The sequence below is a fragment of the uncultured Oscillibacter sp. genome (genome assembly GCF_947654275.1).
In the GTDB taxonomy this organism is placed as follows: domain Bacteria; phylum Bacillota; class Clostridia; order Oscillospirales; family Oscillospiraceae; genus Oscillibacter.
In genome coordinates, this window is the sequence record NZ_CANTJS010000001.1 from 114,890 (window position 1) to 159,708 (window position 44,819).

The window sequence follows — 44,819 nt, forward strand, 5'->3', positions numbered from 1 at the left end:
CCGTCCTATCCCCCACCTGCGGGAACGCACGGGGCGGCTGCTGGGGGCCGCCGCCAGCCTGGCGGTGCTGGCGGGACTGATTCTGACCGTTTACGCGTCCGACGGCCTGTATAATTCCTTTCAGGTGTCCAATCCCTACTATATTCCCTCGGTGTTCAACGAGCTGGGGTTTCCCTACAGCTTCTGCCATCAGTTCACCACCTATCCCATCGACCGGCCCGCCGGGTTCAGCAAGACGGAGGCCGCCCGCTGGGACGCCGCCGCCGCTCAGCCCGGCCAGGGTGCGCCGGTCAGCGTGGTGATGGTCATGAACGAGGCCTTCTCCGACATCACCGATCAGCCGGTGTTCACCTACGGTCCGGAGGACGACCCCCTGCCCAATCTTCACGCCCTGCGGCGGGACCCCCACGCCATCAGCGGCCATATTGTGGTGCCCGGCTTCGCCGGGGGCACCGCCAACACGGAGTTCGACGTGCTGACGGGTATGCAGACCAACGCCCTGTCCGCCTCCGCCACCTCCGCCTTCCGGGTGGTAAACCGGGATTTGGACAGTCTTTTCCGGGTGTTTGCCGGAGAGGGGTATGAGACGTCCTTCTTTCACCCCGGCGACAACTGGTTTTACAACCGGGAAAATGTCTACCGCTGGCTGGGGGCGGAGGAAACCCTGTTTGCCAATCAAATGGAGAACCTGGAGTACAAGGGCCGCTGGGTCACCGACAGCTATCTGGCGGACCTGATTGAAGAGGACTTCCAGTTGGCGGAGGGGACGCCCCTCTTCCATTTCACCACCACCATTCAAAACCACATGTCCTACACCGCCGACAAATACGGTCCGGACTACGTTTTTCCGCCTCTGGAGACTGCGGCGGAGCTGTCCGAGGAGGCGGAAACCCTTCTGCGGGTCTATGTGGAGGGGGCCCGGGACGCCGACGCCATGCTAGGCCGCCTCCGGAGCTATTTTGAGGCGCAGGAGGAACCGGTGGTGCTGGTTTTCTTCGGAGACCACCTGCCCTATCTGGGGGACCGCCAGCTGGCCTACCGGGAGCTGGGACTGGACGTGGGCCCGGCGGAGGAGGGGGGCGAGATGTCCCTGTCCTCCTACGAAACCCCCTATGTCATCTGGGCCAACGACGCGGCGGCGGAGGCCCTGGACTGGGCCCGGACCGTCCGGAGACTGGACCTGCCGGAGAACGGGACACTCTCCGCCAGCTTCCTGGGGGCCCTGGTGCTGGAGCTGACGGGCCGGGGCGAGGAAACGGCCTGGTTCGCCTTTCTCAACCAGCTCCGCCGGGAACTGCCGGTGGTGCAGAAAACGGCCTGCCTCCTCCCTGACGGCAGTGACGCCGGAGCGCTGAACGAGACGCAGACAGAGCTGCTTCAAAAATGGCGGCAGTGGAGCTATTACAAGCTCTGCTATAAGGAGATCGAATGAGGACCCAGAGCCGCCGGATGGCCTTTTGCGGCGTGCTGGTCAGTCTGGCTGCGGTTCTGCTGATTCTGTCCACCCCCTCCGCCGTTCTCTGCTCCCCCATTCTGGCCATGGTGGTGCTGCTGCCGGTGCGGCTGGAATACGGGACCCGGACCGCCGCCACCGCCTACGCCGCCGCGGCCCTTCTGGCCCTGCCTCTGGCGGTAAATCTGGAAGCGGCCCTGGTGTACCTGTTCTTCGGCTGGTATCCCATGCTCCGGCCCAGGATTGCCGCCCTGCCCTCCCAGCTTCTCCGGCTGGCGGTCCGGCTGGCCGTCTGCAATACCGCCATGCTCCTGCTCTACGGTCTGGTCTGGCGGCTGCTGGGCCTTCCGGCGGAGTCCGGCGGGCCTCTGTGGACCGCCCTGCTGCTGGTCCTGGGCAGTCTGGTATTCCTGCTGACGGACCGGGTGCTTGAGCGGATGGAACGGCTGTGGCGTCTCCGTCTGCGGAAGCGGTTCTTCCAGGCGTGACCGCCGCGGCGGAACGTGCTCCATCGGGGAACTCTTTGCGGGGCCGCTTGGGCGGCCCATCTCCCCGGAAATACCGGAGCCTCCATTGCAAAATAGTAAACAGCAAAAAAATGAGGTGACCTTTCTATGAAAACCGGATTGGTATTGGAGGGCGGAGCCCTGCGGACCATCTTTTCCGCCGGGGTGTGCGACGCCTTTTTGGACGGCGGCCTGCCCCTGCCGGATTACACCGTAGGCGTCTCCGCCGGCATTGCCTACGGCGAGAGCTGTGGCGGCTCCGCCTGCGGAAGCGGTTCTTCCGGGCGTAACCGGTACGCAGGCAGGAGCCGCCGCCTTCGGCGGCCTGTCCCCCGGAAATACCGGGGTCTGAAAGACGGGACGGCCGGGCCGCCGTGCTGAACCGTCCCTGTTCCGAACTGTGAGAAAAGCAAACAGCAAAAAAATGAGGTGACCTTTTTATGAAAACCGGATTGGTGTTGGAGGGCGGAGCCCTGCGGACCATCTTTTCCGCCGGGGTGTGCGACGCCTTTTTGGACGGCGGCCTGCCCCTGCCGGATTACACCGTAGGCGTCTCCGCCGGCATTGCCTATGGCGTCAGCTATCTGTCCCGGCAGAGCCGGCGGAATCTCCAGCTGATTACTCACTACGCCGGGGACCGCCGCTACATGGGCTGGCGGAACCTGGCAAATCCCAAAAACCGCAGCTATTTCGGGCTGAAATTCGCCTATGAGACCATTCCCAACGAGCTCATTCCCTTTGACTATGACACCTTCGAGGCCTATCCCGGCACCGTGGAGGCGGTGGTGACCAACCTGAACACCGGCCGTGCGGAATACCTGCCGGTTCCCCGGCGGGACTCCCCCAACCTGCTGCTGGAGGCCACCTGCGCCATCCCCCTGATGTTCCCCATCATCCGGGTGGACGGCCAGCCCTATCTGGACGGCGGCTGCGCCGACGCCATCCCCTGGAAACGGGCCTTTGAGGCGGGCTGCGACCGGGTGGCGGTGGTGCTGACCCGGGAACGGGACTATCACAAACGGGGAGACGGCTCCCTCCGGGCCCTGGGCCGGGCCTTCCGGAAATACCCCGCCTTTATGGACACGCTTCGGGGCCGGTCGGAGCGGTACAACGCCTGCCGGGAAGAGCTGTTCGCCCTGGAACGGGAGGGCAAAGTCCTGGTCATCGCCCCGGAGGACACCCTGGGCTGTTCCCGTACGGAGAAAAACCTGGACATTCTCCGCGCGCTGTGGCAGGAGGGCTATTTTGCCGGACGGCGGTCCCTGGGGGACCTCCGGCGCTTCTGGACAGAGGCGTAAGTCAAAAAAACAAAAAACCGTGAGGACGTTTCCTTCGTCCTCACGGTTTTGTCTGATTGGCACTCAGGCCTCCGGCGGGGCGGGCAGCACAAGCCGCGGACCCTTCAAATCCGGGTCGTCCGCCGCCAGCTCCGGCACAAACAGGGTATCCTCGCCGGCGGTCTTCACGGCTTCAGCCAGGACCTCCGCCCGGTCCGGCTCTGTCACGGCATAAACGCGGTCCACCAGCGGGGCCAGGTCCGCCAGCTTCTGGCCGGAAACCGGGTCATAGCCCGCGGTGATGACGGTCTCCGGCAGCTCCAGGGAGAGGGTCACGCCCTCATAAGGCTCCAGAGCCGCCTTGAGCTCTGTCAGCAGCAGCCTGAGATTGTCCTCCAGGGGGCCGTCTCCGTTGTAGTCAATCTTGTTGATCTTCCCCTCTGTGGGATAGCTCAGGTCCGTCAACAGAATCTCGTCAAAGCCCAGCGCCGCGATTTCGCCCACCAGGCCGCAGAGATACTCCCGGGCGGCGGGCTTGGTGGGGTCCAGCCACTGGCTGTTGTTCCCGTCGTAGAAGATATAGCCGCCGGTATTCCGCAGGGCCAGGTTCCGAACGTTGGAATTGGCCGTCCGGGGGTCGTGGAGGCAGGAGAACCGGGCTACAGCGGCCACGTCCTCCCGTCCGGTGAGGGCGGCCAGAGCGGCGGCGGTGTCCGCCTGGGTCCGCACCCCGCCGGAAACCCCGTGCGCCGCGTCAAAGTACAGGCTCCCGGCGGTATCCTTCAGCGTCACACAGACGGCGTCGCAGGCCTGTCCCTGTGCCGCCTCCCAGAGCTCCATGGTCAGCGGCGCCGCGGAGAGGGACAGCGTCAGAGAGGAGGGCGGAGCCTCCGGCTCCTGAATCACCAGCTCCACCTGCGGCGGCTCCTCCGGCGGCGTGCCGGCGTCCGGGGCGGCGATGTCCTCCTGCCAGGGCAGGTCCAGCCGGTAGCGGCCGTCGTCGCCATAGACAAGGTTCTGCTGAATATAGATTACGGCGGCGGCAGCCAGAATCACCAGAACCAGAAATACCGCCAGAATGATTTTCAGCTTGGGCTCCCGGCCCCGGTAGCTGCTGTAGCCTTTGGCTCCCGCCATCTCCGCACCTCTTTTCTATAAAACCGCGCCTCTCCGGGTTCAGCCCTCCAGGGCCATCATCTTATCCACCCGCCGGGCGTGGCGTCCGCCCTCAAACTCGGTGGAGAGGAAAACCTCCACCATCCGCTCCGCCATGTTGGGCCCGGTGAAGCCCGCGCCAATGGCCATCATGTTGGCGTCGTTGTGCCGGCGGGTCATCTCCGCCTGAAGGCAGTCGGCGCAGTGGGCGCAGCGGACGCCCCTGACCTTGTTGGCCGCGATGGAGATGCCGATGCCGGTGGTGCAGATGACGATGCCCCTCTCACAGCTGCCCTCCGCCACGGCCCGGGCGGCGGCAGCGCCGAAATCGGGATAGTCGCAGCTCTCCGTAGAGAAGCAGCCAAAGTCCTCATAGGTATGGCCCAGACGCTCCAGAACCTGAATGACGTGCTGTTTCAGGGCATAGCCGCCGTGGTCGCAGCCTAACGCAATTTTCATGGTGGATTTCCTCCCAGTCTTCTCAGATTTGATATGTTTTATGTCAGGCCGCCCGACACCCCCGACATGCCGGAGGGCCCGCGTCCAAAACCCGCGGGGCTTTCTTTCTCTCCGGCTTTCCGCCTCTATTGTACTCCAGACGAAGAAAAAAATCAATATGAACCCTCAGCGGGGAGCGCCCATCTGCGTATTTTATAGCCAGTTTTACCCGTCAGCGGCTCTGTTGCTGCTTGAAGATCGGTATCTGCCGATTTTCAACTGTGCTGATTATACCGGCAGAACACCATGTGGGGCCTGGTCCCCTGACCAGGCCATTTCCCCGGGAGGGCCGGCAAGGGAGGCGCTCCGGGGGGCCCGGCTCAGAGCTCATGCCACACCGGCATCCGCTTCTCAAAGGTGCAGAAGCGCCGGAAACCGCACTGGCGCAGCAGCTCCTGCCGCTCCCGAATGGCGCAGCCCACGAACTCCGTCGTGTGGGCGTCGCTGCCCAGTGTGACGATTTCGCCGCCCAATTCCCGGTACATCCGCAGCCACTTGCCGTCGGGCAGGGGGGTGTTGCCCCGGTTGGTGTTCACCTCAATGCCGCAGCCGTTTTGGATGAGGATGCGGAAAATCTCTCCGATCTCCGCCTCATAGCCGTCAAAGCTCATGTGAAAGCCCTGATTCTCGTTGAGATAGCGCAGCGGCAGGGTCAGGTGTCCCAGCACGTCGAAGCCGCCCCACTCCGCGTTCCGCCGGACCAGCTCCAGATAGTCCCGGATGCCCCGGTGGGCCTCCGCCTCATCCTTCGGATGAAAGAAATAGAGGTCGATCATCTGAAAGGCCGGAGACAGGATGTGCGTGGACCCGATGATGAAATCCAGCTCCGGGGCCTCCGACAGAAGTGCCTCCGTCCGGGACAGGTCCAGGCAGGCCTCACCCAGCTCAATGCCTAGCCGGACCCGGATGCGGTCCCCCAGGGCGGCCCGGGCCGCCTGATACTCCCGGAACAGGGCGTCCCAGTCATAGCTGAGAATGGGGTCCCGGCCATTCCAGGCCACAGGCTCCACATGGTCGGTAAAGCAGATTTCCCGGAGTCCCGCCGCCAGGGCGGCCTCCGCCATGTCCGTCATGGACACAGAGGCGTCGGGAGAGATGCGGGAATGGGTATGGCAGTCAGCCAGATACACGGGCCTCACCTCTTTTTCTTGTTCTTGCCGAAGAAGCCCTTCCGTTCCTGATAGTTGTCGTCCCCCATGGTTTCAGCGAACTTTTTCAGGGCCTCCTTCTGCTCGTGGTTCAGGTTCCGGGGCGTCTCGATGTAGACGGTGACATACTGGTCTCCCCGGCCCCGGCCATTGAGGGAGGGAATGCCCTTCCCCTTGAGCCGGAAGGTGGAGCCGCTCTGAGTGCCCTCCGGCAGGTCGTATTTCACCTTGCCGTCGATGGTGGGAATCTCCAGCTCCGCCCCCAGCACCGCCTGGGCAAAGGTGATGGGCGCCTCGCAGAGGACAGAGGTGCCCTCCCGCCGGAACAGCTCGTGGGGCCGGACGGTAATGGTAATCAGCAGGTCGCCGGCGGGACCGCCGTTTTTGCCGGCGCTGCCCTGACCCCGGATGGAAATGGTCTGGCCGTTGTCGATGCCCGCAGGCACGCTGGCCTGGATGGTCTTCCGCTTCCGGACGAAGCCCGAGCCCCGGCAGTCCTTGCAGGGCTGGCGGATAATCCGGCCCTTGCCGCCGCAGTCGGGGCAGGCGGAGGAGGTGGCAAACACGCCCATGGGGGTCTGCCGGCGCACCTGAACCGTGCCGGTGCCCCGGCACTTGGAGCAGGTCTCCGGCGCGGTGCCGGAGGCGCAGCCGCTGCCCTGGCAGGTGGGGCAGGCCTCCGAACGCTCGATGGTGACGGCCTTCTCACAGCCGAAGGCGGCTTCCTCAAAGTCAATGGTCAGGGAAATGCGGATGCTCTCCCCCCGCTGGGGGGCGTTGGGGTTGCTCCGCCGGCCGCCGCCGAAGCCGCCGCCGAAAAAGCTGCCGAAGATATCTCCCAGGTCTCCGAAGTCAAAGCCGCCGTCAAACCCGCCGCCGCCTCCGAAGCTCGGGTCCACCCCGGCGTGGCCGAACTGGTCATACCGGGCCTTTTTATCCGAGTCGGACAGAACCTCATAGGCCTCGTTGACCTCCTTGAACCGGGCCTCCGCCTCCTTGTCGCCGGGATGGAGGTCCGGGTGGGTCTCCTTGGCCTTTCTGCGGTAGGCCTTTTTAATTTCGTCCTCAGAAGCGCCCTTGGAAAGGCCAAGGACCTCGTAATAGTCTCGTTTATCAGCCATATTGCCTCCTGAACAGTTAGGAATTAGGACTTAGGACTTAGGAATTGCCGGTCCCGGGAGAATTCCTAATTCCTCATTCCTAATTTCTAATTCATTCCACAGCGCCATTCAATGGGGCGGGGAATGTTTCCGTTCCCCGTCCCATTGAATGTATCTCTTCACTTATTTGTTCTGATCGTCGTCGTCCACAACCTTGTAGTCCGCGTCGTAATACTGTCCCTGCTGGGCGGCTCCGGCGTCGGGGCCGGGCTGTGCGCCCTGGGGATTGGCCTGCTGATAGAGCTTTTCGCTGACAGCGAAGAACGCCTGCTGAAGGGCCTCGGTGTCCGCCTTGATGGCGGCGGCATCCTGCCCCTTCAGGGTCTCCTTCAGCTTGTCTACGCAGGACTGAACCTTGGCCCGGTCGTCGGCGGGAATCTTGTCGCCCATCTCCGCCAGGGTCTTCTCACTCTGATAGACCATCTGGTCCGCCTGGTTCCGGGTCTCCACTTCCTCTTTCAGCTTCTTGTCCTGGGCGGCATACTGCTCGGCTTCCTTCACGGCTCTGTCGATGTCCTCCTTGCTCATGTTGGAGGAGGAGGTGATGGTAATGTGCTGCTCCTGGCCGGTGCCCAGGTCCTTGGCGGAAACCTCTACGATGCCGTTGGCGTCAATGTTGAAGGTAACCTCAATCTGCGGCACGCCCCGGCGGGCCGGCGCAATGCCGTCCAGGTGGAAGCGGCCCAGGGACTTGTTGGCGGCTGCCATCTCCCGTTCGCCCTGGAGGACGTTGACCTCCACGCTGGTCTGGTTGTCGGCGGCGGTGGAGAAGACCTGGCTCTTTTTCACGGGGATGGTGGTATTGCGGTCAATGAGCTTGGTGCACACGCCGCCGTAGGTCTCGATGCCCAGGGACAGGGGGGTCACGTCCAGCAGCAGCAGGTCCTTCACGTCGCCGGTGAGAACGCCGGCCTGAAGGGCCGCGCCCATGGCCACGCACTCGTCGGGGTTGATGCCCTTGAAGGGGTCGGAGCCGGTGAAGCTCTTCACGGCGTCCTGGACGGCGGGGATGCGGCTGGAGCCGCCCACCAGCAGAACCTTGGAGAGATCGGAGGGCTTGAGGCCCGCGTCGCTCATGGCCTGGCGCACGGGACCCATGGTGGCGTCCACCAGATGGGCGGTAAGCTCGTTGAACTTGGCCCGGGAGAGGGTCATGTCCAGGTGCTTGGGGCCGTTGGCGTCCGCGGTGATATAGGGCAGGTTGATATTGGAGGTGGTGACGCCGGAGAGCTCAATCTTGGCCTTTTCGGCGGCCTCCTTCAGCCGCTGCATGGCTACCTTGTCGCCGGAGAGGTCCACGCCGTCGGTGCGCTTGAACTCGGCCACCAACCATTTCATGACGCACTCGTCGAAGTCGTCGCCGCCCAGACGGTTGTTGCCGGCGGTGGCCAGAACCTGGATGAAGCCGTCGTCAATGTCCAGAATGGACACATCGAAGGTGCCGCCGCCCAGGTCATAGACCATGATCTTCTGAGCCTGCTCCTTATCCACGCCATAGGCCAGAGCCGCGGCGGTGGGCTCGTTGACGATGCGCTTCACGTCCAGCCCGGCGATTTTTCCCGCGTCCTTCGTGGCCTGGCGCTGGGAGTCGGTGAAGTAGGCGGGGACGGTGATGACCGCCTCGGTGACGGGACCGCCCAGATAGCTCTCGGCGTCCGCCTTGAGCTTCTGGAGAATCATGGCGCTGATCTCCTGGGGGGTGTAGTTTTTGCCGTCGATGGCGGTTTTGTGGTCGGAGCCCATTTCCCGTTTGATGGAGGAAATGGTCCGGTCCGGATTGGTAATGGCCTGGCGCTTGGCCACCTGGCCTACCATCCGCTCGCCGGTCTTGGAGAAGGCCACCACAGAGGGCGTGGTACGGTTGCCCTCGGCGTTGGCGATGACCACTGCCTCGCCGCCTTCCATCACGGCCACGCAGGAGTTGGTGGTTCCCAAATCAATACCGATTACTTTAGACATAATGATTGCCTCCTATATTCGTATAAATAATGATTGATTTTGCAGGATATTCTGTCAATTAGGAATTAGAAGTTAGGAATCAGGAATTGTATCGCCCTGAATAATTCCTCATTCCTAATTCCTCATTCCCAATTTAGTTTGCGACCTGTACGATGGCGTGGCGGATCACCTTATCCCCCAGCAGAAAGCCCGCCTGGAAAACCTGGGCCACCTCGTTTTCACCGAACTGCTCATCATCAATATGCATGACGGCGTTGTGCCGCTCCGGGTCAAAGGGCTGGCCCTGGGCCTCAATCTCCGTGACGCCCAGCTTTTTCAGAATCTCCTTGTACTGGGCGAAAATCATCTCCAGACCCTTTTTATGGGCGTCGTCCTCGCCGCCGGGGGCGGAGGCGGCCCGCTCCAGGTTGTCGTAAACCGCCAGGAACTCCCGGATGGTGTCCGCTTTGGCGTCCTGATAGAGGGAGTCCTTTTCCTTGGCTGTGCGCTTGCGGTAGTTGTCGTACTCCGCGGCCAGGCGTGTAAACTGGTCCTTCACCGTCTCCAGCTGCTGCACGGCCTGTTCCATCTGCTCCACCTGCTCCCGGGTAAAGGTGACGCCCTTTTCCTTCTTCTTTTTGGCCTTGTTCTTTTCAGGGGCGGGCTCCGCCTCCTCCCGGCAAACCTCCGGCTCCTGCGGAGCTGCTGTCTGCTCCGCCTCCAGCTCCTTGTTTTTTTCCTGCTCGCTCATTCCCGTTCCTCCTTTGGGAGTAATTCCTTTTTTTCAAACAGCCGCGTCAGCCCTTCGGCAAAGCTGGAGAGCCGGGCGGCCACTGCCGCGTAATCCATTCTCGTGGGGCCTACCACGCCGATGAGGCCCCGCATATTCTCACCGATATCATAGCTTGCCACCACGACGCTGGCATCTTTCAAGGCGTCGCTGACATTCTCCGGACCAATGAGAATCTCCATCTGCCGGTTCTCCGGCATGGGCAGGTTTTCCTTGCTGTCGGCCAGGAAGCTCATCAGCTCGTGGGCCTTGTCGGCGTCCCGGAACTCCGGGAGCTTCAAAAGCCGGCTGGCTCCGGCGGTGAAGATTTCCCGCTGTCCTGCCTCCTCCAGCACGTCCGCCCCATAGGCCACCACCTGGGACAACAGCAGAAACAGCTGGGGGCCGATCTGGTCCGACACCGACATCAGGCGCTGACTCATCTCCTGCAGGCTGACGCCGGTAAAATGGCTGTTCAGCAGACTCACCAGACCCGGCAGCTGATCCGGCGGCACCTTCAGCTGCATCCGCAGCAGCTGGCTCTTCACCCGGCTGTCGCTGGTCATCAGCACTGCGATGCAGCTGTTCTCGTCCACCGGCAGCAGCTCAAAGCGGCGGGCGGTGACGCCGCCTTTTCTTGCGGCGCTGACATAGGCGGGATAACGCATCAGGGCGGAGACCGCCCGGCCCGCCTGGCCCAGAAACCGGTCCAGCTCCTCCATTTTCAGCTGGAGGGACTGGCGGATATGCTCCGTCTCCGCCAGGGAAAGCCGCTGCTCCTCCATCAGCTCGTTGACGTACAGCCGGTATCCCTTGGGGGAGGGCATCCGTCCGGCGGAGGTGTGGGGCTGCTCCAGATAGCCCTGTTCCGTCAAATCCGAAAGCTCATTGCGGATGGTGGCGGAGCTGACGCTGCCGCCCATCTCGGCGGCGATGGCCTTGGAGCCCACCGGCTCAGCGGTGCGGATGTAGTCCTCAATGACCACCTTCAGTATCTGCCGTTTTCGCTCCGTCAGTTCCACCAGCCGCGCCCCATTCATCATCAGATAATTTAGCACTCCTTTTCCCAGAGTGCTAAACCGAGTTTACCACCGCCTCAAAATATTGTCAATGGATGGATATAAACATTTTGTAAACAAACGGCTGGCGCTTTTTAAGCGCCAGCCGTTTGTAAGCATTTTGCCCCCGGTAAAATGCTGTTGATGGAACATGTGGGAAAAAACCGATGGTCCTTTCCTCCAAAGCCTTTCAGGCAATGCCCGAAAAAAGAACCCGGGAGTATTCCCGGGCTCTTCCGTCATTGCAGCTGTCCGGCCCTCAGTCCGCGCAGAGACCAGCGGTGATGATGGCCATGGAGTAGACCTCCTGGGCGTTGCAGCCCCGGGAGAGGTCATTGATGGGGGCGTTGAGGCCCTGGAGAATGGGGCCGTAGGCGTCGAAGGCGCCCATGCGCTGGCAGATCTTATAGCCGATGTTGCCCGCGTTGATATCCGGGAAGATGAAGGTGTTGGCGTGGCCGGCCACCTTGGAATCGGGACACTTGGTATGGGCCACCCGGGGAGAGACCGCCGCGTCGAACTGGAGCTCGCCGTCCACGTCCACGCCGGGAAGGGCCAGCTTGGCTCTCTCGCAGGCGTTGCGCATCTTGTCCACGTCCTCGCCCTTGCCGGAGCCCAGGGTGGAGTAGCTCAGGAAGGCCACAGCCGGGTTGATGCCGAAGGTGCGGGCCGTCTGGACGGTCTCCACGGCAATCTCCACCAGCTCGTCTTCGGAGGGCTGGATATTGATGGCGCAGTCCGCCATGGCGAACACGTCGGGGTCGCCGGTGGCGGAGGGACGGACCAGAATGAAGCAGCTGGACACAATCTTGCAGCCGGGCTTGGTCTTGATGAGCTGGAGAGCAGGCCGGACGGTGTCGGCGGTGGAGTAGGTAGCGCCGCCCAGCAGAGCGTCGGCATAGCCCATTTTCACCAGCATGGTGCCGAAATAGTTGCCCTGCTTCAGGGTCGTGCGGCACTGCTCCTCGGTCATCTTGCCCTTGCGGAGCGCCACCATCTCGGCCACCATCTTGTCCATATCCTCAAAGGTCTCGGGGTCCAGAATCTCCGCGCCCTTGACGTTAAAGCCAATTTCCTCGGCGGCGGACAGGATTTCCTCCCGGTTTCCCACCAGCACGGGCATCAGGAAGGTGGCGGAGAGCAGGCGGGCGGCGGCCTCCAGAATGCGGGGATCGGTGCCCTCGGTAAACACGATCTTTCTGGGATGGGCCTTCAGCTTCTTAATCAGGAATTCAAACATGTGCAGTTCCTCCAAACGCGTCTTTTGAGAGAAGTTTCTCTGGCTTTCATTATACACGTTTGCGCCTTGCGGTCAATGTAAAATTTGGATTTTTGCCCTAAAATTTTGCGGCTTCGACGGCAATTTTCCAAACCGGCGGCTAAAAATCCCGGCGGACCGGCGGCGGCATTTGTAAAATTTGCGAAAACAGAGGTTTTTTGCCCCTTCCAGGGCTTGACGGGGGTGGGAAAAAGCGGTATGATAGTGCCGGTAACAAATTGTAACTTTTTATGTCCCTTATGTCTGTCCGGGGAGCCCCGGATGAAACGGCTCCGTCAGGCATATCTCCAAAGGGCATATCATGAGACAGGAATCACCCATGTCCCTCCCGGCCCCCTGTGCCGGCCCCGGGGACATGGCGGGAGCTAAGCGTGCGGTTTTTGCTCAGGACCGAATGAAAGGATATCTATGAGTCAGGATACCAGAAAGCCAACCAGAACCACAACATCCCGGCGCTCCATGCAGACGGAGCGCCAGCGGGAACGCCGCGCCTCCTCCGCCCGTCAGCGGACGGCGGTTCGGGAAGAGCGGGAGCAGCAGAAGCAGGTCCCCAGAGAGGACGAATGGACGGCCTCCATTCGGAACTGGGACCCGGAGCGCTCCTCTGAGGCCTCCAGACAGACGGAGCGGGAACGCCGGCGCGGAACCCCTCAGGGCGGAAGCCGCCGGACGGAGTCCCCCCGTTCTCAGAGCGGACGCCCCCGGCGGGAGGAAGCCCCTGCCGACAGTCCGGCAGGCGTACTCCAGGCCATCTCACAAAAGACCCGGCACGTCCGCCGCCGGTGGCGGCGCATCGTCCGGGAGAAACGGAATCACCGTTTTCCCGAGTCCGAGCGGGTTTCCATTCAGCTGCTGCTGTTCATCTGGTCCATGCTCCCCATGCTGGGCAGCCGGATTCAGGAGCGGGTTCTGACGAAAAACCAGGAGAGCCGCCAGAAGAGCGCCGTGCGCTCCGCCAGGGCCGAGGGCCGGAGGGGCATTCACCCGGTTCTGTTCCTGGGAGGCGGCTGCGCCGCCGCGGCGGTCATCCTCTTCTTCTCCATGTATACCATGGGCACCACGGTCACCTATAACGGGCGGGTCATCGCCGCGGTTTCCTCCGAGGAGGCGGCCGAGGAAGCCCGGACGGACCTGGAGCGGGTCACCGCCCAGACCCTGGGCCGCACCTTCACCATTGACGACTCCCTGATTCAGTACGACTCCGGCCTTCTCCGGCGGCAGGACCTGGTGGATATCGAGGTCTATCAGGAGGACCTGTCCCAGGAGATCGGCATGGTCACCGCCGCCTACTGTCTGTATGTCAACGGTGAGCGCATCGGGGCCACGCCCTACCAGGGGGCCCTGGAACAGCTGCTGGAGCAGATGAAGCTCTCCGCCACCAACGAGGGCACCATCTCCATCAGCTTTGCCGAGGACGTGAAGGTGCAGGAGGAATATGTGCCCACCGAGGACCTGATGAATCTGGGCTATATTGCCGAGACCCTCTACAGCACCAAGACCGCCGAAACCAACTACACCGTGTCCAAGGGAGATACCTGGTCCCAGATTGCGGAGAAGAACGGCCTGACCTCCAAGGAGCTTCTGGCCCTGAACCCCGGCTATGACATCAACAAGCTCCAGATTGGCGAGGTGCTGACCCTGTCCGCCTCCGTGCCCTACCTGACCATGACGGTGGTCCAGCAGGAGCGCTATGTGGACGACGTGGCCTATGAAATCGAATACACCGACACCGCCGATCTCTACCAGTATGACTACAAGGTCACCTCCCCCGGCCAGTACGGGGCGGCGGACGTAGTCGCCAACGTCACCTATGTCAACGGCACGGAAACCGAGCGGACGGTTCTCTCCTCCGTCACCCTCCGGGAGCCCGTCACGGAACATCAGCTTCGGGGCACCAAGGTGCGGCCCACCTGGTATCCCACGGGTACCTTCCGCTGGCCCACCAACGGACGCATCACCTCCCGCTTCGGCGGCCGGAAGTCCCCCGGCGGCGTCGGCTCCACCAACCACAAGGGCATCGACATTGCCGTCCCCTACGGAACGCCCATTTACGCTGCGGACGGCGGCACGGTCACCTACGCCGGCTGGATGGGCGGCTACGGATACCTGGTCCGCATTGACCACGGCAACGGCTATGAAACCTATTACGGACACAACAGCAGTCTGACGGTCTCCGTAGGCCAGCACGTCTACAAGGGCCAGCAGATCGCCCGGGCGGGCTCCACCGGCAACTCCACCGGCAATCACTGCCACTTCGAGGTCCGCTATAACGGCGTGGCCCGGAACCCGCTGAATTACCTGTAATACCGCCCCCTGTAATATCAGGAAAACCGCCTGAACATCTTGGATGTTCAGGCGGTTTTTTCGCAGCATTTGATCGTTTCCAAACCCAGGGTTCGGAATAATGCTCAGTTGACTTCACCGCAGGAGGGGCACTCCCCGGAATCCGGCCAATCGCTCCCGCTGTAACCACAGAAACGGCACACACGGAAATAGTGCAAAATTTTCTTTATCAGACGCATACATCATCCTCCTTCTCACTCGTATCTGAATCCCACTTCTCCGTTATCAAAAACTTTAAACTGAATCTTACGCTTCTTTTCGTACTTTTTCAACCGTTTCGCAATTCCCTCCGCGCATCTTCGCACGATTCGCCGCCGGTCGTCCTCACTGTAGAAATAAGGGCCGTCCCGTCCCATCCAGAGAGTGGGGTTTCCATCAATCGTCATATCCACCACGCGTCGCATGTTGGCAGGCTGTCCACTCTCCGTGGCGAAGCGAATGGGAAACCAGGTATTATTGCGCATGTCCGATGGATATCCCTCTTTTAGCTTCTCGGCCAGCATTTCAATCATCCATTCCTTGGTGACAGTTTGGTCATCATCAATCGTCGTCTTCATATACGTAAACTGGTCATTTTCAAAGCCAACGATCTCATCAACGATTAAACCCAGCTTTGTTTCCTCGTCAACCCATAACATCCGTTCCCTCTCCTTTCAGCCAGCAGCCCGCGTGCCGCATCGTTCAAACAGATTTCAACGTTTTCCGACTTCTTATACTATAACAGAATTGGGTTTTTTTGTCAAGCACTGCGGGCGCCTGTCATTCAGGTCTGAATTCAGGGCAGCTTGTACTCCTCCAGGTCCCTGTCCAGGCTCTCGGTAAATTCCCCAGCAGCGGGAACGAGGTCCTTTCAAGCCGTCAGCCGCCGAACATGCGGCTGCCGGGCCCGATGGGCCGGAACTGCTGTGCCACAGCCCGGGCCCCGAATTCCGCTTCCAGCCGTCCCCAGTCTGCCGCGGGGAGGAGGCAGAAGCCCAGGGTATCGTTTTCCATGGAGGGGACGAAGCAGCGGAGCTGGTAATCCGGCGCGATGAAGGCCTGCACCGCCCGCAGCGTGGTGTCCCGGTCCATCCGCTCCGGGGCGTAAGGAATGGCGGCGGCGGTCCCGTCCCGGACCAGCAGGATATCCTGTCCCCTGGGCAGAACGCTGTCCCGCACCTCATACGTGAAGCAGGCAGGCAGCTGTTCGCAAACGCCCTGCACAATCCACTCGTCGTAATCTCTCCAGTCCACCCAAAGCAGGGGGCCGTTCTGCCAAAAACCGTCCGCCTCCCCCTCCGGGTCCCTCAGATACCGTTCAACAGCAGTTTTCACAGTCATCTCCCCATTCCAATTCCTAACTCCTAATTCCTAACTCCTAATTCCTAACTCCTAATTGAATCAGGGCAGCCGGTACTTCTCCAGGTCCCTGTCCAGACTCTCGGTGAACTCCCCGGCGGCCTTCACATCGTGGAGATAGGCATGGCGCTCCAGGTGGTCCTCCCGCTCCTCAATGACGCAGACGGCGATGTTGGAGCAGTGGTCGGACACCCGCTCCATATTGGTCAGCAGGTCATTCAGTACAAAGCCCAGCTGAATGGTGCACTCGCCGCTCTGGAGGCGGCGGATATGCCGGGCCCGGATTTCGTCGGTGAGCTGGTCGATGGTCTCCTCCAGGGGCTCCACCGCCTTGGCCGCGCCGGGGTCATCCTCCTCAAAGCAGGTGACGGCAGCGGTCAGAATGTCCTCCAGGGCGCTTTGCAGAACCTTCAGCTCCGCTTCGGCAGGCCCGGAGAAGCTCAGGCCCTTCTCCTTCAGCTCACGGGCGGACTCCTGGATATTCAGGGCATGGTCTCCGATGCGCTCGAAATCCCCGATGGCGTGGAGCAGCCGGGAGACGGTATGAATATCCTCCATGGAAACGCCGTGCTGGGAAATCTGGACCAGATAGCCGCTAAGGCGGTCCTCATAGATGTCCAGCTTGTCTTCGTTTTCCACAATGCAGGTCTCCGCCTCCGCGCTGTAGTCCCAAAGCTGGCTCAGAGAGGCCCGCAGGCTCTCCCAGGCCAGAGCGCCCATCTCGCAGGTCATGGCGGTGCACTCGCTGACCGCCGCGCCGGGCGTCCGCATGAGCAGGGGGTCCAGGAAGGCCACCTGAGAGGTCTTGTCCTCTTCCTTGACAGCGCTCCGCGCCAGCTTTTCCAGCTGGCGGGAGAAGGGCAGCAGCAGTGCGGTGGTGAAGACGTTGAAAACCGTGTGGCACAGGGCAATGCCCACGGCCCCTACGGCGGCGTCCATAAACGTGAAACGGAACAGCAGGTCGCCGCCGCAGAACAGCAGCAGGCCCACCGCGGAGCCGATGACATTGAAGGACACATGAATCACGGAAACTCGCTTGGCCCCCCTGGACACGCCGATGGAGGAAATCAGGGCCGTGACGCAGGTGCCGATGTTCTGGCCCATGATGATGGGAATGGCCATGCCGTATGTGATGGAGCCGGTGAGGGCCAGAGCCTGCAAAATACCCACGGAGGCAGCTGAGGACTGGATGACGCCGGTGAACACCGCGCCCACAATCACCCCCAGGAAGGGGTTGTTGAAGGCCGTCAGCAGGTCCGCGAAGCCGGGCATCTCCGCCAGAGGGCTGACGGACTGCTTCATCAGCTCCATGCCGTACATCAAAATGGCGAAGCCGATGAGGATGCGGCCCACGTCCCGCCGCCTCTGCCGCTTGGAGGCCATAATCAGCAGGATGCCCGCCAGGGCGAAGAGGGGCGAGAAGTTCTCCGGCTTCAGCATGTTCAGCAGGATGCTCTCGCTCTCGATGCCGGTGAGGGACAGAATCCAGGCCGTCAGGGTGGTGCCCACGTTGGAGCCCATAATCACGCCGATGGTCTGGCCCAGCTCCATGACGCCGGAGTTCACCAGACCCACCAGCATCACCGTCACCGCCGAGGAGGACTGAATGGCAATGGTGATGCCCGCGCCCAGCAGCAGGCCCTTCATGGGGTTGGAGGTCATGCGCTTCAAAAGCCGCTCCAGACGGCCGCCGGCCATCTTCTCCAGACTCTTGGACATGGTGGTCATGCCGTAGAGGAAAAAGGCCAGACCGCCGCAGAGGGTGAACAGGGAAAAAATATCCATGGTGCGCTCCTTACCTTTCAGGGCCCTTCCCGGACCGGTTTTTCCGCTTGTGGTTCCCGCGTTTTCCTTCGTCCGCCCCCTGGGTTTCGGCGGACGCGCTCCAGTTTATTATATATGCCGGCGGGTTCCTGTCCAATCGGCGGAATGACCAAATGCAAATTTTGCGTAAATCTTTGTCTTATCTCACAAATTTTTTATCCTTATTTGGTTCTTTTGACGGTTCTGCCGTCAGTCCTCCCGGTCTCTCTCATCCTCTTCCGGCTTCCCCGGTTCCTCCGCCGGGTTGCAGCGTCCGTAGAGGGCGGTGAGGCTCCGGATGTCCCGGGCCAGCTCCGCCGGGGCCTGGCCGGACCTCATCCGCCAGCGCCAATTGCCGCTGCCCACGCCGGGGACGTTGAGGCGGCCTTCGCTGCCAAGACCCAGATAATCCTGCATCTGGGCCACAAACAGCTCCGCCACGCTGCCCTGACCGGCCCGTAGCAGGGCCTTTTCCATCTTCCCGGCGTCCGGGTCCTCCACGCCCAGATACTGCGCCGCAAAGGCCCGTTCCTGCTCTCCGGCCTGGCTGTACCACCCGGCGGCGGTGTCGTTGTCATGGGTGCCCGTGTAGCAGACGCAGCGGGGGGAGGCGTAATTGTGAGGCAGATAGGCGTTGTCCGGCCGGTCGAAAGCGAACTCCAGCACCTTCATCCCCGGCAGGCCGGAGGCCTCCCGCAGGGCGTGCACCCCGTCGGTGAGGATGCCCAGGTCCTCGGCAATCAGGGTCACCTGGGGGAACCAGCCGGTCAGGACGCCTAGCAGATCCATGCCGGGCCCCTTCTCCCAGGCGCCCACCTTGGCGGTGTCCGACTCCGCCGGAACCGCCCAATAGCTCTCCAGTCCCCGGAAATGGTCGATGCGGATGGCGTCAAACAGTCTGGAGGCGCCCTCCACCCGGCGTATCCACCAGCCGAAGCCGTTGGCGCGCATGGCATCCCAGTCATAGAGGGGATTGCCCCAGAGCTGGCCGTCCTCAGAGAAATAGTCCGGCGGCACCCCCGCCACCTTGGAGGGCCGCCCCTCCTCGTCCAGCAGGAATTCCCGCCGCTCGCTCCACACGTCGGCGGAATCCAGAGAGACGTAAATGGGCAGGTCGCCAATCAGGCCCAGGCCCAGGCCGTTGATATAGCTCTTCAAATCCTCCCACTGGGTGAAAAACCAGTGCTGCACGCAGGTCTGAAAAGCCACCTCCTCCGCCAACTCCGCCCGCCAGTGCTCCACGGCGGCGGGCTCGTGGCGGCGCAAAGCCGCGTCCGGCCAGTCAAACCAGGCGGCATTGTTGAAATGCTTCTTCACAGCCCGATACAGCGCGTATTCCCTGACCCAGGGATTCCGCTCTGTAAAGGCCCGGGCGGCCTCCGCCGTCTCGCCGCTGACCCGCTGAAAGGCCTTCCGCAACAGCTCGCCCCGGCTCTCGTGAATGGCGGCGTAGTCAACCCGGTCCCCCTCCGGGACCCGGGCGGAGGCCAGCTCCTCATCCGTCAGCAGCCCGTCCTTGGCCAGAAGCTCCAAATCAATGAAATACGGGTTTCCGGCAAACGTGGACTCGCTGGCATAGGGGGAGTCCCCGGCCCCGGCGGGGCCCACGGGGAGAATCTGCCACCAGGCCTGACCGGCGTCGTGCAGAAAGTTGGCGAAGGCCCGGGCCTCCGCCCCCAGAGAGCCGATGCCATAGGCCGAGGGCAGGGAAAAAATGGGCAGCAAAATACCTGCGGAACGCTTCATACTCATTCAACCTCCATGGATGTAAGCCCGCCCGGCGGCACGCCGGAAGCGCGGCGGCTTTCCGGCGGCCATGGGAAGGCTGCTGGTTTTTATTGTACGGGGCCCGCCGCCGGATGTCAAGAAGAGACGGGAAGAAAAGGGCGGCAAACAGGAAAGGGACCCCTGACGGGGTCCCTCCCGGGCTTTTTCAGCTGTTGGACGCGTTTCGGTAGAGATAGGTCACGATATCGGACCGGGGGCACTGGGCCCGGGGGTTCAGCCCGGAGCCGCCGTTATTCAGCAGCCCCTTGGACTGGGCCCAGCCCACCGCGCCGGTGAAGTACTGGTTGGGGTACTGGCTTGCCAGAGAGCTGGAGCCGCCGGCCGCCGGCTGGCCGTTGGCCCGCCACAGGAAGGTGAGGACGTGGCCGTTGGTGCAGGTGCCGCCGGGGTTGAAGGTGGTGGCTGTGGTGCCGGTGGTAATACCGTTCTCCTGGGCCCAGAGAATGGCCTTGTAGAAGGGACTGGAGCTCTTCACGTCGGTGAAGGGGTTGCTCTGGGTCCGGGGCTCGGGGCAGCCCTTGGCCCGCCAGAGGAACGTCACCACCTGGCCCCGGGTGCATGTGGAATTGGGCTGGAACTGGGTTTCCGTCACGCCGGTGGTGACGTTGTTCCCCAGGGCCCAGAGCACCGCGTCCTTATAGTAGGCGCTTTCCGGCACGTCGGTGAAGGGGTTGCCGCTGGCCACGGAGTCGGGCAGCTGGGGAATCTGATTTGGCTGCTGGCCCTGGGGGATGCCGGTGTCCTCCAGGCCGGTATTGAAAAAGTCCACCTGGAAGTTGAGAGAGGTAGGAGTACCGTCCCGAAGCTTCAGCCCGTCGATGCGGACGGAGTAGGTCCCGTCGTAGACGCTGATGCCGTCAGGCCGGAAGATGAGGCCATAGCCCACTCCGCCGTAACCGCTGATGTAGTTGAAATATTTTCCGGAATGGGCGGCGGTGTAGCGTTCGCTGCCCCGGAAGGTCCAGGTTTTGCCGTCTCCTGTGAGGGTAATGGTGAGACTGCTGACGGCAGGGGCGGCGTAAACAGAGGGATTCAGATGCACGCTCCAGGCGTAGTCTTTACCGAAGATGTCGCTGGGGAAGCTGCCGGAGGCGGGCCAGGCGATATAGTCAAAGCTGCATCCCTGTCCGCTCTGGTCGTGAGCCATCTCCATGGAATAAGCGCCGGCCATGCCAAAGCCCACCTTGCCCATCTTGGGATTGAGCTGCCAGGTTCGGTGGCCCACCCGGCTGATATTGCTGGCGTCGCTGTCATCCATGTAGCCGTCCACAGAGCCCACCAGGGAATAGCCGCAGGCGATATTGCTGGAGCTGGCGGCAGCCCGGCCCTTCTGGTAAAATCCCTTGTCCATCCCCGCCGGCTGGCTGGGATAGTGGGTCAGCTCATTCAGGGCGGCGTTGACCACCGCGCCGTATTGGGCGCTTTCACACATGCTGGCGTCCAGGGTGACAGAGGGCAGACCCGCGATGCGCCGCATGGCGTTCAGCCGGGCGGCGGCCTCTTGAAGCAGACTGTCCGTAACCTTGCCGATGGCGTAGGGAGCCTTATAGGAAGGCTCCACGTCATATTCCTTGTCGTAAATGCTGCTGCCCCGCAAAGGCGCGTTTTTCAGCAGCTGAGTAATTTCCGCCTGGCTGAGCTTGGGCATCTCCGTGCTTCCGCTGCCATCATGGAGCTTCCGGGGAATGTCGGAAAGGGTCTCTTCCTGGCCGCAGACAGAACAGACCTGATAGATCCTTCCGGCAGAAGAGGTGGTGGCAGGAATGGTCTTTTTCTCCCAGCTGTGCGCAAGCATGGGAATCGTCCGCAAGGTTTCTTCCGCACCGCAGTCAGGACAGCTTCGGGTAGCCTTGCCCTCGGCGGTGCAGGTGGCAGGAACGGTCTCATATTTCCATCCGTGATCGCTCTTGGGGAGCGTCCGGATGCTCTCCTCTGCGCCGCAGGCGGAGCAGCTCCGGTAATAGCGGCCTTCTTTGGTACAAGTCGCCTGTTCCGTCAGATATTTCCAGGTATGCCGGCCATTGGCGCAGGGGGTGCCGGGTGTAACCGGCGGCTGCGTAACAGGAGGCTCCGGTGTGACGGGGTTGGTGGTTCCTCCAGGGTTCGTGGTCTCACCGGGGTTGGTGGTGGACCCGCCAGGGTTGGTGGTCTCACCGGGATTCGTGGTGGAGCCGCCGGGGTTTGTAGTGGAGCCACCGGGGTTCGTGGTGGAACCGCCGGGGTTGGTGGTGGAACCGCCGGGCCTGGTCGAAGTAGACCCGCTTCCGGAGGAGCCGGGTATCCGGAAGGTGCTGCCCGGCTGCGCCATGCCGTTTTCATCCAGCGGAGGCACATCCTCCATCATCTTAAACTTACAGGTCTGGCAGACCCACTCCTTGTGCCCCTCGTTGTCCTTTCGGGCAAACATATTGCCCATGAGCTTAAAGTTGTGGGTGTGGCCGTCCTCGCCAACGAGATAGCTGGAGTCGATGTCCAGACCGGGCCGGGTCTGAGGGGGCCGGGCGTCGTCGTTGCAGCGGGAGCAGACGCCGTCCTTGTTGGGGCCGTAGTCGTGGCCCAGGGAGCGGCCGCCGTTTTCCAGTTCATCATAGGCGCCCACCCCGGTGCCCCAGCTGCCGCACTGGGGACAGACTATATACATATAGCCGTTGTCAATGCAGGTGGGCTGGACCGGCGTGTACTCCATGATCGTACCGCATTTGGGGCACGCGCTTTTATGCTCGTAAGCCCCTGCCCCAGGTATGGCGGACACCATCAGCACCAGCGCGCACAGCGCCGCCGTCCATCGTTTCAGTCGTCTCATTCTTCAAGATCCTCCTTTTTATATTCGGGCCTGAATTTGCCCTCTATAAATAAGTGCGTTTGAAAAACGCCGAGGTTTTATTTTTTCGGAAAAAATTTTTGGATTTTTGAAAAAACCAGCAAAGCGCACAAAATAGATCGCCGTTTTTTGTGCAGAATTCCACAGTCCGGCGGCTCCGGAACCGCCCGGCGGTCCCTGCCTCCTAGCGCATGAGGTAGCCGTGGGCGGTGAGCTCCCGGCAGAGATTTTCCACGTGCCTCTGGTCCCGGGTCTCCAGCACCAGGGTCACGATACAGGCCGCCACGTCGGTTTCCTTGTCCTCCCGGTTGTGGCTGACGCTGATGATATTGGCCCCGCTGTCCGACACCACCTGAAGCATTTGCAGGAGGCTCCCCGGTTTGTCCGCCACCTTGGTGGTGAGCTCCACCAGACGGCCCGCCTTGGAAAGGCCCTTTGTGATGACCCGGGACAGCGTCGTCACGTCCACATTGCCGCCGGAGACCACGCAGACGGTTTTCCGCCCCTCGGTGGGCACCTCACCGAACATGCAGGCGGCCACAGGCGTAGCCCCGGCCCCCTCGGCCACGGTCTTCTGCTCCTCCATCAGGGCCAGAATGGCAGAGGCAATCTCATCCTCGGACACGGTGACCACCTCGTCCACGTACTTCCGGCACAGCTCAAAGGTCAGGTCCCCCGGCCGCTTCACGGCGATGCCGTCGGCAATGGTGGACACGCCGGACAGCTCCGCGGGCCGCCCCTCCTGGAGAGAGAGGTACATAGAGGGGGCCCCGGCGGCCTGGACGCCCACCACCCGGCAGTCCGGCTTCAGGTGCTTGATGGCAAAGGCCACGCCGGCGATGAGGCCGCCGCCGCCGATGGGCACCACCACCTGATCCACCTCCGGCAGCTGCTCCAGAATCTCCAGGCCGATGGTGCCCTGCCCGGCGATGACCAGGGGATCGTTGAAGGGATGGGCAAAGGTATAGCCCTCCTCTGCCACCAGACGTTCCGCCTCCCGGGCGGCGTCGTCATAGACGCCGGGGACCAGAACCACCTCCGCGCCGTAGCCCTTGGTGGCCTCCACCTTGCTGATGGGCGCGCCGGCGGGCATACAGATGACGGAACGGATGCCCAGCTTCGACGCGGACAGGGCAATCCCCTGGGCGTGGTTCCCGGCGGAGCAGGCAACGACGCCCCGCCCGGCCTCCTCCGGCGTCAGGGAACGAATCTTGTTATAGGCCCCCCGGAGCTTGAAGGCCCCGGTGAGCTGGAGATTTTCCGCCTTGATGTAAACGCCCTTCCCCAGCCTGGGGGCCGGGTCCAGGGGGGTCCGCCGGGCAATGCCGGACAGGGCCTGCTGCGCGTCCCAGATCATATTCAGTGTCAGCGTCATGATAAACCGCTCCTTTCGCGGGGCCCGGCCCCGGGTGAAATGACTCGCTCCGCCCTCAGCCCTCCTGCTTCTTCACGGTCAGGAAGACGGAGGGATGTGTTTTGCAGGTTGCCAGACTCACCGACACCAGGGCGATGCCGCAGGCGACGGTCCCGGGGACGGCGGAGCCCAGCCCCAGAGGCTCGCCCATCAGCTTCCAGCCGACGCAGACCGCGAAGCCCGCCGCCATGCCGGCGATGACGCCGGGGGCGGTGGCCTTTTTCCAGTACAGCGCCGCGAAGGCCGGCAGTCCGGCGGCGGCGGCGTAGAAGCTCCAGGCAAACATAAGGATATTATAGGCGTTCTTGATGTAAAGCGCAATGACCAATGCGCCCAGGGGCAGAATGATGGAGAAGATTCTGGAGAGGAAAATCTCCGTTTTGTCCTTCATCTCCGGGAAGAAGGTCTTGCCGATGTCGTGGACGCAGGTCTGGACGGACACCAGCAGATAGCTGTCCGCCGTGGACATGATGACGGACAGAATGCCCGCCAACGCCAGACCCGTCAGGCCCACAGGCAGCACATGGATAGCCAGGGCGGGCACCACCGCGTCGGTATTGCCGTACCGGGCCAGAACATCGTCACCGATAATCTGGTGGGCCGCCACGCCCATGAAGTACACCAGGGCAATGGTGACGCCGTAGACCGCCGTGCCCAGGAACATGCCCTTCTTGGCGGCCCCCCGGTTTTTGGCGGCAAAAGCCCGCTGCCACATCTCCGCGCCGGCCATGGTGAAGACCAGATAGGTCACCACATCCCCCAGAATCTTGCCGTCCAGATAGGGCCGGGCAAGGGCCGGGTCCAGATTGGCGGCGAAGACGGAGAAACCGCCGATGCTTCTCAGGGACGCCGCGGGAATCAGGATATACACGAACAGAATCAGCATGTAAAACTGAAGCACGTCGGTGTAGACCACGCCGAAGAGACCGCTGGAAGCGGTGTAGACCATAAAGATGACGCAGGCAATCAGGGCCCCCGCCTCATAGGACAGTCCCACCTGGCCCCCCAGCATGTTGATGATGGTGGCGGTGGCCGTCACCTGGGAGGCGACGGTGCCCATCATGGTAAAGGCCACCATGGCCGCCAGGAACACCTTGGCGGTCCTCCCGAACCGGCGGGAGAACAGGTCCGGGATGGAGGTCACGTCGTGCTGCATGCCGATGTCGGAAATGCGGCCCGAGACGCCCGAAAAAATAAACATCCCCAGCAGATAGGGGATCGCGGTCATCACCGCCTTGAAGCCGCTGGAATAGGCGACGCCCGCCCGGCCCATCAGGCCGCTGCCGCCGATGATGGTGGCGCAGACGGTGGCCATCATCACCAGGGGCCCCAGAGACCGGCCCGCCACGTAGTAATCGCCCACATTTTTGATGCGCCTGACAAAGTAGACGCCCACCGCCACCATGGAAACCAGATAGGCCCCGATAATCATCAGGTCCAGTACGCTCAGCTCACTGTGATTGATCAATTGAATCATCCTTTCCTGTTTTGGATTCAGCCGCCGGTCACGGCGGCCGCCTGTGTTCCATCCGCTCCCCCGCATCCGGGGGCTCGCGGAACGGCTGGTTGGACCCAAGACCGCAGAGCGGGGAAGCATCGTCCTGCCTGATATAGTCAGCACAGTTGAAAATCGGCAGATACCGATTTTCAAACAGCGGCGGAGCCGCTGACGGGTAAGGTAAAAACCCGATGTGCTTACTATGAAGTCCTCCGCAAGGCCGTTTTGCGGCCTGGGCGGCGAATCATCGCCGTACTTGTTGAAAAGAAGCAAATGCTTCTTTTCGGCTGCGGTGACGATAACGCCTGCGAAAAACTGCAAAAAGCGGACCGGCGCCCTCCCCCGGGCCGGTCCGCATCATCAGGCACTTCCACACAAGTTCCGCTGTTTTTTTGCCGGAGGCGCCAGGCGGGACAGCACGCCGCGGTCCTCCGAAATTGTGTTCTCGCAAAGATTATACCATAAAAAGGGAGCCCTGTCGAGAGGAATTCCCCAAAAAATATTGAAAGCCGCATTATTTTCCGTCAAAACCGACGAATCCCCTGGGAAACCGGCTCTAAACGGCGAAAAAGCAGGAGACAGGACCGTCGGCCTGTCTCCCGCTCTCGTTACGGTTTTTCAGTTTCAGCAGTCAGCTTTCAATTCTCAAAATAACGCCCCAGATCGAAGGGGGAGAAAATGCCCTTCTCCGTAACCACGCCGTCGCAGAGCTTGGGCGGCGTCACGTCAAAGGCGGGATAGTAGCCCTTGACGCCCTCCATGGTGGTGCGGGTGCCCATGGCGTCCATCACCAGCAGGGGGTCCCGCTCCTCAATCACCACAGAGCTCATGTCCGGGTGGCTGGGGTTGGGGGAGCCGGTGACGAAATAGGGAATTCCCCAGTACCGGGCCGCCAGGGCAATCTGGAAGGTGCCCACCTTGTTGACCACATGGCCGTCCATGGTGATGACGTCGGCGGCGGAGGTGAACAGGTCCACGTGCTTTTCCTTCATGGTGTAGCCCGGCATGTTGTCGGAAATCACCGTCACGTCAAAGCCCATGTCGCAGGCCACGCTGGCGGTGAGCCGGGCCCCCTGGAAGTAGGGCCGGGTCTCCGGGCAGATAACCTTGACGGCGTTGCCCCGCTCCCGGCACTCCCGGAGCATGGTGCCGATGACGGTCTCCGCAAAGCACTGGGTCATGATGGTGCCGTTCTGGGGAATCTTGTCCGCCAGCAGCTTTCCCACGGCGGTGTAGCGGATATAGTTCTCGTTGATTTGATTCACCGCGTTCTCCCGCAGGGCCTCCACCAGCTCCAGGCCGGTTTTCCCCGCCTCCAGGGCGGCCCTGGCGGCGTTCATGGCCCGCTCCGTCACCCGGATCATCTTTGCCATGGTGGTGGGCCGGGCGTGGGAAAGGTGATAGGCGGCCTGCTCCAGATGGGCCAGCAGGTCCGCCTCCGGCAGGTCCCTGGCCTCATAGCCCGCCAGGGCCATGCCCATGGCCGCCGCCAGATAGGGCCCGCCGCTCTGGGTCACCATGTCGGCAATGGCCTGGGCCACCTCCTCGTGGCGGCGGCAGGTGACATACTCCACCCGGACGGGGTAAATGCGCCGGTCCAGGATGCGGACCGCGCCGTCCTCGTACCAGGCCACATTTTCATAGCGGAGCAGGAAGCCCACGCCCTCGTCTGCGCGTTTCATCATAATCCGTGTCCCCCTTACCCGTGTTTCATGGCGGCAATGTCCGCCTCGCTCATGGTGACAATGGGCCCGTTGGCCATGGCGATGGAGCAGATTTTGGCGGCGTCCTCGATGTAGACGGCCCGGATGTGGGCCTGCTCCAGGCTGGCCCCAATGGCCAGGACCCCGTGGTTTGCCAGCAGGCAGCCGGTCCGCTCCGCCAGGACCTTCACCGCCTCGTCTCCCACGGCCCGGGTGCCGGGAACGGCGAATTTGGCCAGAGGCACATCGCCCCCCAGGAAGGGGACCATTTCAATCAGAATGGTGGGGATGCCCCTGTTGTTCACAGCGAAGGCCGTGGCGTAGGGGGAATGGGTGTGGATAATCGCGCTCACCTCCGGCTTGGCCTGGTAAACGGCGGCGTGCATCCGCCACTCGGAGGAAGGACGGTAATTTCCCTCAAGAATCTCGCCGTCCAGCCGCAGGACCACCATATCCTCCGGGGTAATGGTCTCGTAGGGGACGGAGGTGGGGGTAATGACCATCACGTCCTGCTCTTTGTCGTACACGCTGAGGTTCCCGCTGGTGCCGGCAAACAGTTTCTCGGCGTAGGACTGTTTGGACCAGTCGCATACCGCCTGCCGCATTTCCTGAATCGTCATAGGCTGTGTGTCCTTTCTGTATTGATTGTACCCATTGGAATTTTGAGATTAAAGATATAAAGGGGGAAGAACCGCCGGGGGCCCTCAGCCCAGCCAGTACAGCGTCCGGCTGTCAAAGGTCAGGCCCAGCTTCTTCTGCAGGGCGGTGGAGGCGTCATTGCCGGGCTGGATGTGGCAGTAGGGCAGCAGGCCCCGCTCCAGCTGCCGCCGGATCAGCTCGCACTCCAGCACCTCCGCGATTCCCCGGCGGCGGAACTGGGGCAGGACCTCCAGAAGGCCCATGCTGCCCTCCTCATGGAAGCCGGCAAAGCCCGCCAGAGCCCCGTCCGCCACGGCCCCGGTCATGCCCTCGGCAATGCGGCGGCAGATGTGCTCCTCATAAGCGCCGGGATGGTGGTAGTTTTCCAGTACAAAGTCCATGTCCTCCATGGTCAGGGGCCGGAGGCTGACGCCGGGCCGGGAGACCCGGGGGGCCTCCTCCTTCAGATAGACAGCCTGGGCGCAGGGCATGATCTCCCGGTAGACTCCGGCCTCCGTCAGGGCCTTCACCGTGTCCTCATCATCGGTCAGAACCAGGAAACAGCCCCGCAGAGCCGGATGATCCGCGGCGGGACCGGCGGCGTAGCAGATATTGATTTCATCATGCTTCAGAACCAGGGCCGTTTCGTCGGCCCGCAAAATCCGAGCGCCCCGCCGGTAAAAGTCCAGCAGATAACTGTAGCGGACCGGGTCCCGGCGGGCCCACTCCAAAACTGTTTGCTCCATAGTGCCCCCCTCCGTCCCTTTTGTACAATTGTTGATTTTCGTTGTTTTCCTCCCCGGGAGGAAAACCCGCTGTTGACAGTACCAAAATAACATATCTTCCCGCACTTGTCCAGCTTTTTCGGAGAAAAACGGAAAAATCCGCTTTGCTTCGCCAGCGGCCTCCTGCCGTATCCCCCAAGAGGCTCTTTATTTTTTGACCATTTTGCGTTTATTATTGTGGGTTTCTGTCTAATTGACACAAAACTGGCCCTGTGTTACAATGATAAAAATTCCTGCGGCGGTGAAACTCCCCGCGGAGACAAAAGAGGAGGGCGTCCCCATGACCTATACCTATGAATACTTCCAGAAAAGCGCGGATTTCCTGAAAACCAAGGTGGATTACACCCCGGAAGTCGCCATTGTCCTGGGCTCCTGCCTGGGACCCTTCGCCCAGGCCATTGAGAACCCGGTGGAAATCGACTATGCCGACATCCCCAACTTCCTGGTCTCCACCGTGGAGTCCCACGCCGGAAAGCTCATCTTCGGTGAAATCGCGGGGAAAAAAGTGGTGTGCATGTCCGGCCGCTTCCACTCCTATGAGGGATACGCCTTTGAGCAGCTGGTGATCCCCGTCCGGGTCTTCAAGCTGCTGGGCGTGAAAACGGTGATTCTCACCAACGCCGCCGGCGCGGTGAACACCGGCTACCGCCCGGGAGACGTCATGATTATCTCCGATCATCTCAAGCTCACCGGGGACAGCCCCCTCCGGGGCCCCAATGTGGATGAGTTCGGCCCCCGCTTCTTCGACATCTCCCGGATGTATACCCCGGAGCTGCGGCAGCTGGCCCTGCGCTGCGCCGAGGACTCGCCCCTCCGGGTCCACGAGGGCGTCTATATGTTCTTCACCGGCCCCCAGTTTGAGACGCCGGCGGAAATCCGGGCCGCCCGGCTGCTGGGCGCCGACGCCGTGGGCATGTCCACCGTCACCGAGGCCCTCACCGCCGCCCACTGCGGGATGCCCCTGCTGGCCCTGTCCGTCATGACCAATATGGCCGCCGGCGTGCTGAACCGTCCCCTGACCGACGGCGAGGTAGGCGAGACCGCCCAGATGGTGGCCGGAGCCTTCAGCGACTACATGAAGAAAATCGTGGCCGCAATTTAAATAAAGGAGGAACCCGCGTGAAACTGCTTTTAAAGCACTGCGACATTCTGGCGGGAGAGGACTTCCGCTGTCTGAAAGACGCGTATCTGGGCATTGACGGGGATACCATCGACTATATCGGCACGGAACGGCCCCAGGCCGCCTACGAGCAGGAGAAGGACATGAGCGGGAAGCTGCTGCTGCCCGGCCTGATTAACTGCCACGGCCACACCGCCATGGTGCTCCTGCGGGGCATCGGCAGCGATCTGCCCCTTCAGGAATGGCTGTTTGAGAAGATGATGCCCGTGGAGGACCGCCTCACCGCTCAGGACATCAAGGCCGGCAACGCCCTGGCCCTGCTGGAGATGATTGCCACCGGCACCACCAGCTATTCCGACATGTATTTTGAAACCATGACCGCCGTGGAGAACGCGGCGGAGTCGGGAATCAAGGCCAACCTCTGCCGCCCCTGTCAGGCCTTTTCCAAAGAGGATTCCTACGCGCAGAACCGCCGGGCCGCGGAGTCCATCCAGCTCTTCAGGGACTGCCACGGCATGGAGAACGGACGCATCCGCATCGACTTCGCCATTCACGCCGAATATACCAATTTCCCCCATATCGTGGAAGCCTACAGCGCCGACTGCAAGGCCCTGGGCGGCCGGATGCAGGTCCACCTCTCCGAGACCGTCCGGGAGCACGAGGAATGTGTCGCCAAATACGGCAAGACCCCCGCCCGGTGGTTCTATGACCTGGGTACCTTCGACTCCCCCACCGCCGCCGCCCACTGCGTGGCCGTGACGGAGGAGGATTTGCAGCTGCTGCTGGAGAAGGGGGTCAGCCCCATCCATAATCCCTCCAGCAACATGAAGCTGGGCAGCGGCTTCGCCCCCATCCCCCGGATGCTGGACCTGGGGCTCAATGTGACCCTGGGCACCGACGGAGCCGCCAGCAACAACAACCTCAACCTGTTCGAGGAAATGCACTTGGCCTCCATCCTGCACAACGGTTTCACCCACGACCCCACATTGATGAAGCCCGCTCAGGTCCTGACCATGGCCACGCGGAACGGCGCGAAGCTCCAGGGCCGGGAGGACACCGGCGTGCTGGAAACCGGGAAGAAGGCGGATCTCATTGCCCTGGACCTCCAGCGGCCTCATCTCTATCCCAATCTGAATCCCCTGGCACTGGTGGCCTACGCCGCTCAGGGCAGCGACGTGGTTTTGACCATGGTGGACGGGAAAATTCTCTATGAAAACGGGGAATTTTTGACCCTGGACGCGGACAAAATCATGTACGAGGCCAAAGCCGCCGTGAAGCGTCTGTACGGCTGAGAGATACCGGCCCTGCCACAGGGACCGGCCCGCCCCGGAGCCGTTTCCGGCGATGAAATGCAGGCCGGGCTTCCGGCAGACGGGCCGGGGAATTCCTCCCCCGGCGCGGCGCAAAAATGAGGGCGCAGGAGTATTCGTTCACGCATTTTATCAGGAAGATAAGACGTAGGGGCGGGCCTCTGCGCCCGCCCCTGCTCCCAATTGTGCCGGGCTTCCGGCAGACGGGCCGGGACAGAGCCCGACCCCTACAGGACGCCGCCGCAAGGTGGGCGGAACCCACGGCACAGCGCAAAAATGAGGGTGCAACCGGCGGAAGCGCCCGGCTCCCAGCCGCGTGGAACAGGCCCCCGGAACCTCCAGGCCGAAACGTGGCACAAAAAAGAGGGGCAACTGTCGGGAACACCCAACCCCCAGCCGCGTGGGACATGCTCCCAATACCCTCCAGACCGAAACGCGGCGCAAAAAAGCCGGGGGAAAGTTCCCCGGCTTCCAAGAGAGTGCGATCAGGCGCCGTCCAGCACCTTGACCTGTTTTTCGTCAAACAGCCGCTGCCACTCGGCGTCCAGGGGCTGGTCGGTGATGATGCAGTCCAGCTGCTCCAGGGAGCAGACGGAGATAAAACCGGACTTGCCGAACTTGGTGTGATCTGCCAGCAGAATGGCGTGATCTGAGTTCTCAATCACCGTCTGCCGCACGTTGGCAACCGTCTCATAGGCGTCGTTGACGCCCCGGAGAGGATCAATGGCCCGGCAGGAGATAAACGCCTTGTCCATGCAGTGCTGCTGGAGGTAGCGGACGGTCTCCAGTCCGGTAAAGCCCTCGATGCCGCCGTGATAGGTGCCGCCGGTGCAGATCAGCTGAATATTGGTGCAGCCGGAGAGCTGACCAATCACCCGGTAGGAGTTGGTCACCACCGTCAGAGGCAGGTTCCGAATCTCGTCGCACAGGGCCAGGGCGGTGGTGGAGTGGTCGATGAAAATGCAGTCGTTGGGATAGATCATCCGGGCGGCCTGCTGGCAGATGGACTTTTTCTCGTCCACAAACAGCCCGCTTTTCAGCTGATTGGGCACCATGTTGGTCTTCCGGTCCTTGATGGTGGCCCCGCCATAGGAACGGAGCAGGAAGCCCTCCATCTCCAGAACCTCAAAATCCCGCCGGATGGTCTGACCGCTGACCTGAAACCGGCGGGCCATCTCCGCTACGGTGGCAGACTTATACTCCAGGAGATACTTTTTCAGCTTCTCCCGTCTCTGGGCAGTCATCATAGGCAGCTCACTCCTGTTCCGTTTCTGTCACTTTGACATAAAACGCCGCGTTTTCCGTCACATTCGGCGGCAGGGCCTCCCGATTCTCCAAAAACCGGAACACAAGCGGCCCGGCAGGTCCGGCGGAAAAACATCTGCGGTTCTCTCACTTTTGGCTCATTTTTTGCATATTATGTCACAAATATATTTCCCTGTCAATCCCGCAGGCCGGAATTCCCGTCAAATATCCGCAAATTTTTTCTTGAAACCGGCTGAATTTTTTGTTGAATATTGTTGCACTTCCTCAGTTTTTGTGAGCAATGTCCCGCTCCAGCGGAGAAAGAAAGGATGTTTTGAATGAAGAATTTTACCTATGCCATTACCACTGTGGTCCACTTCGGCAAGGGCCAGATTGAGAAGCTGGGGGCCGAGGTAGCCAGCCGCTCCAGCCGGGTGCTGATGGTCTACGGCGGCGGCAGCATCAAGCGCAACGGCGTCTATGACGGCGCCGCGGCCCAGCTCCGGGCCCACGGCGTGGAGTGGACGGAGCTGCCCGGCGTGGAGCCCAACCCCCGCATCAGCACCGTCCGGGAGGGCGTCCGCCTCTGCCGGGAGAAGGGCCTGGACGGCGTTCTGGCCCTGGGCGGCGGCAGCGTCATCGACTGCTCCAAGGCCATTGCCGCCGGCGCCCTCTACGACGGGGACCCCTGGGACTTCTCCGCCGGCAAGGCCGCGCCGGAGAAGGCCCTGCCCCTTTTCACCGTGCTGACCATGGCGGCCACGGGCTCCGAGATGGACAACATCGCCGTCATCTCCAATCCGGACAGCAACGAGAAGGAGGCCTTCGGCGCTCCCTGCTGCCTGCCTGCCGTGTCCATCCTGGACCCCAGCTACACCTGTTCCCTCCCGGCGTCCCAGACCGCCGCAGGCACCGCCGACATTATATCCCACACCCTGGAGAACTATTTCAGTCCCATTGAAACCAACTACCTGGCCGACAACATGGCGGAGGCCATTCTCCGGGCCTGCGTGCTGTACGGCCCCAGGGCCATTGAAGCCCCCGACGATTACGACGCCCAGGCCAACCTCATGTGGTGCGCCTCCTGGGCCATCAACGGCTTTTTGGACATGGGCAAGCCGGTGGGCTGGAGCGTTCACCGGATGGAACATGAGCTCTCCGCCTTCTACGACGTCACACACGGCGTGGGCCTGGCCATTCTGACGCCCAACTGGATGCGCTATGTCCTCAGCGAACAGACCGAGGCCCGGTTCGCCCGGTACGGCGAGGCGGTCTGGGGTCTGGACCGGGCGCTCCCCCAGCGGGAAAAGGCGGAGACCGCCATTCAGAAGACCCGTGAGTTCTTCAATTCCCTGGGTCTGCCCGCCACGCTGACGGAGGTGGGCATTGACAGCACGCACTTTGCCGAGATGGCCCGGAAGGCCCGGACCGCCAACTTCGACCGGACCTTCGTGCCTCTCAGCGTGGAGGACATTCAGGAAATCTATAAAATGAGCCTGTAAGAACCCGGATTCATGGCCGGAAAAGGCCGGACGGGGAAGTTCTCTTTAGAAATTCCGGCGGAAACAGAACAGACACAGCGGCGAAGGGACCCGAAAGGGTCCCTTTTCGCTTTCCCCGCAGCGGCCCCTTGAGGCCTCCAGAGCCTGCTGTCCCAGAGGCCGGGCGGCGTCCATGCGGAGAGGGTCGCCGCCGGTGAGAAGGGGCGGAATCCGGGCCGCGGGAGACGCTCACGCAGCCGCGCCGGTCCCCCGCCTGTCCGCCGCCCCTTTTCCAGTTCCTGCATATCTCCTGTGGAAAATTGTTGTTTTGAGCTTTTGCGCGTTTACTTTGGTCTATTTGTTGAAGCTTTCCTTGTCAATCCCAAGAAAAGTACCTTTCAAATTTCAACATTTCAACAAAACAGCACATGCGTCATTGTGCATTTGTGTTGAATATGAATTTGCCAATGAAAAAGAAATTGACAAGAGATTACACCTTGATTTATAATGCTTTACAGGTGCAGTGTTGGATTTTGTCACTTTTCCGTTCCCTGGAGGTTCCTGTGAAAAGCACCCATATCCCGCACGTCAGGCACAAATCGAACAAATCATAAACGATGGAGGATGTACAATGAAAAAGATTCTGGCTCTTGTTCTGGCTCTGACGCTGGCCATGTCTCTGGCCGCCTGCGGCGGCGGAAATTCCGGCGGCTCTCAGCCCTCAGGCGGTGACGCCCAGCAGTCCCAGCCCTCCGGCGGCGACCAGTCTTCCGGCGGCAGCGAGCTGCCCGGCGCCGGCATGAAAATCGGCCTGGTCTGCGACAAGATCGGCGTGAACCCCTTCCTGACCGAGATGGTGCGGGGTCTGAACGAGACCGCCGAGACCTATGGCTTCACTCCCACCGTGGTGGAGTGCGCCGACACCGCCGCCTTTGAGGACAACATCCGCGCCCTGGCGGCCGAGGGCTACGACATGATCATCGGCGGCGGCTGGGCCGCAGGCGACGGTCTGGACAAGATTGCCAAGGAGCTTCCCGACGCGTCCAACTATGTGCTGATTGACTCCGAGGTCGACAACGACAATGTCAAATGCATCTCCTACCGGGAGCAGGAAGGCGCCTACCTCATCGGTCTGCTGGCCGCCTATACCGTAGATGGCGAATCCCACATGTACGGCGGCGTTCACTGCAACGAGAGCTCCAGTTCCTGGAAGTGGCGCTGGGGCTATCAGGCGGGCATCCTGTCCGTGGACCCCGACGCTCAGTTCGTGTTCAACTACACCAATTCCTACTCCGACCCCGCCAAGGCCAAGGAGCTGGCCCTTCAGCAGTTTGAGCAGGGCTGCCTCTTCATCAACGGAGCCGCTGCCGCCGGCGACAGCGGCGTGTACGAGGCCGCCATTGAAAAGGGCTTCTACACCTCCGGCCAGGACATCGACGAAACCAATGCGGACAACCCCTATATTGTGTCCTCTCAGATCAAGGATACCTACTACACCATGAAAAACCTGATTGATGAGTTCTACAGCGGAAGCTACAGCAAGGCCGACAGCACCTGGGGCATTGCCGAGGGAACCATCGGCGCCGTGTATGTCACCCATGAATCCCCCAACCCCCGCAGCGAGCGCCTCACCGACGAGGAGATCGACAAAATCCGTGCCGTAGCGGAGCAGATCGGCTCCGGCGAGCTGGACTTCACCACCTTCCCCACGGAGGAAGAATTCAACGCGGGCAAAAAGTAAGTCTGCGGCTGACGGCACTTGACTCACAGTGTTCCGGCAGACGGGAAGAATACCCTCTTCCCGTCTGCTTTTTTACAAGGCGCTGGCAACAGCAGTGAGAAAACCCGGAAGGAAAGGACAGGTGAATCTCCTTGCTCTTGGAAATGAAGCATATCACCAAAGTGTACGGCTCCCTGTACGCCAACAATGACGTTCATCTCACCCTGGACAAGGGTGAGATCCTGGCGGTGGTGGGAGAAAACGGCGCAGGCAAATCCACACTGATGAAAATTCTCTATGGATTGGAGCAGCCCACCTCCGGCGAGATTTATCTCAACGGCCAGCTCCAGCATTTCCGTTCCCCCCATGACGCCATCAACCAGAAAATCGGCATGGTTCAGCAGCACTTCATGCTTCTGAACCCCTGCACGGTGGCGGAGAACATCGTCTACGGCCGGGAGCCCAGAAAGGGCCTCTTCTTTGACCGGGAGGAGGCTGTCCGGGTCACCGAGGCCCTTTGTGAGAAGTACGGCCTCCACATCGACCCCCGCCGCCTTGTGGGGGACTGTCCCGTGGGTCTTCAGCAGCGGGTGGAGATTTTAAAGGTCCTCTATCAGGACGCGGACATCATCATCTTCGACGAGCCCTCCGCCGTGCTGACGCCCCAGGAGGTAAACGAGCTGCTGCGGACCATGCGGAAGCTGGCGGAGATGGGCAAGAGCCTCATCATCATCACCCACAAGCTCCATGAGGTCATGGCGGTGGCGGACCGGGTGATGGTCATGCGCCTGGGCAGGTACATCCAGGAAATGCCCAAGGCAGAGACCAGCATTGAAGAGATGTCCTATCTCATGGTGGGCCGCCGCATCGTGGAGCGGCAGGTCCCGCCCCGGAAGCCCACCGGCACGGTGCTGGACGTGCAGGACCTGGTTCTGGCGGGCAGCGAGGCCAAGAACATTCTGGACCATTTCAGCATCCATGTGGACGGCGGCGAAATCGTGGGCATCGCCGGCGTCTCCGGCAACGGCCAGTCGGAGCTGATTCAGTGCCTCACCGGCCTGCTCCAGCCCACCTCCGGCAAGGTGATGCTGAAGGGGCAGGATGTGGCCGGAAAAACCGTGGGCGAAATCCGGACGGCGGGCTGCGCCTGCATCCCCGAGGACCGCTACCTCTGGGGCTGCGCCGCCAAAGCCAGCCTGACGGAGACCGCCATCATGGCCCACCAGCGCAGTTCCAAGATATCCAGAAAGGGGCTGCTGAACAACAAGGGGGCCCGGGACTTCACACAGTCCCTGCTGGAGGGATACGACGTGCGCAACAGCGGCCAGACCCAAAAGGCCGGGGAGCTCTCCGGCGGCAATATCCAGAAGCTCATTGTAGCCCGGGAGATTGAGCAGCACTCTCCGCTGCTGATTGCCGCGGAGCCCACCCGGGGCGTGGACATCGGCGCCATGGAGTTCATTCACAACAAGCTTCTGGAAAAGCGGGAACAGGGCGACGCGGTTCTGCTGATTTCCTCGGAGCTGACGGAGATCATGTCCCTGTCGGACCGCATTTATGTAATCTACGAGGGCCGCGCCGTGGGCGAGTTCCACAAGGCAGACGCCACAGAAGAGGGTCTGGGTATTCTGATGATGGGAGGAAAGCTGAATGAAGCAGTCTCATAATGCCAAGGAGCTTGGCCCGCGGCTGTGGCGGTCCCTGCGCCAGCCGCTGATCGCCGTCGCGTTCGGCCTGCTGGTGGGCGCGCTGGTCATTCTGGCCTGCGGCCAGAACCCCATTGCGGTGTACATCGAGATGTTCAACAAGTCTTTCTTTACGCCTTATTACCTCTTTTCCACCCTCACCCGGGCCACGCCCATCATCATCTGCGCCATGGCCACCGGCATGGCCTGGCGGGCGGGCTACATCAACATCGGCGTGGAGGGCCAGATGGTCACCGGCACCTTTGTGGCAACGGTATGCGCCCTGTTTATCCCCGGCCCGCCGATTCTGGCGGGGCTGCTGGCCTGGATTGCCGGCATGATCGCCGGCGCGCTGTACGCCCTGCTGCCCGCCGTTCTGACCTGGAAGTTTCAGGTCAGCATGGTCATCACCAGCCTGATGCTGAACTATGTGGCCAATTACATCACCAGCTATTTCGTCACCTATCCCCTGAAGGACACCGCCGGTGACGGCCTGGCCCTTCAAACCCCGGAAATCCACGAGCTGATGCGCCTGCCCCGGCTGTCCACCACCAGCACCTTCAACGCCGGTTTCCTCATCGCGGTGGCGGTGATGATTTTCATGGTCTTCATCACCACGCGGACGGTGTTCGGCTATGAGTCCAAGATGGGCGGCTTCAACCCCTCCTTTGCCCGCTACGGCGGCACAAAGCAGGTGAAGGTCATGATTATTACCATGGCCCTCTCCGGCGCCATCGCCTCCATCGCCGGTACCGCCGAGGTCTTCGGCCTCAAGTACCGCTACGCGGACGGTATGCTCTCCTCCACCAGCTACGCCTGGACCGGCCTCATGGCGGCCCTGATTGCGGACCTGAATCCGGTGGGAATGTTCTTTGTGTCCATCTTCCTCTCCGGCCTCCAGATCGGCGGCAGCGCCATTCAGCGGTCCCTGGGCATTCCCCTGGAGATTGCCACCATTATTCAGTGCTGCATTACGCTCTTTGTGTCCGTGAAGCTGATCTTTAAGGTCCGGCAGAAAAAGCCGGTCAGGGACGACGTAAAGGAAGGAGGGGCACAGGCATGAGTTCCGCTTATATCGCTTCCATCATCAACTCCACACTCCGCTCCACCACGCCGATTCTGCTGGCGGCGCTGGGCAGCGCCATCTGCAGCCGGGTAGGCGTGTTCAATGTGGCGCTGGAGGCTCAGATGCTGATTGGCTGCTTCTTTTCCATCGCTGTCAACTATGCCACCGGCAGTCTGCTGCTGGCTGTGGGCGCAGGCATTCTCTCCGGCGCTCTGGTGGGTCTGGTGGTGGCCCTGCTTCAGGTGAAGTACAAGGCCGCCGACATGGTCATCGGTACGTCGCTGAACCTGCTGGTCCAGGGCGGAACCACGTTTTTGCTCTATCTTCTGTTCGGGCTCCGGGGCGTGCTGAACGACCCGAAGCTGGTGCCTCTGTACAAAATCAATCTCCCTGTCATCCGGGACATCCCCTTCCTGGGGCGGGTGCTGGAAAACCTGACCATCCTGGACTATATCTGTTATGTTGTCGCCGCCCTGCTGTTCGTCTGGCTGTTCAAGACCGTGTCCGGCTTTCACATCCTGTCCGTGGGCATCAATAAGGCGGCGGCGGAAAGCCTGGGCACCAAGGCCACCCGGATTCAGATGCAGATGGTGATCCTCTCCGGAGCCCTCTGCGGTCTGGGCGGCACCGCCCTGAGCATGGGCCAGGTAACCATGTTCACGGAAAACATGACCTCCGGCCGGGGCTTCATCGCCATGGCCGCGGCCAGCCTGGGCATGTCTCATCCCCTGCTGACCATTTTCTCCAGCCTGTTCTTCGGCCTCTGCCAGGGCATTGGCCTGGCGCTTCAAAACGTCATTAAGAGCCAGCTGACCATGACCCTGCCCTATGTGGCCACCATCGTGGCGCTGGTGCTGTTCAGCCGCCGGTCCGCCAGGCGTCAGGCTTAACCGAACCGCCCGGGAAAGGGACCCGGTCCCTCTCCCGGGCTTCCGTCTGTCTGGCATTACAAATCTTTTCATCAGGAGGCTTTTCCATGTCCACAGCAACTGAAAAGGTACTGCTCCCCTGCATCCACGTGGCGGAGGGCGACATCCCTCCCCGGGTTCTGGTCTGCGGAGACCCCGCCCGGGCGGAGCGCATTTCCCGGCGCTTTGAAAACCCGGTGTGTCTGGCACAAAACCGGGAATACTGGACCTATTCCGGCGTCTATCAGGGGGTTCCGGTGGCGGTGACCTCCCACGGCGTGGGCTGCGGCGGCGCGGCCATCGCCTTCGAGAGCCTCTGGCGGGCCGGGGCCAGGGCGGTGATTCGGGTGGGCACCTGCGGCGGCATGCAGCCGGAGGTCACCGCCGGCAGTCTGGTGATTGCCACCGCCGCCTGCCGGGAGGAGGGCGTCACGGAAAAAATGATTCCCCTGTCCTACCCCGCCGTCTCTGACGGTGAAACAGTGGCCGCCCTGAGCCAGGCGGCCCGGGACCGGGGCATAGCCGTCCACAAGGGCATCGTTCTGACCCAGGCGCTGTTTTACCCCGGCTTCCTGGAATCCACCGTGAAGCTCTATGCCAGGGCCGGCGTCAAGGCCATGGAAAACGAAGCGGCAAGTCTTCTGGTGGTGTCCTCCCTTCACGGCGTGAAGGCCGGGGCCATTCTGGCGGTGGACGCCCCTGCCTTTGAGCTGGTGGGCGTGGACGGCTACAGCCAGACCGCCGGCGGCGCCAATGTGGCCCAGGCGGTGGAGGACGGGATTGACATCGCCCTGGACGCCCTGATTCGGATTCCCCTGAGCTGATTTGCGAATACTGGCAGAGTGCCGGAGTCCGGCATTCTGCCGGTTTTTTTGGAAAAACCTACAAAATTTCCCCTGCGCCTCTTTTCCCGGCTCCTCTGCCGGACGATATGACATATGAACTGTATTTTATCTGAAAGGGGGCATGATGATGTCCGGCATCAGCAGCGGCGTTTCGCCCTGGACGGCGGCATCCGGCGCGGGGACGCAGAGCCCGGCGAAGAAGGAGACATCCGGCAGCTCGTCCCTGGACCTCTATGAGATGATGAAGGACGCCCGGGAGCAGGCGGAGGCCGCCCGGGAGAAATTCCAGGGCCTGAAAAAGGGCAGCACCCGCTATGGAGACGCCCCCATTGAGGCCTATGCCCGTCTGGCCCGGGCCCGCCGACCGGCGGACGTCAACGCCGCCGCGGGCTATGCCCGGCGGCAGATCGCCCGGCTGAAGGCGGCGAAGCGGACCGACCCGGACAACGCCAGGCGCATCCAGGCTGCCATCAACCAGCTCCAGAAGGCTGTGAACCGGGCGGGAAAGAAAAAACAGGAGCTGAACCGGGAGCGGGCGGCGGAAATCCGCCAGAAAAAGCTGGCCCAGGAGCAGAGGACCCGGGAAGCCCGGCGCCAGCGCCAGGAGCTCCGCCGGAAGCAGGCCGCCCGGATGATTCGGGAATCCGGCTATATCCGGGAGGCGGAGATTGACAACCGGATGCAGACCCATATTTCCTCCGTACAGATGGAGCTGCGGAAGCAGGCCCAGGACCTGGCTTCCAGCCTCCACCCCCCGGTGGAGACCGCTGCCCGGCAGTATGCCGCCGCCGCCGCGCCTCTTCCGCCGGACACAGGCGGGGAAATCAGCCTGGAGGCATAAGGGAAAAGCGAAAAAGCAAAAAAGCAAAAAACGAAAAAACGAAAATTGGAACAAGAAAACCCTGGAGCGCCTTGCGGCATTCCGGGGTTTTCTGTTTCGATTTACGGGCAGGCGGCTCATATTAGAATCCATTCAAAAGCTTTCAAAAGCTTTTGATAGCGCCGAAAGCGCGTTGGATTCTTATGAGACGTGTTTTGCGCCATTCCGGCGCAAAACGGAAACGCAGAATTCAGTCCCACTTCTCCCGCAGGCTCTGCCAGAATTCCACCGCCTTGCTCTTCAGCACATAGCCCTCGGACTCGGTGATCAGGCCCACCTGGTCCTCCGTCAGTCCCGCCGCCAGGGCGGCGGCAGGCACATCCCCCGAGGCGGCGGTGCAGAGAGGCGGAAACACCACGCACCACCAGTTCCGGCCGGCTCCCTGGCCGATTACTATGCGGAGGGCCAGATAGTTTCCGGCGGGCAGGGTAAAGCTCTCATACTCCCGGGTGGGAAAGGCCATGTCCGTCAGCTGGGCGGACACATCATAATCATAGCCGTTGGCGGCAATTGTTTCCCGGGCCGTCTGCTCCAGGGCCGGAAGCTGCCCTGCCAGGCGCTCTTCCGCCTCGGTCCGGCTGGAGGACTGCCGCAGAATGTCCTCCGCCTGGGCCAGCACCGCGTCCCGGACCAGCAGCTTCAGGGCCTGGTCCTCCTCGCTGTCGGAATTGGCCAGCACGTGAAGCCGGACCACCCGGTCCGCCAGCTGGTCCCCGGTCTGGAGCGCCAGGGCTCCCGAGGCCAGGAACACCGCCAGGCCGGTCATCAGCGCGATTTCAAAAAGCCTCAGCCGCCTGGCGGCCCTTTCCTGCATCAGCATAAAACAGTCCATCCTCTCCCGGCCCGTCAGGGCCCCTTTGGAACAAGGATGGACTGTTTTTTCCGTTTTTATACAGCTACGTGGCAGAAGAATCCTCCGGCGGCCCGGAGGCCCGTGCGGCTTCGTCCGCCGCCTTCCGGCTGGTTCGCCAGGAGGACGTGTCGATGGGGGCGCTCTCCTCAAACTGGTCGTAATAATCCTGGTTCTGAATCTCCGGACGGCGGTGCCGGGCAATGGCGATGATGGTGGGATAGAGTACAATGGCAATCAAACCGCCGGAAAAGCCGTTGTTGTAGAGGTTCAGACCCGCCACCGGGCCGCCGGTCTCCAGCACCAGACAGGAGTGGATAAACCCGGCCAGAATGCCGTAGGGCCAGCCGAAATAGCCGGAAATCGGGGCCAGGCAGGTGCCGAAGAGACCCGCCAGCTGGAGGGACGGGGTATTCGGTGTGTAGTGCATTCCATAGGCCCCCAGAAACACCCCCAGCATCACCGGGGTAATGTTGAAGGGGTGCTTGCCGAAGGCGGAGAATCCCATGATGGTAAAGATGCCGCCGATGGTGGGCCCGTTGAGATCTCCCCCCACCAGCAGGACATACGCCGTGCCGATGAGGCCGTTGACGCCGATGTTCACCAGCACCGGGCCGTAGCCGAACATCCGGAGGTAGTCGCTGGGAGCCCGGCCGGTGGTGGAGAGCAGGCGGCGGCAGCCCGCCCAGACGGCCCAGGCCGGCTGGCCTACGCCGAAGAAGCCCATCAGAACGGAGATGGTGCACAGCAGGCCCAGCACCGTGGCAAAGCCCCGGTTATAGCCCTGGGCCCAGTAGAGCACCGCATCGGGAGTATCACCGAAGGCGCTGAGGATGGGCACAATCATCATGGCGAACAGGCCGCAGGCAAAGCCCATATTATAGAGATTCATGCCGTTTTGGATTTTATAGGTATACGTGGAGAGGGAGGGCAGAATGAACCCTATGACCACCCCTGTCAACAGCCCCAGAGGCAGGCTGGCGTGAACGCTGCCCAGGGCCATATAGCTCACCAGGGGGGCCAGAGAGGTGGCCAGCAGCGCCACGGAGGCGTGTTTGGAGAAGGGCTCCTTCTGATAGCGGGCATAGAGCCAGGTGCCCAGAATGATGGGCCAGATGTTGAGGAAGTTCTTTCCGAACAGGGAGAAGCCTGCCATCAGACCCATTTCCACAATGGTGAAGCCATTGAAGGGGTCGCCGGAAATCTTAATCAGGAAAATGGAAATGGCTGTGACGATGCCCGCGTTCATCAGGGCCGCGCCGGGGCCGCCAATCAGGACATAGTCCGTAATCAAAAGGTCCTGCATGGTGACGATGTGCCACAGGCCCCGAAGAATATCCATCGGCGCTTCCATAAACAGGCCCAGGAACATCAGTCCTCCGGAGAATATCAGAGTTGCCGGGAAAATGGCATGATAGCGTTTCTGCATGGACCCTCCCTTATCAATTCACAGCGGTATGCGTCAGCAGACGGAACCTGGTCCTTGTTTGCCTTCGCTCTTATCAGCTCTTATTATACCGGAACCGGCGCCGCCGCGCAACCCCGCTCCTTTGGTCTTTTTCCGCTCCGCTTTTCAGCGCCGGAATTTTCCCGCCTGCTTCCCGGCCTGCGCGCTTCCCTCACTGGTTTCGGAGCAGAAACGCCCTGGTGGGCAGGGCGTCCGCCAGCCCCAGGAGACTGCGGTTGAAGCCGCCGCTGTAGTCAAAGGCGTTGTCGGACAGAACGGGCACATCCCCGCACAGGCGGTCCGGAATGGAGAGCACGAAGCGGCTGCCTCGGGAAACGGCCTGGTCCAGATACAGAACGCCGCCGAGGCCCCTGGCAATCCGCTGGCTCAGCGCCAGACCCAGGCCCATGCCAAAGGGCGTGGGCGCGCTGCTGGGGCAGGGGCGGAACAGAAACAGCCGGCGTTCCTTCGGAATCCCGGGGCCGGTATCCGCCACGGACAGAAGCACCCTTCCCTTTATGCGGCTGAGCTCCACCGTAATCATGCCCCCGGCAGGGGTAAATTTGAAGGCGTTGGACAGAAGGTGGAACATCAGGCGCTCCAGCGCATCCGGGCTGCAGGCGCAGATGTGGCTCTCCATGGGGCAGAGGAGCCGGGTATTCAGGCCCCGCAGAGCGGCCAGGGACGTGGTCTTTTCAAAAAGCTCCTCCACCAGCCTGGCAATGTCGATATCCTGAAGGGGATAGGGCCTGTCGCTGTCCAGGCTCCCTACGTCCTCCAGATTGTTCACCAGTCGCAGCATCTGATAATAGCTCTGGTCCACCAGAGCGGCTTTGGCGTCCAAATCGGGATCTGTTTCCCGGTCGGCGGCAGGGGCCAGGCGCTTGGCCGCCAGATAAAGACTGCCCAGGCTATTCCGAAGCTGCGCGGCGGCATTGGGCAGAATTGATGAAAAATCATTTGATTCCAGATCCATAACAGGAAGCTCCTTTCCAGGGGAAACATCTGAACAAGGCCCTGCTTAAAATCTGTGAAAAAGATGCCGCAATGCGGCGCTCATCTCTTTTCAAGCGGATTTCAGGCAAAAAGCGGGCGGATGCAGGGCGGGACCGCCGTCCTTTGGACGGACGCTCCCAAGGAATCCCCGGACCGCCGAACGTCTCTCATTTGCTGCTTTAGCATATGCGGCAGGGTTTCCATCCACCCGAGGAAAACCCTGCCTTTCCAGTTAACATCATAACAAACTCCAGGCGGAAAGACAAGTTGTTTGTCGAATTTTGTCGAAATTTATCGAAGCAGTCTGGGCGCTTCCAGATATTCCCGCCGGTCCGGTCAAAGGGAGCGGCGGCGTTCCCCTCATACTAGAATCCATTCAAAAGCTTTCAAAAGCTTTTTATAGCGCTGAAAGCGCGTTGGATTCTTATGAGACGTGTTTTGCGCCATTCCGGCGCAAAACGGAAACGCAGAGTGCGGTTCTGTTTCAAATAAAACGAAATCGTTTTATTTGAAATGAGTATCAGCCCTTTCCTGGGCAAATATGGAAAAACACCCGTCGGAGCCCTGTTCAGGGCCTGACGGGCAATGAAATTCTTCCCATGGACCAGCAAAAAAAGCTGAACAGAATCCCATGGATTCTGTTCAGTCACCGGCAGCGCAGCAGGCGCCGCGCACACGTTTAACGTTTTGAGCGCAGCAGACCGTCAAACCGCCCCAAAAGGGGGGTTGTTTCGACCTATATGAACAGGTTTGATTCGGTTACCTGCCCCGGCTCCGGCCCCGGTTTCGATGGGGCAGCGTGATTTTCAACGGTTTTTCGCGTTCGCTCCGCTCCTTCTTTTCGCGTTCGCTCCGCTCCTTCTTTTCGCGTTCGCTCCGCTCCTTCTTTTCGC

Annotated in this window: 36 protein-coding genes (1 of these 36 cut by a window edge); 14 read left to right on the plus strand and 22 right to left on the minus strand. The window is 61.6% G+C overall.

Annotation, left to right across the window (positions count from 1 at the left end):
• The 4 genes from Q0063_RS00460 to Q0063_RS00475 all read left to right on the plus strand — a co-directional run.
• A protein-coding gene (locus Q0063_RS00460) for an LTA synthase family protein (protein WP_297869993.1) crosses the window boundary here: on the plus strand, positions 1–1,432 show its 3' portion. Its footprint begins 446 nt before the window's first position; the window shows 1,432 of its 1,878 coding nt (coding positions 447–1,878); its start codon lies off the left edge, out of view; the stop codon is at positions 1,430–1,432.
• Positions 1,429–1,941, plus strand: coding sequence for a hypothetical protein (locus Q0063_RS00465; RefSeq protein ID WP_297869994.1), 513 nt, complete (start codon positions 1,429–1,431; stop codon positions 1,939–1,941). The genes Q0063_RS00460 and Q0063_RS00465 overlap by 4 nt, the downstream gene beginning before the upstream one ends.
• Positions 1,942–2,067: 126 nt before the next feature.
• Entirely contained in the window at positions 2,068–2,340 is a 273-nt protein-coding gene (locus Q0063_RS14650; RefSeq protein ID WP_367180302.1) for a patatin-like phospholipase family protein, read from the plus strand.
• 59 nt (positions 2,341–2,399) lie between these two features.
• Complete coding sequence (locus Q0063_RS00475) at positions 2,400–3,257, plus strand: patatin family protein (RefSeq protein ID WP_297869995.1); 858 nt, start codon at positions 2,400–2,402, stop codon at positions 3,255–3,257.
• A 63-nt stretch (positions 3,258–3,320) separates the two neighbouring features.
• On the opposite strand, the gene Q0063_RS00480 is transcribed toward Q0063_RS00475, so the two are convergent.
• The 8 genes from Q0063_RS00480 to pta form a co-directional block, all read right to left on the minus strand.
• The gene (locus Q0063_RS00480) at positions 3,321–4,373 is read right to left on the minus strand and encodes a putative glycoside hydrolase (protein WP_297869996.1); all 1,053 of its coding nucleotides are present in this window, start codon (positions 4,371–4,373) and stop codon (positions 3,321–3,323) included.
• A 39-nt stretch (positions 4,374–4,412) separates the two neighbouring features.
• Positions 4,413–4,850, minus strand: a complete 438-nt coding sequence (gene rpiB / locus Q0063_RS00485; RefSeq protein ID WP_297869997.1) for a ribose 5-phosphate isomerase B — start codon at positions 4,848–4,850, stop codon at positions 4,413–4,415.
• 359 nt (positions 4,851–5,209) lie between these two features.
• The gene (locus Q0063_RS00490; RefSeq protein WP_297869998.1) at positions 5,210–6,019 is read right to left on the minus strand and encodes a histidinol-phosphatase HisJ family protein; all 810 of its coding nucleotides are present in this window, start codon (positions 6,017–6,019) and stop codon (positions 5,210–5,212) included.
• A gap of 5 nt (positions 6,020–6,024) precedes the next feature.
• A complete protein-coding gene (gene dnaJ / locus Q0063_RS00495) occupies positions 6,025–7,158 on the minus strand; it encodes a molecular chaperone DnaJ (RefSeq protein WP_297869999.1) in 1,134 nt (377 codons plus the stop codon).
• A 162-nt stretch (positions 7,159–7,320) separates the two neighbouring features.
• The gene (gene dnaK / locus Q0063_RS00500) at positions 7,321–9,156 is read right to left on the minus strand and encodes a molecular chaperone DnaK (RefSeq protein WP_297870000.1); all 1,836 of its coding nucleotides are present in this window, start codon (positions 9,154–9,156) and stop codon (positions 7,321–7,323) included.
• A gap of 133 nt (positions 9,157–9,289) precedes the next feature.
• On the minus strand, positions 9,290–9,886 hold the full coding sequence (gene grpE / locus Q0063_RS00505) for a nucleotide exchange factor GrpE (protein WP_297870001.1): 597 nt from the start codon (positions 9,884–9,886) through the stop codon (positions 9,290–9,292).
• Positions 9,883–10,947 carry a heat-inducible transcriptional repressor HrcA gene (gene hrcA, locus Q0063_RS00510; RefSeq protein WP_297870002.1) on the minus strand — a complete coding sequence of 355 codons (1,065 nt, stop codon included), beginning with the start codon at positions 10,945–10,947 and terminating at the stop codon, positions 9,883–9,885. Before hrcA ends, grpE begins: the two co-directional genes overlap by 4 nt.
• 274 nt (positions 10,948–11,221) lie before the next feature.
• Positions 11,222–12,202 (minus strand): phosphate acetyltransferase, encoded by a 981-nt coding sequence (pta, locus tag Q0063_RS00515; RefSeq protein ID WP_297870003.1) that lies wholly within the window; start codon positions 12,200–12,202, stop codon positions 11,222–11,224.
• Between the two features lie 447 nt (positions 12,203–12,649).
• Here pta and Q0063_RS00520 point away from each other — a divergent pair, with 447 nt between their 5' ends.
• Entirely contained in the window at positions 12,650–14,545 is a 1,896-nt protein-coding gene (locus Q0063_RS00520; RefSeq protein ID WP_297870004.1) for a peptidoglycan DD-metalloendopeptidase family protein, read from the plus strand.
• 233 nt (positions 14,546–14,778) lie between these two features.
• On the opposite strand, the gene Q0063_RS00525 is transcribed toward Q0063_RS00520, so the two are convergent.
• The 10 genes from Q0063_RS00525 to Q0063_RS00570 form a co-directional block, all read right to left on the minus strand.
• Positions 14,779–15,222 carry a hypothetical protein gene (locus tag Q0063_RS00525; RefSeq protein ID WP_297870005.1) on the minus strand — a complete coding sequence of 148 codons (444 nt, stop codon included), beginning with the start codon at positions 15,220–15,222 and terminating at the stop codon, positions 14,779–14,781.
• A 220-nt stretch (positions 15,223–15,442) separates the two neighbouring features.
• Positions 15,443–15,898, minus strand: a complete 456-nt coding sequence (locus Q0063_RS00530; RefSeq protein ID WP_297870006.1) for a glutathione reductase — start codon at positions 15,896–15,898, stop codon at positions 15,443–15,445.
• A 66-nt stretch (positions 15,899–15,964) separates the two neighbouring features.
• Positions 15,965–17,707 (minus strand): Na/Pi cotransporter family protein, encoded by a 1,743-nt coding sequence (locus tag Q0063_RS00535; RefSeq protein ID WP_297870007.1) that lies wholly within the window; start codon positions 17,705–17,707, stop codon positions 15,965–15,967.
• A gap of 228 nt (positions 17,708–17,935) precedes the next feature.
• Positions 17,936–19,471, minus strand: coding sequence for a 4-alpha-glucanotransferase (gene malQ / locus Q0063_RS00540; RefSeq protein WP_297870008.1), 1,536 nt, complete (start codon positions 19,469–19,471; stop codon positions 17,936–17,938).
• Positions 19,472–19,658: 187 nt separating this feature from the next.
• Positions 19,659–22,316, minus strand: coding sequence for an S-layer homology domain-containing protein (locus tag Q0063_RS00545; protein ID WP_297870009.1), 2,658 nt, complete (start codon positions 22,314–22,316; stop codon positions 19,659–19,661).
• A 202-nt stretch (positions 22,317–22,518) separates the two neighbouring features.
• Positions 22,519–23,709, minus strand: coding sequence for a threonine ammonia-lyase (gene ilvA, locus Q0063_RS00550; RefSeq protein WP_297870010.1), 1,191 nt, complete (start codon positions 23,707–23,709; stop codon positions 22,519–22,521).
• A 55-nt stretch (positions 23,710–23,764) separates the two neighbouring features.
• Complete coding sequence (locus Q0063_RS00555) at positions 23,765–25,225, minus strand: sodium:solute symporter (RefSeq protein ID WP_297870011.1); 1,461 nt, start codon at positions 25,223–25,225, stop codon at positions 23,765–23,767.
• Positions 25,226–25,884: 659 nt separating this feature from the next.
• Positions 25,885–26,931: an S-methyl-5-thioribose-1-phosphate isomerase gene (locus tag Q0063_RS00560; protein WP_367180303.1), complete on the minus strand. Its 1,047-nt coding sequence runs from the start codon at positions 26,929–26,931 to the stop codon at positions 25,885–25,887.
• 14 nt (positions 26,932–26,945) lie between these two features.
• Positions 26,946–27,569, minus strand: coding sequence for a class II aldolase/adducin family protein (locus Q0063_RS00565; RefSeq protein ID WP_297870012.1), 624 nt, complete (start codon positions 27,567–27,569; stop codon positions 26,946–26,948).
• An 84-nt stretch (positions 27,570–27,653) separates the two neighbouring features.
• The gene (locus tag Q0063_RS00570) at positions 27,654–28,334 is read right to left on the minus strand and encodes a GNAT family N-acetyltransferase (RefSeq protein WP_297870013.1); all 681 of its coding nucleotides are present in this window, start codon (positions 28,332–28,334) and stop codon (positions 27,654–27,656) included.
• A 319-nt stretch (positions 28,335–28,653) separates the two neighbouring features.
• Between Q0063_RS00570 and Q0063_RS00575 the strand changes: the two genes are divergently transcribed.
• Both Q0063_RS00575 and Q0063_RS00580 read left to right on the plus strand, forming a co-directional pair.
• Positions 28,654–29,475: a purine-nucleoside phosphorylase gene (locus Q0063_RS00575; RefSeq protein ID WP_297870014.1), complete on the plus strand. Its 822-nt coding sequence runs from the start codon at positions 28,654–28,656 to the stop codon at positions 29,473–29,475.
• A gap of 17 nt (positions 29,476–29,492) precedes the next feature.
• Positions 29,493–30,785 carry an amidohydrolase gene (locus Q0063_RS00580; RefSeq protein ID WP_297870015.1) on the plus strand — a complete coding sequence of 431 codons (1,293 nt, stop codon included), beginning with the start codon at positions 29,493–29,495 and terminating at the stop codon, positions 30,783–30,785.
• A gap of 503 nt (positions 30,786–31,288) precedes the next feature.
• On the opposite strand, the gene Q0063_RS00585 is transcribed toward Q0063_RS00580, so the two are convergent.
• Positions 31,289–32,050: a DeoR/GlpR family DNA-binding transcription regulator gene (locus Q0063_RS00585; RefSeq protein ID WP_297870016.1), complete on the minus strand. Its 762-nt coding sequence runs from the start codon at positions 32,048–32,050 to the stop codon at positions 31,289–31,291.
• A gap of 336 nt (positions 32,051–32,386) precedes the next feature.
• Between Q0063_RS00585 and Q0063_RS00590 the strand changes: the two genes are divergently transcribed.
• The 7 genes from Q0063_RS00590 to Q0063_RS00620 all read left to right on the plus strand — a co-directional run bounded on the left by Q0063_RS00590 (position 32,387) and on the right by Q0063_RS00620 (position 40,594).
• Entirely contained in the window at positions 32,387–33,550 is a 1,164-nt protein-coding gene (locus Q0063_RS00590; RefSeq protein ID WP_297870017.1) for an iron-containing alcohol dehydrogenase, read from the plus strand.
• A gap of 610 nt (positions 33,551–34,160) precedes the next feature.
• Positions 34,161–35,270: a BMP family protein gene (locus Q0063_RS00595; protein ID WP_297870018.1), complete on the plus strand. Its 1,110-nt coding sequence runs from the start codon at positions 34,161–34,163 to the stop codon at positions 35,268–35,270.
• Positions 35,271–35,413: 143 nt separating this feature from the next.
• Complete coding sequence (locus Q0063_RS00600) at positions 35,414–36,916, plus strand: ABC transporter ATP-binding protein (RefSeq protein ID WP_297870029.1); 1,503 nt, start codon at positions 35,414–35,416, stop codon at positions 36,914–36,916.
• Positions 36,900–37,997 (plus strand): ABC transporter permease, encoded by a 1,098-nt coding sequence (locus Q0063_RS00605; RefSeq protein WP_297870019.1) that lies wholly within the window; start codon positions 36,900–36,902, stop codon positions 37,995–37,997. Before Q0063_RS00600 ends, Q0063_RS00605 begins: the two co-directional genes overlap by 17 nt.
• On the plus strand, positions 37,994–38,890 hold the full coding sequence (locus Q0063_RS00610; protein ID WP_297870020.1) for an ABC transporter permease: 897 nt from the start codon (positions 37,994–37,996) through the stop codon (positions 38,888–38,890). Before Q0063_RS00605 ends, Q0063_RS00610 begins: the two co-directional genes overlap by 4 nt.
• Positions 38,891–38,976: 86 nt before the next feature.
• Positions 38,977–39,732 (plus strand): nucleoside phosphorylase, encoded by a 756-nt coding sequence (locus tag Q0063_RS00615; RefSeq protein WP_297870021.1) that lies wholly within the window; start codon positions 38,977–38,979, stop codon positions 39,730–39,732.
• 148 nt (positions 39,733–39,880) lie between these two features.
• Complete coding sequence (locus tag Q0063_RS00620; protein WP_297870022.1) at positions 39,881–40,594, plus strand: hypothetical protein; 714 nt, start codon at positions 39,881–39,883, stop codon at positions 40,592–40,594.
• Between the two features lie 229 nt (positions 40,595–40,823).
• Here Q0063_RS00620 and spoIIR read toward each other — a convergent pair whose 3' ends face one another.
• The 3 genes from spoIIR to Q0063_RS00635 form a co-directional block, all read right to left on the minus strand.
• The gene (gene spoIIR, locus Q0063_RS00625; protein WP_297870023.1) at positions 40,824–41,453 is read right to left on the minus strand and encodes a stage II sporulation protein R; all 630 of its coding nucleotides are present in this window, start codon (positions 41,451–41,453) and stop codon (positions 40,824–40,826) included.
• 76 nt (positions 41,454–41,529) lie between these two features.
• On the minus strand, positions 41,530–42,912 hold the full coding sequence (locus Q0063_RS00630; RefSeq protein ID WP_297870024.1) for a DUF1576 domain-containing protein: 1,383 nt from the start codon (positions 42,910–42,912) through the stop codon (positions 41,530–41,532).
• A gap of 190 nt (positions 42,913–43,102) precedes the next feature.
• On the minus strand, positions 43,103–43,906 hold the full coding sequence (locus Q0063_RS00635; protein WP_297870025.1) for a sensor histidine kinase KdpD: 804 nt from the start codon (positions 43,904–43,906) through the stop codon (positions 43,103–43,105).
• Positions 43,907–44,819: the final 913 nt, after the last annotated feature.

Coding starts and splice junctions, on each gene's coding strand:
- Q0063_RS00545 (WP_297870009.1), bottom strand. CDS start 22,316: ATGAGACGACTGAAACGATGGACGGCGGCGCTGTGCGCGCTGGTGCTG.
- Q0063_RS00475 (WP_297869995.1), top strand. CDS start 2,400: ATGAAAACCGGATTGGTGTTGGAGGGCGGAGCCCTGCGGACCATCTTT.
- Q0063_RS00620 (WP_297870022.1), top strand. CDS start 39,881: ATGTCCGGCATCAGCAGCGGCGTTTCGCCCTGGACGGCGGCATCCGGC.
- Q0063_RS00570 (WP_297870013.1), bottom strand. CDS start 28,334: ATGGAGCAAACAGTTTTGGAGTGGGCCCGCCGGGACCCGGTCCGCTAC.
- ilvA (WP_297870010.1), bottom strand. CDS start 23,709: ATGACGCTGACACTGAATATGATCTGGGACGCGCAGCAGGCCCTGTCC.
- spoIIR (WP_297870023.1), bottom strand. CDS start 41,453: ATGCTGATGCAGGAAAGGGCCGCCAGGCGGCTGAGGCTTTTTGAAATC.
- Q0063_RS00595 (WP_297870018.1), top strand. CDS start 34,161: ATGAAAAAGATTCTGGCTCTTGTTCTGGCTCTGACGCTGGCCATGTCT.
- dnaJ (WP_297869999.1), bottom strand. CDS start 7,158: ATGGCTGATAAACGAGACTATTACGAGGTCCTTGGCCTTTCCAAGGGC.
- Q0063_RS00590 (WP_297870017.1), top strand. CDS start 32,387: ATGAAGAATTTTACCTATGCCATTACCACTGTGGTCCACTTCGGCAAG.
- pta (WP_297870003.1), bottom strand. CDS start 12,202: ATGTTTGAATTCCTGATTAAGAAGCTGAAGGCCCATCCCAGAAAGATC.
- rpiB (WP_297869997.1), bottom strand. CDS start 4,850: ATGAAAATTGCGTTAGGCTGCGACCACGGCGGCTATGCCCTGAAACAG.
- dnaK (WP_297870000.1), bottom strand. CDS start 9,156: ATGTCTAAAGTAATCGGTATTGATTTGGGAACCACCAACTCCTGCGTG.
- Q0063_RS00465 (WP_297869994.1), top strand. CDS start 1,429: ATGAGGACCCAGAGCCGCCGGATGGCCTTTTGCGGCGTGCTGGTCAGT.
- Q0063_RS14650 (WP_367180302.1), top strand. CDS start 2,068: ATGAAAACCGGATTGGTATTGGAGGGCGGAGCCCTGCGGACCATCTTT.
- Q0063_RS00520 (WP_297870004.1), top strand. CDS start 12,650: ATGAGTCAGGATACCAGAAAGCCAACCAGAACCACAACATCCCGGCGC.
- hrcA (WP_297870002.1), bottom strand. CDS start 10,947: ATGATGAATGGGGCGCGGCTGGTGGAACTGACGGAGCGAAAACGGCAG.
- Q0063_RS00560 (WP_367180303.1), bottom strand. CDS start 26,931: ATGATGAAACGCGCAGACGAGGGCGTGGGCTTCCTGCTCCGCTATGAA.
- Q0063_RS00630 (WP_297870024.1), bottom strand. CDS start 42,912: ATGCAGAAACGCTATCATGCCATTTTCCCGGCAACTCTGATATTCTCC.
- Q0063_RS00535 (WP_297870007.1), bottom strand. CDS start 17,707: ATGGATATTTTTTCCCTGTTCACCCTCTGCGGCGGTCTGGCCTTTTTC.
- Q0063_RS00525 (WP_297870005.1), bottom strand. CDS start 15,222: ATGTTATGGGTTGACGAGGAAACAAAGCTGGGTTTAATCGTTGATGAG.
- Q0063_RS00585 (WP_297870016.1), bottom strand. CDS start 32,050: ATGATGACTGCCCAGAGACGGGAGAAGCTGAAAAAGTATCTCCTGGAG.
- Q0063_RS00600 (WP_297870029.1), top strand. CDS start 35,414: ATGAAGCATATCACCAAAGTGTACGGCTCCCTGTACGCCAACAATGAC.
- Q0063_RS00565 (WP_297870012.1), bottom strand. CDS start 27,569: ATGACGATTCAGGAAATGCGGCAGGCGGTATGCGACTGGTCCAAACAG.
- Q0063_RS00635 (WP_297870025.1), bottom strand. CDS start 43,906: ATGGATCTGGAATCAAATGATTTTTCATCAATTCTGCCCAATGCCGCC.
- Q0063_RS00555 (WP_297870011.1), bottom strand. CDS start 25,225: ATGATTCAATTGATCAATCACAGTGAGCTGAGCGTACTGGACCTGATG.
- Q0063_RS00575 (WP_297870014.1), top strand. CDS start 28,654: ATGACCTATACCTATGAATACTTCCAGAAAAGCGCGGATTTCCTGAAA.
- Q0063_RS00480 (WP_297869996.1), bottom strand. CDS start 4,373: ATGGCGGGAGCCAAAGGCTACAGCAGCTACCGGGGCCGGGAGCCCAAG.
- Q0063_RS00605 (WP_297870019.1), top strand. CDS start 36,900: ATGAAGCAGTCTCATAATGCCAAGGAGCTTGGCCCGCGGCTGTGGCGG.
- malQ (WP_297870008.1), bottom strand. CDS start 19,471: ATGAAGCGTTCCGCAGGTATTTTGCTGCCCATTTTTTCCCTGCCCTCG.
- Q0063_RS00610 (WP_297870020.1), top strand. CDS start 37,994: ATGAGTTCCGCTTATATCGCTTCCATCATCAACTCCACACTCCGCTCC.
- Q0063_RS00615 (WP_297870021.1), top strand. CDS start 38,977: ATGTCCACAGCAACTGAAAAGGTACTGCTCCCCTGCATCCACGTGGCG.
- grpE (WP_297870001.1), bottom strand. CDS start 9,886: ATGAGCGAGCAGGAAAAAAACAAGGAGCTGGAGGCGGAGCAGACAGCA.